47 protein-coding genes, 1 tRNA gene, 3 rRNA genes and 1 pseudogene (2 of these 52 running past the window's edge) are annotated in these 57,671 nt (G+C 59.9%); 29 read left to right on the top strand and 23 right to left on the bottom strand.

Translation table 11 applies throughout. From position 1 onward, the window contains the following. From fliQ to ABD05_RS06185, 10 genes are all read left to right on the top strand, one after another. Positions 1–55: the end of a flagellar biosynthesis protein FliQ gene (gene fliQ / locus ABD05_RS06225; protein ID WP_047899409.1), read on the top strand. 218 nt of this gene lie to the left of the window's left edge; only the last 55 of its 273 coding nucleotides appear in the window; its start codon lies off the left edge, out of view; it ends in the stop codon at positions 53–55. A 23-nt stretch (positions 56–78) separates the two neighbouring features. Next, complete coding sequence (gene fliR, locus ABD05_RS06220; RefSeq protein WP_047899408.1) at positions 79–861, top strand: flagellar biosynthetic protein FliR; 783 nt, start codon at positions 79–81, stop codon at positions 859–861. Between the two features lie 162 nt (positions 862–1,023). Further along, the gene (locus ABD05_RS06215) at positions 1,024–2,028 is read left to right on the top strand and encodes an ABC transporter substrate-binding protein (protein ID WP_047899407.1); all 1,005 of its coding nucleotides are present in this window, start codon (positions 1,024–1,026) and stop codon (positions 2,026–2,028) included. A 114-nt stretch (positions 2,029–2,142) separates the two neighbouring features. Beyond that, positions 2,143–2,940, top strand: coding sequence for an ABC transporter ATP-binding protein (locus ABD05_RS06210; protein WP_047899406.1), 798 nt, complete (start codon positions 2,143–2,145; stop codon positions 2,938–2,940). 38 nt (positions 2,941–2,978) lie between these two features. Continuing rightward, a complete protein-coding gene (locus ABD05_RS06205) occupies positions 2,979–3,836 on the top strand; it encodes an ABC transporter permease (RefSeq protein ID WP_141684890.1) in 858 nt (285 codons plus the stop codon). Positions 3,837–3,924: 88 nt separating this feature from the next. After that, positions 3,925–5,292, top strand: a complete 1,368-nt coding sequence (locus ABD05_RS06200) for a sensor histidine kinase (protein WP_047899405.1) — start codon at positions 3,925–3,927, stop codon at positions 5,290–5,292. 12 nt (positions 5,293–5,304) lie between these two features. Beyond that, the gene (locus tag ABD05_RS35275) at positions 5,305–5,982 is read left to right on the top strand and encodes a response regulator (protein ID WP_053059928.1); all 678 of its coding nucleotides are present in this window, start codon (positions 5,305–5,307) and stop codon (positions 5,980–5,982) included. A 280-nt stretch (positions 5,983–6,262) separates the two neighbouring features. Next, positions 6,263–7,393 carry a porin gene (locus ABD05_RS06195; protein ID WP_047899404.1) on the top strand — a complete coding sequence of 377 codons (1,131 nt, stop codon included), beginning with the start codon at positions 6,263–6,265 and terminating at the stop codon, positions 7,391–7,393. A 334-nt stretch (positions 7,394–7,727) separates the two neighbouring features. Beyond that, on the top strand, positions 7,728–9,746 hold the full coding sequence (locus ABD05_RS06190; RefSeq protein WP_047899403.1) for a site-specific DNA-methyltransferase: 2,019 nt from the start codon (positions 7,728–7,730) through the stop codon (positions 9,744–9,746). Next, entirely contained in the window at positions 9,746–12,772 is a 3,027-nt protein-coding gene (locus ABD05_RS06185) for a type III restriction-modification system endonuclease (RefSeq protein ID WP_047899402.1), read from the top strand. Before ABD05_RS06190 ends, ABD05_RS06185 begins: the two co-directional genes overlap by 1 nt. Positions 12,773–13,026: 254 nt before the next feature. Here ABD05_RS06185 and ABD05_RS06180 read toward each other — a convergent pair whose 3' ends face one another. The 4 genes from ABD05_RS06180 to egtB form a co-directional block, all read right to left on the bottom strand. Continuing rightward, positions 13,027–13,281, bottom strand: a complete 255-nt coding sequence (locus ABD05_RS06180; protein ID WP_047899401.1) for a glycine zipper 2TM domain protein — start codon at positions 13,279–13,281, stop codon at positions 13,027–13,029. Positions 13,282–13,318: 37 nt separating this feature from the next. After that, a complete protein-coding gene (locus tag ABD05_RS06175) occupies positions 13,319–13,621 on the bottom strand; it encodes a hypothetical protein (RefSeq protein WP_047899400.1) in 303 nt (100 codons plus the stop codon). Between the two features lie 295 nt (positions 13,622–13,916). Then, positions 13,917–14,930: an L-histidine N(alpha)-methyltransferase gene (egtD, locus tag ABD05_RS06170; RefSeq protein ID WP_047899399.1), complete on the bottom strand. Its 1,014-nt coding sequence runs from the start codon at positions 14,928–14,930 to the stop codon at positions 13,917–13,919. Then, positions 14,914–16,137 (bottom strand): ergothioneine biosynthesis protein EgtB, encoded by a 1,224-nt coding sequence (egtB, locus tag ABD05_RS06165; protein ID WP_047899398.1) that lies wholly within the window; start codon positions 16,135–16,137, stop codon positions 14,914–14,916. The genes egtD and egtB overlap by 17 nt, the downstream gene beginning before the upstream one ends. A gap of 564 nt (positions 16,138–16,701) precedes the next feature. On the opposite strand from egtB, the gene ABD05_RS06160 reads away from it, so the two are divergent. Together ABD05_RS06160 and ABD05_RS06155 are read left to right on the top strand one after the other, a co-directional pair. Then, complete coding sequence (locus ABD05_RS06160) at positions 16,702–17,178, top strand: carboxymuconolactone decarboxylase family protein (RefSeq protein ID WP_047899397.1); 477 nt, start codon at positions 16,702–16,704, stop codon at positions 17,176–17,178. After that, entirely contained in the window at positions 17,178–18,059 is an 882-nt protein-coding gene (locus ABD05_RS06155; RefSeq protein ID WP_047899396.1) for a sigma-70 family RNA polymerase sigma factor, read from the top strand. Before ABD05_RS06160 ends, ABD05_RS06155 begins: the two co-directional genes overlap by 1 nt. A 102-nt stretch (positions 18,060–18,161) precedes the next feature. Here ABD05_RS06155 and ABD05_RS06150 read toward each other — a convergent pair whose 3' ends face one another. From ABD05_RS06150 to ABD05_RS38850, 3 genes are all read right to left on the bottom strand, one after another. Further along, positions 18,162–18,677, bottom strand: coding sequence for a DUF2628 domain-containing protein (locus ABD05_RS06150; protein WP_047899395.1), 516 nt, complete (start codon positions 18,675–18,677; stop codon positions 18,162–18,164). Between the two features lie 306 nt (positions 18,678–18,983). Beyond that, positions 18,984–19,060, bottom strand: a tRNA-Val gene (locus tag ABD05_RS06145). A gap of 538 nt (positions 19,061–19,598) precedes the next feature. Next, the gene (locus ABD05_RS38850; RefSeq protein ID WP_238594098.1) at positions 19,599–20,279 is read right to left on the bottom strand and encodes a hypothetical protein; all 681 of its coding nucleotides are present in this window, start codon (positions 20,277–20,279) and stop codon (positions 19,599–19,601) included. A 227-nt stretch (positions 20,280–20,506) separates the two neighbouring features. Here ABD05_RS38850 and ABD05_RS06135 point away from each other — a divergent pair, with 227 nt between their 5' ends. Continuing rightward, positions 20,507–21,670: a hypothetical protein gene (locus ABD05_RS06135; RefSeq protein ID WP_047899393.1), complete on the top strand. Its 1,164-nt coding sequence runs from the start codon at positions 20,507–20,509 to the stop codon at positions 21,668–21,670. 493 nt (positions 21,671–22,163) lie between these two features. On the opposite strand, the gene ABD05_RS06130 is transcribed toward ABD05_RS06135, so the two are convergent. Then, entirely contained in the window at positions 22,164–22,922 is a 759-nt protein-coding gene (locus tag ABD05_RS06130; RefSeq protein WP_047899392.1) for an anti-sigma factor family protein, read from the bottom strand. Next, entirely contained in the window at positions 22,919–23,440 is a 522-nt protein-coding gene (locus tag ABD05_RS06125) for a sigma-70 family RNA polymerase sigma factor (RefSeq protein ID WP_034183763.1), read from the bottom strand. Before ABD05_RS06125 ends, ABD05_RS06130 begins: the two co-directional genes overlap by 4 nt. Before the next feature lie 157 nt (positions 23,441–23,597). Here ABD05_RS06125 and ABD05_RS06120 point away from each other — a divergent pair, with 157 nt between their 5' ends. The 5 genes from ABD05_RS06120 to rrf all read left to right on the top strand — a co-directional run bounded on the left by ABD05_RS06120 (position 23,598) and on the right by rrf (position 30,943). Further along, entirely contained in the window at positions 23,598–24,686 is a 1,089-nt protein-coding gene (locus tag ABD05_RS06120) for a catalase family peroxidase (protein ID WP_047899391.1), read from the top strand. Next, a complete protein-coding gene (locus ABD05_RS06115) occupies positions 24,686–25,216 on the top strand; it encodes a cytochrome b (protein ID WP_175804834.1) in 531 nt (176 codons plus the stop codon). The genes ABD05_RS06120 and ABD05_RS06115 overlap by 1 nt, the downstream gene beginning before the upstream one ends. A 576-nt stretch (positions 25,217–25,792) precedes the next feature. Further along, positions 25,793–27,325: ribosomal RNA gene (locus ABD05_RS06110) — 16S ribosomal RNA — on the top strand. Between the two features lie 396 nt (positions 27,326–27,721). Beyond that, positions 27,722–30,603 (top strand): 23S ribosomal RNA (locus ABD05_RS06105). Positions 30,604–30,830: 227 nt separating this feature from the next. After that, positions 30,831–30,943 (top strand): 5S ribosomal RNA (gene rrf, locus ABD05_RS06100). The 16S, 23S and 5S rRNA genes sit together here, the layout of an rRNA operon. A gap of 279 nt (positions 30,944–31,222) precedes the next feature. Here rrf and ABD05_RS06095 read toward each other — a convergent pair. The 3 genes from ABD05_RS06095 to istA form a co-directional block, all read right to left on the bottom strand. Then, complete coding sequence (locus tag ABD05_RS06095; protein WP_238594097.1) at positions 31,223–31,393, bottom strand: hypothetical protein; 171 nt, start codon at positions 31,391–31,393, stop codon at positions 31,223–31,225. 175 nt (positions 31,394–31,568) lie between these two features. Beyond that, positions 31,569–32,342, bottom strand: a complete 774-nt coding sequence (gene istB, locus ABD05_RS06090) for an IS21-like element ISBcen13 family helper ATPase IstB (RefSeq protein ID WP_047898708.1) — start codon at positions 32,340–32,342, stop codon at positions 31,569–31,571. Beyond that, positions 32,339–33,367 (bottom strand): IS21 family transposase, encoded by a 1,029-nt coding sequence (gene istA / locus ABD05_RS06085; protein WP_047898709.1) that lies wholly within the window; start codon positions 33,365–33,367, stop codon positions 32,339–32,341. The genes istB and istA overlap by 4 nt, the downstream gene beginning before the upstream one ends. Before the next feature lie 274 nt (positions 33,368–33,641). Between istA and ABD05_RS06080 the strand changes: the two genes are divergently transcribed. Beyond that, positions 33,642–34,787: a DUF3387 domain-containing protein gene (locus ABD05_RS06080; RefSeq protein WP_202967903.1), complete on the top strand. Its 1,146-nt coding sequence runs from the start codon at positions 33,642–33,644 to the stop codon at positions 34,785–34,787. A 1,192-nt stretch (positions 34,788–35,979) separates the two neighbouring features. On the opposite strand, the gene ABD05_RS35800 is transcribed toward ABD05_RS06080, so the two are convergent. Next, positions 35,980–37,142, bottom strand: a protein-coding gene (locus tag ABD05_RS35800) for an IS3 family transposase (RefSeq protein ID WP_148669060.1) whose coding sequence is annotated in 2 segments (ribosomal slippage) — positions 35,980–36,887 and positions 36,887–37,142 — 1,164 coding nt in all. Because the reading frame shifts where the segments join, the coding sequence is not laid out codon by codon here. A 240-nt stretch (positions 37,143–37,382) separates the two neighbouring features. On the opposite strand from ABD05_RS35800, the gene ABD05_RS06065 reads away from it, so the two are divergent. From ABD05_RS06065 to ABD05_RS06025, 10 genes are all read left to right on the top strand, one after another. Beyond that, the gene (locus ABD05_RS06065) at positions 37,383–38,999 is read left to right on the top strand and encodes a recombinase family protein (protein WP_047899388.1); all 1,617 of its coding nucleotides are present in this window, start codon (positions 37,383–37,385) and stop codon (positions 38,997–38,999) included. Further along, the gene (locus ABD05_RS06060) at positions 38,996–39,898 is read left to right on the top strand and encodes a ParB N-terminal domain-containing protein (RefSeq protein WP_047899387.1); all 903 of its coding nucleotides are present in this window, start codon (positions 38,996–38,998) and stop codon (positions 39,896–39,898) included. Before ABD05_RS06065 ends, ABD05_RS06060 begins: the two co-directional genes overlap by 4 nt. Then, positions 39,895–40,797, top strand: coding sequence for a plasmid partitioning protein RepB C-terminal domain-containing protein (locus ABD05_RS06055; protein ID WP_047901096.1), 903 nt, complete (start codon positions 39,895–39,897; stop codon positions 40,795–40,797). Before ABD05_RS06060 ends, ABD05_RS06055 begins: the two co-directional genes overlap by 4 nt. A 481-nt stretch (positions 40,798–41,278) precedes the next feature. After that, entirely contained in the window at positions 41,279–41,512 is a 234-nt protein-coding gene (locus ABD05_RS06045; RefSeq protein WP_047899386.1) for a hypothetical protein, read from the top strand. Between the two features lie 157 nt (positions 41,513–41,669). Then, on the top strand, positions 41,670–42,038 hold the full coding sequence (locus ABD05_RS06040) for a hypothetical protein (RefSeq protein ID WP_148669059.1): 369 nt from the start codon (positions 41,670–41,672) through the stop codon (positions 42,036–42,038). A 284-nt stretch (positions 42,039–42,322) separates the two neighbouring features. Continuing rightward, positions 42,323–43,681, top strand: a complete 1,359-nt coding sequence (locus tag ABD05_RS35795; RefSeq protein WP_082146057.1) for an OmpA family protein — start codon at positions 42,323–42,325, stop codon at positions 43,679–43,681. Positions 43,682–43,778: 97 nt separating this feature from the next. Further along, positions 43,779–44,246: an HAD domain-containing protein gene (locus ABD05_RS06035; protein WP_047899384.1), complete on the top strand. Its 468-nt coding sequence runs from the start codon at positions 43,779–43,781 to the stop codon at positions 44,244–44,246. 332 nt (positions 44,247–44,578) lie between these two features. Continuing rightward, positions 44,579–46,789, top strand: coding sequence for an AAA family ATPase (locus ABD05_RS35790; protein ID WP_082146056.1), 2,211 nt, complete (start codon positions 44,579–44,581; stop codon positions 46,787–46,789). Next, positions 46,786–47,724, top strand: a complete 939-nt coding sequence (locus tag ABD05_RS37365; protein ID WP_148669058.1) for an HNH endonuclease family protein — start codon at positions 46,786–46,788, stop codon at positions 47,722–47,724. Before ABD05_RS35790 ends, ABD05_RS37365 begins: the two co-directional genes overlap by 4 nt. Positions 47,725–47,826: 102 nt before the next feature. After that, entirely contained in the window at positions 47,827–48,105 is a 279-nt protein-coding gene (locus ABD05_RS06025) for a hypothetical protein (RefSeq protein ID WP_238594096.1), read from the top strand. A gap of 16 nt (positions 48,106–48,121) precedes the next feature. Here ABD05_RS06025 and ABD05_RS06020 read toward each other — a convergent pair whose 3' ends face one another. The 10 genes and pseudogenes from ABD05_RS06020 to drmC all read right to left on the bottom strand — a co-directional run. Next, a complete protein-coding gene (locus ABD05_RS06020; RefSeq protein ID WP_238594095.1) occupies positions 48,122–48,586 on the bottom strand; it encodes a hypothetical protein in 465 nt (154 codons plus the stop codon). Between the two features lie 299 nt (positions 48,587–48,885). Next, positions 48,886–50,262: a hypothetical protein gene (locus ABD05_RS37360; RefSeq protein ID WP_148669057.1), complete on the bottom strand. Its 1,377-nt coding sequence runs from the start codon at positions 50,260–50,262 to the stop codon at positions 48,886–48,888. A 326-nt stretch (positions 50,263–50,588) separates the two neighbouring features. Beyond that, positions 50,589–52,097, bottom strand: coding sequence for a TniQ family protein (locus ABD05_RS35780; protein WP_082146053.1), 1,509 nt, complete (start codon positions 52,095–52,097; stop codon positions 50,589–50,591). Continuing rightward, positions 52,094–53,038 carry a TniB family NTP-binding protein gene (locus ABD05_RS35775; protein ID WP_238594094.1) on the bottom strand — a complete coding sequence of 315 codons (945 nt, stop codon included), beginning with the start codon at positions 53,036–53,038 and terminating at the stop codon, positions 52,094–52,096. The genes ABD05_RS35780 and ABD05_RS35775 overlap by 4 nt, the downstream gene beginning before the upstream one ends. Next, positions 53,028–54,989, bottom strand: coding sequence for a Mu transposase C-terminal domain-containing protein (locus ABD05_RS37355; RefSeq protein WP_148669056.1), 1,962 nt, complete (start codon positions 54,987–54,989; stop codon positions 53,028–53,030). The genes ABD05_RS35775 and ABD05_RS37355 overlap by 11 nt, the downstream gene beginning before the upstream one ends. A 13-nt stretch (positions 54,990–55,002) precedes the next feature. Beyond that, on the bottom strand, positions 55,003–55,632 hold the full coding sequence (locus tag ABD05_RS06000; protein ID WP_238594093.1) for a TnsA endonuclease N-terminal domain-containing protein: 630 nt from the start codon (positions 55,630–55,632) through the stop codon (positions 55,003–55,005). Between the two features lie 279 nt (positions 55,633–55,911). After that, the gene (locus tag ABD05_RS05995) at positions 55,912–56,316 is read right to left on the bottom strand and encodes a helix-turn-helix domain-containing protein (RefSeq protein ID WP_082146051.1); all 405 of its coding nucleotides are present in this window, start codon (positions 56,314–56,316) and stop codon (positions 55,912–55,914) included. Positions 56,317–56,632: 316 nt separating this feature from the next. Next, the gene (locus tag ABD05_RS37350) at positions 56,633–56,860 is read right to left on the bottom strand and encodes a hypothetical protein (RefSeq protein ID WP_148669055.1); all 228 of its coding nucleotides are present in this window, start codon (positions 56,858–56,860) and stop codon (positions 56,633–56,635) included. Further along, a pseudogene (locus tag ABD05_RS35770) lies at positions 56,791–56,955 on the bottom strand (transposase domain-containing protein); the annotation flags it as partial. The pseudogene ABD05_RS35770 and the gene ABD05_RS37350, both read right to left, overlap by 70 nt. A gap of 451 nt (positions 56,956–57,406) precedes the next feature. After that, positions 57,407–57,671 carry the 3' portion of a DISARM system phospholipase D-like protein DrmC gene (drmC, locus tag ABD05_RS05985; protein WP_047899377.1) on the bottom strand. It continues 497 nt past the right edge of the window, so the window shows 265 of its 762 coding nt (coding positions 498–762); its start codon lies off the right edge, out of view; it ends in the stop codon at positions 57,407–57,409.

The following is a 57,671-nucleotide window of genomic DNA, read 5'->3' as shown; positions in this document are numbered from 1 at the left end:
GCTCGACTACCTGCGGCAGACGCTGCTGCACGTCGCGACGCTCGGCGTCGGCTGAGCCGCGCTTTACCCCCGGCGGCGATGTTCTCGGTTACCTACGCGCAACTCAACGGCTGGCTCACCGCTTTCCTGTGGCCGTTCGTGCGGATGCTCGCGCTCGTCGCGACGGCGCCCGTCGTCGGTCACGCGGCAGTGCCCGTGCGCGTGAAGATCGGCCTCGCCGCGTTCATGGCGCTGGTCGTCGCGCCGACGCTCGGTGCGATGCCGGATGTCACCGTGTTCTCCGCGCAGGGCATCTGGATCGTCGTCACGCAGTTCCTGATCGGCGTCGCGATGGGCTTCACGATGCAGCTCGTGTTCGCGGCCGTCGAGGCGGCCGGCGATTTCATCGGGCTGTCGATGGGCCTCGGCTTCGCGACCTTCTTCGATCCGCATACGAGCGGCGCGACGCCCGTGATGGGGCGCTTCCTGAACGCGGTCGCGATGCTGGCATTCCTCGCGGTGGACGGCCACCTGCAGGTGTTCGCCGCGCTCGCCGCGTCGTTCCAGTCGCTGCCGGTGTCGGCCGACCTGCTGCACGCGCCAGGCTGGCGCACGCTCGCCGCATTCGGCGCGACCGTGTTCGAGATGGGGCTGCTGCTCGCGCTGCCGGTGGTCGCAGCGCTCTTGATCGCGAACCTCGCGCTCGGCATCCTGAACCGCGCGGCGCCGCAGATCGGCGTGTTCCAGGTCGGTTTTCCCGTCACGATGCTGGTCGGGCTGCTGCTCGTGCAGCTGATGGTGCCGAACCTCGTGCCGTTCGTGTCGCACCTGTTCGACATGGGGCTGGATGCGACGGGGCGGGTGCTGTTGGGCTGGCGCTGAGGCATCCGGCCCTGTTCCCCGCCCGTTCCGGCCCCCCGTTGCTGGAAAACCCCTAAAGGAATCGCCGGCCCGCGAAAGGTAGCAGAAGGTTTCGTCTCCCTATACTCGTCGTGACGATGCAGCAAGCATCGCGCCACGAATACAACGAACGGAGACGACCCGATGCGACCCATCCTGCGCACCCTCGCCGTTGCAGCCAGCCTGAGCTGCGCGCTTGCCGCTGCCCCCGCTTTTGCCGACGACGGCGGCAAAATCACGATCATGGTCGGCGGGATCGCGAAGCTGATCTACCTGCCTGCACGCCTCACGCAGGAACTCGGCAACTTCAAGGCCGAAGGCCTCGACGTCGAGCTGCTGTCGCAGCCGGCCGGCGTCGACGCCGAGAACGAGCTGCTCGCGGGCGCCGTGCAGGGCGTCGTCGGCTTCTACGACCACACGATCGACCTGCAGAGCAAGGGCAAGGACGTCAAGGCGATCGCCGTGTTCGGCCAGGTGCCGGGTGAAGTCGAGATGGTGTCGACCAAGGCCGCGCCGACCTTCAAGTCGATGGCCGACGCGAAGGGCAAGACGCTCGGCGTGACCGGCCTCGGCTCGTCGACGAGCTTCCTCACGCAATACCTCGCGCTCGCGCACGGCGTGCCGTCGACGCAGTACACGATGCTGCCGGTCGGCGCCGACGCGAGCTTCATCGCCGCGATCAAGCAGGGCCGCATCGACGCCGGGATGACGACCGAACCGACGGTGTCCGCGCTCGAGAAGATGGGCGACGCGAAGGTGCTGGTCGACCTGCGCACGCTCGACGGCACGCGCGCGGCGCTCGGCGGCACCTACCCGGCCGCGAGCCTGTACGTGCAGTCGGCGTGGGCGGATTCGCACAAGGAGCAGGCGACCAAGCTCGCGCACGCGTTCGCGAAGACGATGCAGTTCATCCACACGCACAGCGCCGAGGACATCGCCGCGAAGATGCCGGCCGACTACCAGAAGGACAAGGCGTTGTACGTGAGCGCGCTGAAGGCGTCGCTGCCGATGTTCACCGCCGACGCGAAGATGCCGGCCGACGGCCCGGCGACCGTGCTGAAGGTGCTGTCGGCGTTCAACCCGTCGGTGAAGGGCAAGCACATCGACCTGGCGCGCACCTACACGAACGATTTCGTGAACGCGAAGTAAGCAGCGGCGCCGGCGGCGGCGATCCCGCCGCCGCGCGTTCCCCGTTCCGGCCCGGTTGACCGGCCCGGCGTTGCGTCACGATGCGACGCCCTCTTCACCCGCAGGACGAATGCGATGAATCAGGCAGTCTCCCCGAGCACACCGGCGATCGAGTTTCGCAACGTGTCGTGCCGCTTCATTTCGCCGGAAGGCAAGGCCACCGTCGCGCTGCGCGACTTCAGCATGAGCGTCGCGCGCGGCGAGTTCATCGCGATCGTCGGGCCGACCGGCTGCGGCAAGTCGACGACGCTCAACCTGATCACCGGGCTGCTCAAGCCCGTGTCGGGCGAAGTGCGCGTGATGGGCCGCCCGGTCGACGGGATCGATCCGCGCATCGGCTTCGTGTTCCAGGCCGACGCCGTGTTCCCGTGGCGCAACGTGATCGACAACGTCGCGGCGGGCCCGCTGTTCCGCGGCCGCTCGAAGGACGTCGCGTATGCGCAGGCCGAGGAATGGATCCGCAAGGTCGGCCTCGACAAGTTCGCGAAGCACTACCCGCACCAGCTTTCCGGCGGGATGCGCAAGCGCGTCGCGCTCGCGCAGACCTTCATCAACCAGCCGGAAATCCTGCTGATGGACGAGCCGTTCTCCGCACTCGACATGCAGACGCGCACGCTGATGCAGGACGAGCTGCTGCAGCTCTGGTCGGCGAACAAGGGTTCGGTCGTGTTCGTCACGCACGACCTCGAAGAAGCGATCGCACTCGCCGACCGTGTGTTCGTGCTGACCGCGCGCCCCGCGACGCTCAAGCGCGTGTACGAGATCGACCTGCCGCGCCCGCGCGTCACGTCGGAGATTCGCTACGACACGCGCTTCATCGAAATTTCCAAGGACATCTGGCACGACCTGCGCGAAGAAGTGCAGATCGGCTGACGCATACGCCGCACGGCAAGGACAGCAAGGACAGGAGCATGACCGACATGACGCTTCCCCCCACCGCCATTCCGGCGACGACGCTCGAGGACGACGAGCGCGCCGCGCAACGCCGGCTACGCCGCCGGCGCAACCTGATCGTCACGCTGCGGATCGCCGTGCTCGTGATCGTGCTGGGCGGGTGGGAACTCGCCGCACGGTTCAAGTGGATCGATCCGTTCTTCTTCTCGATGCCGTCGCTGATCTTCGCGCAGATCCAGGACTGGTTCGTGAACGGCACGTCGCAGGGCCCGCTGCTCACGCAGGTATGGGTCACGCTCGAGGAAACCGGGATCGGCTTCATCATCGGCTCGGTTGCCGGCGTGATCTGCGGGATCGTGCTCGGCCGCAACAAGCTGATGGCCGACGTGTTCGGCCTCTACATCCAGATCGCGAACTCGATTCCGCGCGTCGTGCTCGGCTCGATCTTCGTGATCGCGCTCGGCCTCGGGATGGCGTCGAAGATCGCGCTGGCCGTCGTGATGGTGTTCTTCGTCGTGTTCGGCAACGCGTTCCAGGGTGTGCGCGAAGCGGACCGCTACCTGATCGCGAATGCGCAGATCCTCGGCGCGTCGCGCCGGCAGATCACCACGGCGGTCGTGATCCCGTCCGCGCTGAGCTGGATTCTCGCGAGCCTGCACGTGAGCTTCGGCTTCGCGCTGGTCGGTGCGGTCGTCGGCGAATTCCTGGGTTCCAAGCAAGGCATCGGCCTGCTAATCTCCACCGCCCAGGGCGCGTTCAACGCGAGCGGCGTGTTCGCGGCGATGATCGTGCTGGCCGTGGTCGCGCTGGCCGCCGACTACCTGCTGACCTGGCTCGAGAAGCGGCTCTTGAAGTGGCGCCCCGCCGCGTTCTGAACGCAGCGTCCGGACGCCTGACATGACACTCCCGACCGCGCCGGCGACCCCGGCGCGGTTCGGCATTTCGGAGAAGGAGCGCAACAGGATGGCGCACAGCCTGCGCGGGCGGCTGCTGTGGTGGCTGCTGCTGCCGCTCGCGGTGTTCGTGCTGATCGCCGGTGCGATGTCGTACGACACCGCGCGGACCACGGCCGGGCTCGTGCAGGACAGCGCGCTCGTCGCGTCCGCGCGGACGATCGGCGAGGACGTCGAATGGCGCAACGGGCTGCCGGTCGCCGACGTGCCGCCGGCTGCGCTGGAGATCTTCGAATCGCCGTCGCGCGACTCGGTGTTCTACAAGGTGATCGACGGCCACGACCGTCTGCTCGCCGGCACGCCAACGCTCGACGTGCCCGCGCGGCACGGCATCGAGCCGACGCTGTACGACACGGCGCTCGACGGCGTGCCGCTGCGCGCGGCGGCCTACGATCGCCAGCTTTACAACGAGGGGCAGATCGAGACGGTCACGGTCGTCGTCGCGAAGACGGTGCGCTCGCGCAAAGCGATGGTCGACACGATCTGGCGGCCGCAGCTCGTGCGCCTGTCGCTGATGCTGATGCTCGCGGTGGTGCTCGTCTACCTCGGCCTCACCTTCGAGTTGCGCCCGCTGATGAAGCTGAAGGACGATGTCGCCGACCGCGGGCCGATGGAGCTGGAGCCGATCCGCCCCGAGCGGCTGCAGCACGAGCTGCGGCCGATCGTCGACGCGATCAACCAGTGCATCGCGCGGCTCAATACGCATACGGCCACGCAGCGCCGCTTCATCGCGGACGCCGCGCACCAGCTGCGCACGCCGATCGCGGTGCTCGACACGCAGATCCAGTACGCGCAGCGGCGCGGGCACGACGATGCGGAACTCGCATCGGTGCTCGACAGCATGCAGCGCAGCAGCCGCAAGATGGCCGACGTGACCGACAAGCTGCTGCTGCTCGCGCATGCGGAAACGACGCCGTCGACGCTGCTGACCCATCGCGTCGATCTCGCGGCCGTGGTGTCGAGCGTGCTGGAGGAGACGATCGTGCTCGCGCAGCGGCGCGATATCGACCTCGGCGCCGATCTCGGCGAGCGGCTCGACGTCGCGGGCAGCGACAGCCTGCTGACCGCGCTGGTGATGAACCTCGTCGACAACGCGGTGCGCTACACGCAGCCGGGCGGCTGCGTGACGGTCGCCGCGCGGCGCGACGGCGACGCGATCGTGCTCGACGTGGTCGACAACGGCCCCGGCATTCCGGCCGAGGCGCGGCCGCACGTGTTCAAGCGGTTCTACCGCGTGTCGGCCGACACCGAAGGCTCGGGCCTTGGCCTCGCGATCGTCCGCGAGATCGCGCAGGCGCACGGCGGCAGTGCGTCGCTCGCGCCGGGGCCCGGCAATCGCGGTATTGTCGTAACCGTGCGGCTGCCCGCTTACGATTGAAGAGATGTCCCCATGAAACTCCTGCTGGTCGAAGACAACGCCGAACTCGCGCACTGGATCGTGAACCTGCTGCGCGGCGAGGATTTCGCGGTCGACAGCGTCGGCGACGGCGAACGCGCGGACACGGTGCTGAAGACCGAACGCTACGACGCGGTGCTGCTCGACATGCGGCTGCCCGGCATCAGCGGCAAGGAAGTGCTCGCGCGGTTGCGGCGCCGCAACGACAACGTGCCGGTGCTGATGCTGACCGCGCACGGCTCGGTCGACGACAAGGTCGACTGCTTCGGCGCGGGCGCCGACGATTACGTCGTGAAGCCGTTCGAGTCGCGCGAGCTGGTTGCGCGGATTCGCGCGCTGATCCGCCGGCAGGCCGGCGTCGGCACGACGCAGCTCGTGTGCGGCGATCTCGTCTATGCATTCGGCACGCGCGAATTCCGCTGCGGCGAAGCGGTGCTCGCGCTGCGACGCCGCGAGCACGCGATCCTCGAAACGCTGATGCTGCAGCAGAACAAGACGGTGTCGAAGGCGCGGCTGATGGACAGCGTGTTCGCGCTCGACGACGAACCGAGCGCCGACGCGATCGACATCTATATCCACCGGCTGCGCAAGCATCTCGCGGGCAGCACGGCCGAGATCATCACGCTGCGCGGGCTCGGTTACATCCTGCGTGCGAAGAGCGCGCAGGACTGACGGGCGTTCCTCCGCCGCCCCGAGCCTCGATTCGTAGCACGAAACGTCTTTCAAGACTGCCGGCCGCCCGGCGGGCGCGCACCCGCACGCTGCCCGATCCGCGATTGTTGCGCGTTCGGTGTTTTCACCGATCCGATTCTTGCGTCCGGGAAAGCGTCGTGAAGGATTGCACCCTCTACGATGCTACGCGTCGGCCCTCTCGCTGTGGCCGGCAAGAGTCGGCATACATTGCGTACTGCCAACGACCAGATTTCAATGCGGCAGCTCGGAGGAGACGATCTTGAAACGAAAAACCCTTGCCCTTTCCATCGCGGCGGCAGGCCTGTGCGCCGGCACCCAGGCGCATGCGCAGTCGAGCGTGCAGCTCTACGGCCTGATGGACCTGAGCTTTCCGACCTACCGGACCCACGCCGACGCGAACGGCAAACACGTGATCGGCATGGGCAACGAAGGCGAGCCGTGGTTCAGCGGCAGCCGCTGGGGCCTGCGAGGCGCCGAAGACATCGGCGGCGGCACGAAGATCATCTTCCGCCTCGAAAGCGAATTCGTGGTCGCGAACGGCCAGATGGAAGACGAAGGCCAGATCTTCGACCGCGACGCGTGGGTCGGCGTCGAGGACGAACGCTTCGGCAAGCTGACGGCCGGCTTCCAGAACACCATCGCGCGCGACGCGGCGACGATCTACGGCGACCCGTACGGCTCCGCGAAGCTGACGACCGAGGAAGGCGGCTGGACCAACTCGAACAACTTCAAGCAGATGATCTTCTACGCGGCCGGCCCGACCGGCACGCGTTACAACAACGGCATCGCGTGGAAGAAGCTGTTCAGCAACGGCATCTTCGCGAGCGCCGGCTACCAGTTCAGCAACTCGACGCAGTTCGCGACCGGCTCCGCGTACCAGGTCGCGCTCGGCTACAACGGCGGGCCGTTCAACGTGTCGGGCTTCTACAACCACGTGAACCACGGCGGCTTCAGGAACCAGACGTTCTCGGTCGGCGGCAACTACACGTTCGACATCGTGCGCCTGAATGCCGGCTACTTCCGCTACAACGGCGACCAGGGCGCGCTCGGCCAGCGCCACGACGATTCGTGGACGGTGTCGATGAAGATCGCACCGAAGGGCGCGCTCGACTACGAGCTCGGCTACCAGCAGATGCGCATCAAGAACGCCGCGAACAACGCGGACGGCTTCACGCCGAACGCGAACCTCGGCGCGTTCAGCCTGACCAACGGCGTCGCCAACGGCTTCAAGGAGACGATCTACGGGTCGGTGTTCTATCACCTGAGCAAGCGCACCGAGGTGTACCTGGCCGGCGACTACATGAAGCTGCATGGCGGCTACACGGCGGCGTCGACGTTCGGCGCGAAGAACCAGCTCGAACTGACTTCGGGCATTCGTACGCGTTTTTGACCTCGAGCGGGGCCCATCGGGCCCCGCCGTACCCTCCGTCCGGGATTCTCCATGCGGGCACGCCGGCGCTTTGCGCCGACCGTGCCCTTTTTTTGTCCTTTCCGCGGTGCCGCGGAACGCCCGCGAAGCGGCCGCCGGCCGGCCGTGCGACAACCGGCCCGAAACCGCGTGCGGCCCGTCCGGCGGGCGATCGCGGCCGATGCACGCACGCCCGGCCCACATCGGCGCTTGACCTGCGCCGACCGACTCGCTAGCGTTTCGGGTTTGCCCGGGCGGCCATTGCCGCCGGTGCCGTGAGCGCGCCCGACGTCCTGGCGCGCGCGGCCGGGCTCCGATGGAAAAGACGATGCAGAAACTCGATGCGGCGAACCCGCAGGCGATGTCGACGGATTTCACCGCCGACAACGTCGCGCGCCTGAAGGCGCTGTTCCCCGAACTCGTGACCGAAGGCCCCGACGGCGCGTCGGTCGACGTCGACGTACTGAAGGCGCTGGTCGGCGAGCGCACGGTCGGCGACGCCGACGAGCGCTACGGCTTTCACTGGCACGGCAAGCGCAGCGCGCGCCAGGCCGCGCTCACGCCGTCGACGGGCACGCTGCGCCCCTGCCCCGACGACAGCGTCGCATGGGACGACACGCGCCACCTCGTGATCGAGGGCGACAACCTCGACGTGATGAAGCTGCTGCACAAGAGCTACGCGGGCAAGGTGAAGCTCGTCTACATCGACCCGCCGTACAACACGGGCAGCGATTTCGTCTATCCGGACGACTTCAGCGACAGCATCCGCCACTACCTGGCGATGACCGGGCAGACCCAGGGCGGCACGAAGCGCAGCACCAACACCGAGGCGAACGGCCGGTTCCATACCGACTGGCTGAACATGATGTATCCGCGCCTGAAGCTCGCGCACGCGCTGCTGTCCGACGAAGGGCTGATCGCCGTGCACATCGACGAGCACGAAGTGCATGCGCTGGTGCTGATGCTGCGCGAGATCTTCGGCGAGGAGAACGAGCTCGGCGTCGCCGTGTGGGACAAGCGCAATCCGAAGGGCGACGCGCGCGGCGTCGCGTACCAGCACGAATCGCTGGTGCTGTTCGCGCGCAATGCCGAGACGCTGCTCGAACAGGCGCCGCTCAAGCGCCCGAAGCGCAACGCGCAGCGCATGCTCGACGCCGCGCACGACGCGGTGTACCGCAGCGGCAACGCGAAGGATGCGCAGAAGGCATACCGCGCGTGGATGAAGGCGCAGACCAACCTGTCGGGCGGCGAAGTGATGTACGACCGGCTGTCGGAAGACGGCCGCGTGTACCGCCTCGTGTCGATGGCATGGCCGAACAAGAAGAAGGCGCCGGAAGAGTATTTCACGCCGCTGATCCACCCGGTCACCGGCAAGCCGTGCGCGATGCCGGCGCGCGGCTGGCGCAACCCGCCCGCGACGATGCAGGCGCTGATCGAGCGCGGCCAGATCGAATTCGGCGCGGACGAAAGCACGCAGCCGCAGCGGATCTACTACCTCGACGAGAACATGTACGAGAACGTGCCGTCGGTGCTGCCGTTCGCCGGCTCCGACGACGCGCTGCTGAAGACGCTCGGGATCCCGTTCGACCTGCCGAAGCCGGTCGATTTCGCGGCGGCCGTGATCGGCTGGTGCACGCGCGGCGACGACATCGTGCTCGACTGCTTCGCGGGCTCCGGCTCGACCGGCCACGCGGTGATGCAGGTGAACGCGACCGACGGCGGCGCGCGCCGCTACGTGATGGTGCAACTGCCCGAAGCGCTCGACCGCCGCGACAAGACGCAGCAGAGCGCGGCCGATTTCTGCGCGAAGCTGAAGAAGCCCGCGACGCTCGCCGAAATCACGAAGGAGCGCCTGCGCCGCGCCGCGCAGCAGGTCGCGCGCGACTATCCGGAAAGCTATGGCGACCTCGGCTTCCGCGTGTACCGGCTCGACACGACCAACGTGATCGAGTGGGACCCGCGCCGCGACGACTTCGACCATGCGCTGTTCGCGTCCGTCGAGCACGTGAAGACCGGCCGCACCGAGGACGACCTGCTCGCCGAGCTGACGCTGAAGCTCGGCCTCGACCTGTGCACGCCGGTCGAGCATCACCAGATCGGCGGCAAGACCGTGCACCTGATCGGCCGCTCGATCGTCGCGTGCTTCGATGCGCGCATCTCGCGCGACGACGCGGGTCCGCTCGCCGACGGCATCGTCGGGTTGCTCGACGCGACCGGCGCGACGCGCGACGTCACGTGCCTGTTCCGCGACAGCGGCTTCGTCGACGACGTCGCGAAGCTCAATCTCGCCGCGCTGCTCGAACAGCACGGCGTGAAGCGCGTGCGGAGCCTGTGATGCGGCTGCATTTCGAAGCGGATCTCGACTACCAGCGCGAGGCGATCGACGCCGTCTGCGACCTGTTTCGCGGCCAGGAATCGTATCGCGGCGACTTCAGCGTGCTCGCGAACGCCGCGCCCGGCACGACAGCCGCCGCGCAGGGCTCGCTCGGTTTCGCGGTGTCGGAACAGGGCGTTGGCAACCGGCTGTCGCTGACCGACGACGCGCTCGCGCGCAATCTCGCCGACGTGCAGTTGCGCGGCGGGCTGCCGCCGTCCGGCCTGCCCGGCTCGCGCGACTTCACCGTCGAGATGGAGACCGGCACCGGCAAGACCTACGTGTACCTGCGCACGATCTTCGAGCTGAACCGCCGCTACGGCTTCACGAAGTTCGTGATCGTCGTGCCGTCGATCGCGATCAAGGAAGGCGTGCACAAGACGCTCGCGATCACCGAGGACCATTTCCGCGCGCTGTACGCGGGCGTGCCGTACGACTACTTCCTGTACGACTCCGCGAAGCTCGGCCAGGTGCGCCACTTCGCGGCGAGCGCGGCGATCCAGGTCATGGTGATGACGGTGGCCGCGATCAACAAGAAGGAAATCAACAACCTCTACAAGGACAGCGAGAAGACCGGCGGCGAGAAGCCGATCGACCTGATCCGCGCGACGCGGCCGATCGTGATCGTCGACGAGCCGCAGAGCGTCGACGGCGGGCTCGAGGGGCGCGGCCGCGAAGCGCTGGCCGCGATGGCGCCGCTCTGCACGCTGCGCTATTCGGCGACGCACGTCGACCGTCACCACATGGTGTACCGGCTCGACGCGGTCGACGCGTACGAGCGCAAGCTCGTCAAGCAGATCGAGATCGCGTCGGCGATCGTCGAGGATGCGCACAACAAGCCGTACGTGCGGCTCGTCGGCGTGTCGAACCGGCGCGGCGCGATCAGCGCGCGCGTCGAGCTCGACGTCGCGACGACGGCCGGCGTGAAGCGCCAGATCGTGTCGGCCACCGACGGCGACGATCTCGAACGCCTGACCAGGCGCGCGCTGTACGCAGGGTTGCGGATCGGCGAAGTGCATGCGGTGAAGGGCGCCGAATACGTCGAGCTGCGCCATCCGGAAGGCGAGGCGTTCCTGTCGCTCGGCGAAGCGTTCGGCGACATCGACACGCTCGCCGTGCAGCGCGAGATGATCCGCCGCACGATCCGCGAGCATCTCGACAAGGAGCTGCGCCTCGCGGAACGCGGCGTGAAGGTGCTGTCGCTGTTCTTCGTCGATTCGGTCGAGCGCTATCGCCGCTACGACGAGAACGGGATGCCCGTGAAGGGCGACTACGCGCTGATCTTCGAAGAGGAATATGCGCGTGCGGCGCGCGTGCCGGCCTACCGTGCGCTGTTCGACGGCGTCGACGTGGCGCTCGAAGTCGGGCGCGCGCACAACGGCTACTTCTCGATCGACCGCAAGGGCGGCTGGACCGACACGAGCGAGAGCAGCGCCGCGGCCCGCGAGAACGCGGAGCGCGCGTACGGCCTCATCATGCGCGAGAAGGAAGCGCTGCTGTCGTTCGACACGCCGCTGAAGTTCATCTTCTCGCACTCGGCGCTGAAGGAAGGCTGGGACAACCCGAACGTGTTCCAGATCTGCACGCTGCGCGACATCCAGACCGAACGCGAGCGCCGCCAGACGCTCGGCCGCGGGCTGCGCCTCGCCGTCGACCAGGACGGCGAACGCGTGCGCGACGCGGGCGTGAACACGCTCACCGTGATCGCGACCGAGCGCTACGAGTCGTTCGCGGAGAACCTGCAGAAGGAAATCGAAGCCGATACGGGCATCCGTTTCGGCATCGTCGAGGAGCACCAGTTCGCGGCGCTGCCCGTGCAGGAAGGCGACGGGCCCGCGCATGCGCTCGGCATCGAGCTGTCGCGCGTGCTGTGGACCCATCTGCACGAGCAGGGCTACGTCGACGCGCAGGGCAAGGTGCTCGACCGGCTGAAGGATGCGCTGCGCCAGAGCGCGCTCGTGCTGCCGGACGCATTCGAGATGCTGCGTGCGCCGATCGTCGCGACGCTGCGCAAGCTGTCGGGCCGTTTTGCAGTGCGCAACGCGGACGAGCGCCGCGCGATCGCGCTGCGGCGCGATGCGTCGGGCAAGGCCGTCGTGTTCGGCGAGGACTTCCGCGCGCTGTGGGATCGCATCCGTCATCGCACCGTGTACCGCGTCGAGTTCGACAACGCGAAGCTCGTGCGCGACTGCGCGGCCGCATTGCACGACGCGCCGGAGATCGCGCGCGCACGGCTGCAGTGGCGCAAGGCCGAGATCGATATCGGCAAGGCCGGCATCGAGGCGGTCGAGGTGGCCGGCGCCGGCACGGTGCTGATCGACGAAGGCGAGCTGCCGCTGCCCGACCTGCTCACCGAACTGCAGGACCGCACGCAGCTTACGCGCCGCTCGCTCGCGACGATCCTGGCCGACAGCGGCCGGCTCGACGATTTCCGCGTGAATCCGCAGCAGTTCATCGCGGTTGCGGCCGATGCGATCAACCGCTGCAAGCGGCTCGCGCTCGTCGCGGGCATCGCGTACCGCAAGCTCGGCGAACGCCACGTGCATGCGCTCGAATCGTTCGAGAGCGAGGCGCTGACCGGCTATCTGCGCAACCTGCGGCCCGATGCGCAGAAGTCGATCCATGAAGCGGTCGTGTGCGAGACGGACGCGGAGCGCGCGTTCGCCGATGCGCTCGAAGCGCACGACGGCGTGAAGCTGTACGCGAAGCTGCCCGCGTGGTTCCGCGTGCCGACGCCGCTCGGCAGCTATCACCCCGACTGGGCCGTGCTCGCGGAACAGGACGGCGGCGAGCGGCTGTACTTCGTCGTCGATACGCCGAATGCGGACGGCAATGTGCCGAGCGAGCACGAGCGCGCAAAGCTCGCGTGCGGCGAAGCGCATTTCCGTGCGCTGGTGGACGGCGACGGCGCGGCGCGCTTCGTGCGCGTCAGGCACGCGGACGCGTTGTTCGATCCTGCGGCGCCGCTGGCGGGCGCCGGACGCTGAAACGAAGGGCGGCGACGAGCCGCCCTTTTTTATCGACCGGAGACCGTGCGCGAGCGCCGTTGCGGCGCCCGCTTCGCGCGTCGATTTCCCGTCCGTTATCCGCGTGAAAGCGATTCGTATTCTTGCGCGTTTGCGGCACGGTTACCGCTGGTTGCAAATCGGGTCGGCACGATGTTTTCGCGCGACAGCGGCGTGGCGTTGCCGCAATTAAAAAGGGCGCCGAAGCGCCCTTCGATCGCATGCCGGCACCGCGCTTACTGCGCCGGCTGCATGCCCTGCGCGACGGCCTTATGCTGCGCGGCCTGCTCTTCCGCGTGCTTCTTCGCCATGTGGTGGCCGACGATACAGCCGCCGACCGCGCCGACGACGGCGTGGTGCCCGGCGTAGTGGCCGGCAACACCGCCGACCACCGCGCCCTTCATGCAGCCCGCCGCGTGCGCGTTGCCGATCGTTGCGAGCGCAACGACGGCGGCGGTCGCGCACAGCCTGATGTATCGAATGGGCATCATGTGTTCACACTCCTCTTGTCGTGATCAGTCGAACCGCTTAGTCCCAGCGGCCGCCGCGCCAGCCGCCGCGATCGCGCCACTCGTGCTCGCGCCATTCACGGCGACGCCACTCGTGTTCGCGCCATTCGCGCTCACGCCAGCCGTCGCGCCAACCGTCATCGCGATAGCCGACCGGCGCGTACATGACCGGCGGAGGCGGAGCCACGTAGACGGGCGCCGGCGCCGCGTAGACGCCCGGCACGCCGATGCCGACCGACAGGTCGACGTGGGCCGATGCGACGCCCGAGGCTGCCAGCGCCGCTACACCAAGAACTGCACCGAGAATAAGTTTCTTGCTCATCTCGCGACTCCCTGCACGTGTCGTGCGTCATGTGAATACGGTTCGGAGTCTAGGCACGGGGCGCCGACACAGGTGAAACGGGTATGCGAGTCCCGTAACGGACGATTACGGGCACGCGCAAAGCCTTGTCGGACAAGGAAGAGGCGGCACTCCAGGCACCGTTGCAACGGCGCATCGAGCCGGTAAAAAGGGGATTTTCGGCACGAAACCGGGCGATCGGAACGCGCCGGAGTGCTTGGTGTGCCCGGAGTGCGGACCGCCCGCACCGCGCGCGAGCGGTCTGCCGGAGCGCGGGTTACGCGCGGATATCGTCGACGCTGCGCAGCCAGTGCACGCTGAACAGGTTGTCCGCGTCGGTCCACACGGTATCGGGCTCGAATCCTGCGCGGCGCGCGATCGCATGGAAGCCGTCGATCGTGAACTTGTGCGAGTTCTCCGTGTGGATGCGCTCGCCTGCTTCGAAGCGGAACGCATGGCCGCGCACGTGCACGGTCTGCGCGATGTCGCTGACGAGATGCATCTCGATGCGCTGCCGCTCGCGGTCGTAGAACGCGCAATGCGAGAACGCGTCGAGATCGAAGTCCGCGCCGAGCTCGGTGTTCGCGCGCACGAGCAGGTTCAGGTTGAACTGCGCGGTCACGCCCTGCGCGTCGTTGTACGCGTGATGCAGCGTGCGCTCGTCCTTCACGAGATCGGCGCCGACCAGCAGGCCGCCGCCGCGCAGCAGCCGCGCGGCATCGCGCAGGAACGCGTCGGCCTCTTCCGGCGAGAAGTTGCCGATCGTCGAGCCGGGAAAGAAGCCGATGCGCCGCCGCGGCGTCGCGGTCAGCTCGGCCAGTTGCTCGGCCTTCGTGTAGTCGGCCGCGATCGGCGCGACGTCGAGCCACGGATAGGCCGAACGCAGCCGCGCGGCCGCGCCGTGCAGGTAGTCGGCCGAGATGTCGACCGGCACGTAGCGCGCCGGCGCGTTCGCGTAGTTGCCCGCGAACGCATCGAGCAGCACGCGGATCTTCTCGAGCGAGCCCGCGCCGAATTCGACGATATCCGCATGCGGGCCGACGCGCCGCACGATCTCCGCCGCGCGATCGCGCAGGATGCCGAGCTCGGTGCGGGTCGGGTAGTACTCGGGCAGCTCGCAGATGCGGTCGAACAGCGCGGAGCCGGCCGCATCGTAGAAGTATTTCGGCGGAATGCTGCGCGGCGCGCGCGACAGTCCGTCGATCAGGTCGCGCTCGAACGCGCTCGGCCGCGAATCGCGGGCGGGTTGCTGGCCACCGCTCGTGGCCGCCAGGTCAGACGTCTCGCGCAAGTCGCACCCCCGTGAACTGCCAGCGCGCGGCCGGCGGAAAGAAATTGCGGTACGTCGGCCGTTCGTGCCCGGGCGGCGTCGCGATGCTGCTGCCGCGCAGGACCTGCTGGCCGACCATGAACTTGCCGTTGTATTCGGCCGCGACACCCGCGAGCGGCCGAAAGCCCGGATACGGCTCGTAGGACGAGCGCGTCCATTGCCACACGTGCCCGAGCATCTGACTGATGCCGTCCGCCCCGAACGCGGCTTCCCATTCGAACTCGGTCGGCAGCCGCGCGCCGGCCCATTCCGCATACGCGGCCGCTTCGTAGAAGCTCACGTGACACACCGGTGCGTCGGGCGCGAGCGGTTCGACGCCGTGCAGGCCGAACGTGCGGCGCACGCGCGTGGCGGCCACATCGTCGTCATCGGGCATCCAGTACGCGGGCCCTTGCCACCCTTCCCGCTGCACCGTCGCCCAGCCGTCCGACAGCCAGTACTCGGGGCGCGTGTAGCCGCCGTCGGCGACGAATGCCGCGAATTCCGCGTTCGTCACGAGCCGGTTCGCAATCTCGTACGGCCGCACGAGTGCGGTGTGGCGTGGTCGTTCGTTGTCGAACGAGAACGTATCGCCGTCGTGGCCGATCTCGACGAGCCCGCCCGGCTGGTCCAGCCAGTGCTGCGCACCGGCATCGCCCGCGGCCATCGCGTCGCCATCGATCCCGTTGCGCGGCCGGAATGCCGGCTTCAGCGGGTTGCACGAGAACGCATGCAGCATGTCCGTGACGATCAGCTCCTGGTGCTGCTGCTCGTGATGCAGGCCGAGTTCGATCTCGGGCGCGATCGCTTCGAGCAGCGCCGGATCGGCGCCGGCCAGCGCGCGCAGCATCGCTGCGTCGACGTGCTGCCGGTACGCGTGCACCTCGTCGAGCGACGGGCGCGTGAGCAGCCCGCGCTGCGGCCGCGGATGGCGCGGTCCGAGCGCTTCGTAATAGGAATTGAAGAGGAACTGGAAGGCGTCGTTGAACGGCGCGTAGCCGGGCACGCGGCGCATCAGCACGACGGTCTCGAAGAACCAGGTCGTATGCGCGAGGTGCCATTTCGTCGGGCTCGCATCGGGCATCGACTGCACGCCCTGGTCTTCGGCGGACAGCGTCGCGGTCAACGCGACGCTATGGGCGCGCACGTCCTGGAAACGGCGCTGAAGCTGTGATGCAAGGAGGCTCATCGGTTTACCGTTCACGTCGCGATTCGCTGCGTTGCGTTGCCGGAAAAGGGAAAGCCTTGCGCGTGATGCGCGCGGCTGACTAGCGACCTGCTGCTGCGTCGTCGGGCAGCCGGCGCGCGCGCCGGGCCGCTGATGCGGCTTCACTTCATCTGCCCGTGCAGAACAGTATGGTCCAGAAATGTGAATGCTGCGAATCGGGATGCCGATGAAGCGCGATCGAAAGAAAAATGAAAGTGTTGGCCGTGCACGTGTCGCATGCGTGACAAGCCGTCGATGTCTGTCGGGGCGCTGCATTGCGGGGGCATGCAATGCGCATGCCGGCTGCAGCGGCTACTGACGGCCCATGACATCCGCGCGGCGATCGTGATGGCATCGCCGATGCATGGGCTCTCGTCTGACAAACGCCGTCTCGTCGTTCGCGGTCGTCGGCGCCCTGCTGGCCCGCCCTGCCGTTCATCCGCGCCCCGCGTCCCCGCGCGGTTCGAAATTTTTTTGCGTCGATGTCACACACGCGAGGGGCTCGCTCGTCATATCACCGGAACCCACACGAAAGGAGAAGGAACCATGACTGCGAAACTCAATCCGTTTGCCGCCGCGCCCGCGCTGATGAAGAACTGGATGACCGTGTCGGTCGCCGCCGCCGGGAGCCTCGAGCCGACGCTGATCGAGCTGGTCAAGATCCGCGCATCGCAGATCAACGCGTGCGCGAACTGCATTAACATGCACACCGCCGAGGCGCGCGAGCAAGGCGAGACCGAGCAGCGCATCTACCTGCTGTCCGCGTGGCGCGAAGCGCCCTGCTACACCGACCGCGAACGCGCGGCGCTCGGCTGGACCGACGCGCTTACGCGGCTGTCCGAGGGCCACGCCGCGCACGAAGCGGCCTATGCGGCGCTGAACGACCACTTCAGCCAGGAGGAACAGGTGAAACTCACGCTGATGATCAACGTGATCAACGGCTGGAACCGGCTTGCTGTCGGCTTCGGGCTGTGGATCGATCCGGCCGACGCGAAGGCCGCTGCCGCGAAGATGGTGGCCTGATGACGCACCTCGATCCGGCCAAGGGCAGCGCCGAGGAACGGGCCGACGCGGCCGCGAGCTTCGACCCGCTGCGCCGCACGCTGATCCGCGTCGCGTACCGGATGCTCGGTTCCGTCGCGGATGCCGAGGACATGGTGCAGGAGGCGTTCATCCGCTGGATGGACGTCGAGCGTACCGAGGTGCGCGTGCCCGAGGCGTTCCTGCGCCGCATGGTGATGCGCATGTGCCTCGACCAGCTGAAGTCCGCGCGGCACCAGCGCGAGACCTATATCGGCCCGTGGCTGCCCGAGCCGGTCGTCGAGGAAGATGAACAGGAAGACGTCACGCTGCCGCTGATGCTCGCGCTCGAACGGCTCTCGCCGCTCGAACGCGCGGCGTTCCTGCTGCACGACGTGTTCGGCCTCGAGTTCGACGAAGTCGCCACGACGATCCAGCGCGACCCGGCCGCGTGCCGGCAGCTCGCCGCGCGGGCCCGCACGCACGTGCGCGAGGCGCGGCCGCGGTTTCATGTCGAGAAGCAGCGCGGGATCGAATTGGCCGAGGCGTTCTTCGCGGCATCGCGCAGCGGCGACATGCATGCGCTCGGCGCGATGCTCGCGGAGGACGTGAGCCTGCATTCGGACGGCGGAGGCAAGCGCGCGGCGGCAGGCAAGCCGGTGTTCGGCTTCGAGCGCGTGATGAAGGTGCACGAATACCTGGCCGAACTGTTCGCCACGCATGCGTCGAAGCTCGTGCGTGCGGGGTTCATCAACGGGCTGCCGGGTTTCGTTACGCTGGAATCGGATGGTGAGCTGCAGACGACGGCGCTCGAGATCGAGGACGGGAAGATCGTCGCGATCTATGTCGTGCGGAATCCTGACAAGTTGAAGCATCTGCATTGAGGGTGGCGGGCCGTGCACCGTGCGCCGTGCTGTGAATGCACGGTGACGGCGCCCTCCGCCGACTTCCTTCCGCCCTGCTTTGCCGGTCGCCGGTGAGCGCGATCAATACGTCGCGCCCCCGACGTTGCCGATCATGATCATCAGGAAACCGAGCAGCGGCGTCGCGATCGCGAACCCGGTCGCTGCAAGCCAGTTCGTGCCGCCTTGTGCCTCCAGCAGCGCGAGAAACGATTCGTTGGACGTCGCGTTCGGGCGCAGCTTTTCGATCTTGCGTTCGACGTGCGTCTTGTAGATGTTGTTCCCGCACCAGCCGAGCGTCACCGCGATCCCGATAGTGACCGGATCGATCGTGGTCGATTCGAAGTATTTCGGGAAGTACAGCAGCTCGACCAGCGTGATGCCGAGCGTGACGCCCAGCACGGCGGTCGCCTGCCAGTACATGCATCGATACGCCATCCAGACCGGGCCCAGGAAGCAGGCTGCCCAGTTCCAGGACTGCCGGTTCTTGCGCGATGCGGCGATCTCCCACTTTCGTTCGAACCACGGGGCTTTCTTGCCGACATAAGCGGCGATCTCGTCGTTGCTCGCAGACGATGTGGTGGTCGTGACCTCGGACATGGTCGTTTGCTCTCAGTCGCGCGAATCGCGCGTTGTTGTTGTGATGCGGTTTGGGTGCGCTGGAAATCGGACGGCTTGCGGTGCAGCGCGCTTCGATGCGCACACGATTCTACTCGGTGCGTGTTGCGAGTCGGGATGTCGGTGAAGATGCGATGCCGCGGATCGCGCAACGCATCGGGGCACCATGCGCTGTTTCGGCCGGGAAAAGAAAAACGCCACGCGAGGTTGCCGCGTGGCGTTTGTATGTTTGGCGAGCCGCATTGCCTGTAGGCAATTTGCGCTGCCGGACCCCTTCATTTTGTTCGTTGGTAGGCTCGATTGGATTCGAACCAACGACCCCCACCATGTCAAGGTGGTGCTCTAACCAACTGAGCTACGAGCCTAAGAAGCCGCGAATTATAGAGAGGGTTTTTGCAGAGCACAAGCCCCTTCGTGAAAATTTTTTGAATCGAAGGCGTGTGTGCGGGTGGACGGTCTTGTTGGTTGCTGCGAGTACGCGATGCCTCGCGTCACAGCGAAACGCGTCGGTGCTGCGAGGTTATCCACATTCCCCTCTGGATAACCGTCCGGCAAGCCTCTGGATTCACAGTGGAGCGATTGAGGATATGTCGCCGCGGCTGTGAATCGACGAAAAGTTGTTCTGTGCTCCGCGAAGCTGTTCACGTGACGCACCCATGGTTATGCATCCCGCTTCGTGTTGATAATTCAGTGCGTTACGGAGGTTATCCACTGTGAGGCACAGGGCTTGTTAACTATCACTACGTATGTATACGAACCCTGTTAACACCGTTGGATAAGCACAGTCCGGCGACTGTGCTTCGCGCAGGATATGCACTGCGTGCGGTGAATGGATGAACGAAGCGACAGGCTGTGGGACATGCGAAGGATGTGCGACTGCCGTGTCTGTAGAATCGCCGGCATTCAGGATGCAGCGGCCTGACCGACAGGTTCACGGCAATGACCGATTCTTCGTTGACCCGGCTCGACGCGCTCGATATCGATGCCGTCGTACACCGGTTGCAGCAACACCCGGGCGAAATCGTGCTCGAGCAACGCGTGTCGATCCCGGAAGCCGATGTCTTGTGCTGCCGCTACAAAGGCGAACGATTCAACGTGAAGTTCGATCTCGACTACGGGGTGTTTGTCGACCGCGTCGGGAAGCTGTCCCGCAAAGACATCGAAGAGATCGTCAGATGGCTCACCACGATGTGAACCGGATGAACTGACGGGCACAGGCACATGATCGATTCGTTGACTGCGCTGGAGCGCTGGTACGAATCGCGCTGCGACGGTGTGTGAGAACACGCGCACGGCATCGGGATCACCACGCTCGACAATCAGGGATGGAAGGTGAAGCTCGACGGCGCGTCGTCCGGCAAGATAATCGATCAGGCAATCGAGCGCGACGAGTCGAACTGGATAGCCGTGGCGGCTTTGACCGACCCGCAAAACAGTTCCGAACGCGGTGCGACGTATCGGTGGGCATCCATGTGGAACGCTGAGTGCGCGCAAGCCATTGATGCCAAGTGCGTTTGGTTGTGGACAACCGCCGCAAGGAACACTCGAAACGCTGTGCAATTCACGGGTGAGGGAGATCGGCATAACGGAAACAGGGTGCGCCAGGCGCGTGTGGATATTCCGCTCCCACCAGACTCGGAATGCTGTGCAACCCAACGGTGAAAGGGTACGTCTTCCGCGAAAGGCACTGCGGTATGGATACCGGGTTGCGGCGTGTCGATCCGGGAAGGCTGCGCAGGTCTCCTGATACGATGGTGGCCTGAGAGGCCCATTCATCACCAGACAAAACCAACCATAAAGGCGGGAAGAACATGCACGGATCGCTTGCCCGATTGCAGGGCGCGACGAAAATGCCATTCTTGCGCGCGATGAGCAAGTCGTTTTCAACGCAGTTGTCGGCGCTGCTTCTGGCGGCGACTATCGGTACCAGTGCGCAGGCGGTTACGAACGATCCCAGAATCATCGTCGGCCCTTACTATCCTTGGGTGCAGTTCGATGCACATCGTTCGCTGCAGCTCGCGCCGATCCTCATTCCACGCAGCAATTATTCGGAGCGAGCCGAGTGGCGCTTTGTCGATGACGAGCGCCACATCTCGACGTTTTTTCCCGAAGAAAGCGGGTTGGCGTATACCACCTTTCGAACGGATGACCCTGAGACGATCGTATTGATCGGCGGGGTGAGACAGAGTCGCCGATGTCATGACGACTATTACAGCGGCATTCCCTGCCCAAGCGTCGATATGTTCCTTTCGCAAGACGGTGGCCGGCATTTTCTCAAGCGCGTCGTGATATTCCCGCCGCTCAAATACTCGTTGGGTGGCGGGTATTCGGGTCCACCTCTTCCGATTCCTGTCGCAGTCGTCCGGCATGGCGTTCTCTACCTGATCCTTAGCAATGACGACGCTAGGCCACGTGTGCGCGATGACTACAATCCGGGGAACATCGGTGTGCTGGTGAAGCGGGGCGATCGGATCGGACTCCGTTATACCTGGCCAGAGGATTACCTTCCGCTTTGGGACTGGCGGAGGTGGTCCGAGAACCCTCGGCCCTGGAAGCCGCAGCCCTCCTACGTTTACGCGATCGAATTGCCGCAAGCGGAGGCGGCGCCCGCCGATGAGGTGCCGCTGTCGGATCACCCGACGCGTGTCGAGCAGGTATGTAGCTGGCGGCGCATGAAGGCACGGTCGTCCAGGTTGCCGCCGTTGAATGCCGTGCCGGTGGTCGGGAGCCGACTGGAGGCGTTCGGCAAGCTGCCTGATTTCGAGATGCCGATGAAGGCACCTTATTCGACGCTCGCGTTGATCGAGGCGTCTTATAGCGAAAACAACCGCGCCAGGCTGTTGCGTGACATGCAGGCTGATTATCCCGACTGGGTGGCGTCACAACAGCCGGTTGCGCGACTGTTTCCTGAGATGCTGGCACCCCATGGCAATACGGCGAAGCTGAACGATTTCGACATTCAGTGCGCCCCTTGAGTGTCAACAGCAGTCGTCTGGATCGACGGTTCGCCGACGTGTGCACCGAGCATCGATCGGCGTGGAAAAGCATTGTCCAGAAGGGGGCAAAAACGCTACGTGCAGCGGTGGCTGGGCGCTTGCGTGAGCGGATTCGCCTGCGAGCGTCAGTCCGGCTCTTATGTGTGTGTGCCGTCGGCAACGCGGCTTGTGGATATCCGGCTTTCGGACGACTCGAAACACTGTGCTCGCCCACGGTGAGCGATTTGGCCAAAGACAACGCTTGGCGACCGTCATAGTCGATGTGGATATCCCGCCCCGCAACGACTCGAAACCCTGTGATTTTAAAGGTGAGGGCGCCGGCGCCGTTCCGATGTGGACAACAGGCCAGCAAAATCAGCCGAAACGCTGTGCATCCGAGCGGTGAGCGTGAACACATTCAAGCCGGCCAAGGCACACCGCAAAAGGCGCTGACGGCCACCACCGACCGCCAGCAGGGCGCGCATCGTACCACTCAAGTCTGCTGATCGAGCGCCTGCGCGACCGCCTTTTCCCCAAGACTCCCGGCCGGCCCGACCACCGCATAGTTGAGCCCGTTCACCGATCCATATCGCGCGAGCAACGCGCCGTCCACGCGTTGCCCTGCCGGCAGCAGCCGACGTGCCGATTCCGCCGGCCGGAGATAGAAGCTCAGCGTTCGCCCGGCACCGTCTTCATAGAGCACCATCGCAGCCGTGCCCCCACTGTCCGTCGTGAACAACCGTCCGCCGACCGGCCTGAACCCCGCCGCGCTCAAATCCGGTAGCCTCGCCGACGCGCCGACGCGCCGGGTGAGCCACCCCTGCAAATCGCCCGCACCCGTCGGCCGGTAATCCACCTTTGCCGTTTGATCGACCACCATCATCCGGTAAGCCTCGACCGCATCGCTCATCGGCGCGACAGCCGGCGCCGCGTTCCACCCGCGCGCGTGCCACCCGCCGAACGACCCCAGCCCGACGCAGAACACGAACGAAGCCGCCATCGCAAACCGCATCCGCGTGCGTTCGGCCCGCCGTGCGCGAATCGTCGCCGGATCGAGCGCCGGGTTGTCCGCCGGCATCCGCACGCTTTCCAGCGCCGCCCTCAACCGCTGCGCATCCTGCTGCCATTGCTTCACCTGTTCCGCGCGCTCCGGATGCAGCGCGAGATAACGCTCGACCGCGGCGCGCGCATCGTCGTCGAGCTGGCCGTCGACATAGGCCTGGAGGTCGTGTTCGTTCGGAGGCGTGTTCATTTCTTCATCAAGCGGAGAGAAGGAGCGGGAAGCTCGCCGTCGCTGAGCTGGCGCAGCGCCTGGCGCGCGCGGGAGAGCCGCGACATCACGGTGCCGATCGGCACGTCGAGCAGGTCGGCGACTTCCTGATAGGTGAAGCCCTCGACCGCGACGAGCAGCAGCAGGCTGCGCTGCTCGTCGGAGAGGCGGCCGAACGCTTCGAGCGTCGCGCGCGCCGCGAATTCGCGTTCGGCGGACGGCCAGTGCGCTTCGTCGTCGTCCCGGATGCGGCCGAGCAGCCACGCGTAGCGCTTCGCGCTGCGTTTGCCGTCGAGAAACTGCCGATAAAGGATCGTGAAGAGCCAACTGCGCAGCGACGCGTCGTCGCGGCGGCTCGTCCAGCGCGACAGCGCGCGCTCGAGCGTCGACTGGACGAGATCGTCGGCCGCGTGGACGTCGCGCGCCAGCCAGAGCGCGAAGCGTCGCAGCCTGGGGAGGAGTTCGCGCAACGCTTCGTCGTCGAGGGCGGTGGAGGGCATGGCCGGGCCGGTTGCCGAAAGGGTCGAGATGCCGCGTAGGACGTCGGTCCGCGTCGATTATTCCATCAAGCATAGGAAAAAATTTTTCGTGGAATAAAGCGGCACGGGCGGCGTCCTACGCGGGTTCGACAATGATCTGACGATCGGGAGTGCATCCATGAAGCAATCTTCCTCTTCTTCGCCGCAGCGCGAGCCCGGGCGCGGGTGGTGGCGCTGGGCCGCGATCGGCGGCGCGGTGGCCGGCGTGGCCGTCGCGTTCGGGTATGCCGGCGGGTGGCTCGCGCCGGCGCGTCTGACCCCGCAGCGGCTCGTCGACGCGCTGCAGACCAACAGCGGCGTCCATCCGGGCTACCGGCGCAATCACGCGAAGGGCGTGTGCGTGACCGGTTACTTCGAAGGCAACGGGGCCGCGAGCGCGTATTCGGTCGCGCCGTTCTTCAAGGCGGTGCGCACGCCGGTGGTCGGGCGGTTCGCGCTGCCGGGCGGGAATCCGTATGCGCCCGACAGCAGCGTGCCGATCCGCAGCCTCGCGCTGAAGCTCACCGCGCCCGACGGCGAGCAATGGCGGACCGGGATGAACGCGATGCCCGTGTTTCCGGTGGCGACGCCGCAGGTGTTTTATCAGTTGACGGTGGCGACCCGGCCCGATCCGAAGACCGGCAAGCCCGATCCGGCGAAGGCGAAGGCGTTTTTCGGCGCGCATCCGGAGACGGCCGCGTTCCTGCAGTGGGTGAAGGGTGCGAAACCGAGCGCGAGTTACGTCACCGAGAGTTATTACGGGTTGAACGCGTTCTACTTCGTCGACGCGGCGGGCAAGCGCCAGGCGGTGAGGTGGCGCGTCGTGCCGGAGCAGACGGCCGGCGCCGGGGACGTCGCGACGGCCGCGGATCCGAACGTGTTGCAGCAGGACGTGACGCAGCGCATCGCGGCGGGTGCGCAGAAGTGGAAGCTGCTGGTCACCCTGGCGGAGCCCGGCGATCCGGTGGACGACGCGACGAAGGTCTGGCCCGCGCAGCGGACGACGATCGATGCGGGGACGCTCGTGCTCGATCGCGTGGAGGTGCAGGACAGCGGGCCGTGCCGCGATGTGAATTACGACCCGACGGTGTTGCCGCAGGGGATTCAGGTGTCGGGGGATCCGTTGCTGGCGGCGCGGTCGGCGGCGTATGCGGATTCGTATCTGCGGCGGACCAGTGAAGAGGCTGGCGTGGCGGGGGTGGCCAAGTTGAGTTCGGAGGGGCGGTGATGAAGACTTCTACGACGTTTAGTCTGCCGGCGAGGGCGCTGCATTGGGTGATGGCCGCGATGATCGTCGCGATGCTGTTCATCGGGGTGGGGATGGTGTCGTCTGTCTCCGAGCGGCATATGTTTCTGGTGGAGATTCATAAGCCGCTGGGTGTGGCGGTGCTGGTGCTGGTCTGTGTGCGGATCGTGCTGCGGATGTTGTCGAAGCCGCCGGCGTTGCCTGAGGATCTGCCGTGGTGGCAGAAGGTTGCCGCGCATGGGTCGCATCTCGTGCTGTATGCGCTGATGGTCGCGATGCCGCTGATTGGGTGGGCGATGCTTTCGGCGGGCGGGTATCCGGTGACGCTGGGCGATGGCGTGCAGTTGCCGGCTCTGGTTTCGGCCGATCCCGTGACGTTTGCCTGGCTCAGGGTCGCGCACCGGGTGCTGGCTTATCTGTTCTTCGCTACGTTCCTCGCGCACTTCGCGGCCGCCCTGTATCACGGGTTGATTCGTAGGGATGGCGTGGTGAGGGCGATGGTGGGGCGGTGAGCGACGGAGGGTTGGGTTCGATACGGCGGGACTGTTCACGGGCGACCGAGGCGACTCCTGCCGTGTCGCTTATATATGACCACCAGGGAGGCTCAGCGGCCCGCGGAACTGCATGTCAAAAATATTTCACAAAGGGGGTTGCGGAGATCGGGGCAGATGCATAGAATCACGCCTCTTTCGCGCTAACGGAAACGCGGCGCGGGGAGAAGAAGGGAAGCGGTGCTGTTGAGGTCGGTTATAGCGACCCTGGCGCACACGAAATTAAACCGCAGTCGTCGAAACGAAGTAGTTAAAAAAGTTATTGACGAGTTTTAAAAAACGGTTAATAATCTCGCTTCTCTGCTGCTGAAAACGCAGCGCTGCTGAGAAACTTCAGGTTCCTCGCAGAAATGCTCTTTAAAAATTAACAGCCGATAAGTGTGGGCGCTTGATGGAAGCGAGCTGATCTTCGGATCAGATAGCGAAAGTATCAAGAGTCTCACACTAAAGTAAGTCAGGTTTATGAAGCAATTCATATTCCTGTCAGCTTTGAGTGAGCGACCGGTTCTTAACTGAACCGAAAACAGTAACAGGTTTAAACTGAAGAGTTTGATCCTGGCTCAGATTGAACGCTGGCGGCATGCCTTACACATGCAAGTCGAACGGCAGCACGGGTGCTTGCACCTGGTGGCGAGTGGCGAACGGGTGAGTAATACATCGGAACATGTCCTGTAGTGGGGGATAGCCCGGCGAAAGCCGGATTAATACCGCATACGATCTACGGATGAAAGCGGGGGACCTTCGGGCCTCGCGCTATAGGGTTGGCCGATGGCTGATTAGCTAGTTGGTGGGGTAAAGGCCTACCAAGGCGACGATCAGTAGCTGGTCTGAGAGGACGACCAGCCACACTGGGACTGAGACACGGCCCAGACTCCTACGGGAGGCAGCAGTGGGGAATTTTGGACAATGGGCGAAAGCCTGATCCAGCAATGCCGCGTGTGTGAAGAAGGCCTTCGGGTTGTAAAGCACTTTTGTCCGGAAAGAAATCCTTGGTTCTAATATAACCGGGGGATGACGGTACCGGAAGAATAAGCACCGGCTAACTACGTGCCAGCAGCCGCGGTAATACGTAGGGTGCGAGCGTTAATCGGAATTACTGGGCGTAAAGCGTGCGCAGGCGGTTTGCTAAGACCGATGTGAAATCCCCGGGCTCAACCTGGGAACTGCATTGGTGACTGGCAGGCTAGAGTATGGCAGAGGGGGGTAGAATTCCACGTGTAGCAGTGAAATGCGTAGAGATGTGGAGGAATACCGATGGCGAAGGCAGCCCCCTGGGCCAATACTGACGCTCATGCACGAAAGCGTGGGGAGCAAACAGGATTAGATACCCTGGTAGTCCACGCCCTAAACGATGTCAACTAGTTGTTGGGGATTCATTTCCTTAGTAACGTAGCTAACGCGTGAAGTTGACCGCCTGGGGAGTACGGTCGCAAGATTAAAACTCAAAGGAATTGACGGGGACCCGCACAAGCGGTGGATGATGTGGATTAATTCGATGCAACGCGAAAAACCTTACCTACCCTTGACATGGTCGGAATCCTGCTGAGAGGTGGGAGTGCTCGAAAGAGAACCGATACACAGGTGCTGCATGGCTGTCGTCAGCTCGTGTCGTGAGATGTTGGGTTAAGTCCCGCAACGAGCGCAACCCTTGTCCTTAGTTGCTACGCAAGAGCACTCTAAGGAGACTGCCGGTGACAAACCGGAGGAAGGTGGGGATGACGTCAAGTCCTCATGGCCCTTATGGGTAGGGCTTCACACGTCATACAATGGTCGGAACAGAGGGTTGCCAACCCGCGAGGGGGAGCTAATCCCAGAAAACCGATCGTAGTCCGGATTGCACTCTGCAACTCGAGTGCATGAAGCTGGAATCGCTAGTAATCGCGGATCAGCATGCCGCGGTGAATACGTTCCCGGGTCTTGTACACACCGCCCGTCACACCATGGGAGTGGGTTTTACCAGAAGTGGCTAGTCTAACCGCAAGGAGGACGGTCACCACGGTAGGATTCATGACTGGGGTGAAGTCGTAACAAGGTAGCCGTATCGGAAGGTGCGGCTGGATCACCTCCTTTCCAGAGCTTCTCGCAAAGTTGAGCGCTCACGCTTATCGGCTGTTGGTTTAGACAGAAACTCTATCTGTTTGCGGTTGAAACGGTTAAAATGCCGGCCGCTTTCAATAATCTTCAATGACAAACATTCGAATGAAGTTTGGTTCGAGTTTTTCTCATTGGCGATTGAGCCAGTCAGAGTGATACGTAGTATGTATCGGCTGTCGTTCTTTAACAATCTGGAAGAAGTAAGTAATTTGGATAGCGGAAGCGTCTTGAGATGGACGTGGAAGTTATCCGGGTTGTGATTGTATCGATGTATCTCAAGATGATTCGAACTCTATGTTTGACTCAATTGGAATACGGCACAACGCGAGAACTCAACCTGTAGCGACTGTCGACGAGACAGACTCGTTATAGGGTCAAGCGAACAAGTGCATGTGGTGGATGCCTTGGCGATCACAGGCGATGAAGGACGCGGTAGCCTGCGAAAAGCTACGGGGAGCTGGCAAACGAGCTTTGATCCGTAGATGTCCGAATGGGGAAACCCGGCCCTTTTGGGTCATCCTAGACTGAATACATAGGTCTAGTGAAGCGAACGCGGTGAACTGAAACATCTAAGTAACCGCAGGAAAAGAAATCAACCGAGATTCCCAAAGTAGTGGCGAGCGAAATGGGATGAGCCTTGTACTCTTTATTTGTATTGTTAGCCGAACGCTCTGGAAAGTGCGGCCATAGCAGGTGATAGCCCTGTAGGCGAAAACAGTATGAAAGAACTAAGTGTACGACAAGTAGGGCGGGACACGTGAAATCCTGTCTGAAGATGGGGGGACCATCCTCCAAGGCTAAATACTCGTGATCGACCGATAGTGAACCAGTACCGTGAGGGAAAGGCGAAAAGAACCCCGGGAGGGGAGTGAAATAGATCCTGAAACCGCATGCATACAAACAGTCGGAGCCTCGTAAGGGGTGACGGCGTACCTTTTGTATAATGGGTCAGCGACTTACGTTCAGTAGCAAGCTTAACCGTATAGGGCAGGCGTAGCGAAAGCGAGTCCGAATAGGGCGTTCAGTTGCTGGGCGTAGACCCGAAACCAAGTGATCTATCCATGGCCAGGATGAAGGTGCGGTAACACGTACTGGAGGTCCGAACCCACTAACGTTGAAAAGTTAGGGGATGAGCTGTGGATAGGGGTGAAAGGCTAAACAAACTTGGAAATAGCTGGTTCTCTCCGAAAACTATTTAGGTAGTGCCTCGTGTCTCACCTTCGGGGGTAGAGCACTGTCATGGTTGGGGGGTCTATTGCAGATTACCCCGCCATAGCAAACTCCGAATACCGAAGAGTGCAATCACGGGAGACAGACATCGGGTGCTAACGTCCGGTGTCAAGAGGGAAACAACCCAGACCGCCAGCTAAGGTCCCCAAATATAGCTAAGTGGGAAACGAAGTGGGAAGGCTAAAACAGTCAGGAGGTTGGCTTAGAAGCAGCCACCCTTTAAAGAAAGCGTAATAGCTCACTGATCGAGTCGTCCTGCGCGGAAGATGTAACGGGGCTAAGCTATATACCGAAGCTGCGGATGCGTGCTTTGCACGCATGGTAGGAGAGCGTTCCGTAAGCCTGCGAAGGTGCGTTGAAAAGCGTGCTGGAGGTATCGGAAGTGCGAATGCTGACATGAGTAGCGATAAAGGGGGTGAAAGGCCCCCTCGCCGTAAGCCCAAGGTTTCCTACGCAACGTTCATCGGCGTAGGGTGAGTCGGCCCCTAAGGCGAGGCAGAAATGCGTAGCTGATGGGAAGCAGGTCAATATTCCTGCACCATTGTTAGATGCGATGGGGGGACGGATCGCGGAAGGTTGTCCGGGTGTTGGAAGTCCCGGTCGCTGCATTGGAGAAGGCGCTTAGGCAAATCCGGGCGCGGAATTCAAGGGTGTGGCGCGAGCTCCTTAGGGAGCGAAGCAATTGGAAGTGGTTCCAAGAAAAGCCTCTAAGCTTCAGTCTAACGATGACCGTACCGCAAACCGACACAGGTGGGCGAGATGAGTATTCTAAGGCGCTTGAGAGAACTCGGGAGAAGGAACTCGGCAAATTGGTACCGTAACTTCGGGATAAGGTACGCCCTTGTAGCTTGATGCGCCTGCGCGCAGAGGGTGAAGGGGTTGCAATAAACTGGTGGCTGCGACTGTTTAATAAAAACACAGCACTCTGCAAACACGAAAGTGGACGTATAGGGTGTGACGCCTGCCCGGTGCCGGAAGATTAAATGATGGGGTGCAAGCTCTTGATTGAAGTCCCGGTAAACGGCGGCCGTAACTATAACGGTCCTAAGGTAGCGAAATTCCTTGTCGGGTAAGTTCCGACCTGCACGAATGGCGTAACGATGGCCACACTGTCTCCTCCCGAGACTCAGCGAAGTTGAAGTGTTTGTGATGATGCAATCTACCCGCGGCTAGACGGAAAGACCCCATGAACCTTTACTGTAGCTTTGCATTGGACTTTGAACCGATCTGTGTAGGATAGGTGGGAGGCTATGAAACCGGAACGCTAGTTTCGGTGGAGCCGTCCTTGAAATACCACCCTGGTTTGTTTGAGGTTCTAACCTTGGCCCGTGATCCGGGTCGGGGACAGTGCATGGTAGGCAGTTTGACTGGGGCGGTCTCCTCCCAAAGCGTAACGGAGGAGTACGAAGGTACGCTAGGTACGGTCGGAAATCGTGCTGATAGTGCAATGGCATAAGCGTGCTTAACTGCGAGACCGACAAGTCGAGCAGGTGCGAAAGCAGGTCATAGTGATCCGGTGGTTCTGTATGGAAGGGCCATCGCTCAACGGATAAAAGGTACTCTGGGGATAACAGGCTGATACCGCCCAAGAGTTCATATCGACGGCGGTGTTTGGCACCTCGATGTCGGCTCATCTCATCCTGGGGCTGTAGCCGGTCCCAAGGGTATGGCTGTTCGCCATTTAAAGAGGTACGTGAGCTGGGTTTAAAACGTCGTGAGACAGTTTGGTCCCTATCTGCCGTGGGCGTTGGATATTTGAAGGGGGCTGCTCCTAGTACGAGAGGACCGGAGTGGACGAACCTCTGGTGTACCGGTTGTCACGCCAGTGGCATCGCCGGGTAGCTATGTTCGGAAGAGATAACCGCTGAAAGCATCTAAGCGGGAAACTCGCCTTAAGATGAGATATCCCTGGGGACTAGATCCCCTTGAAGGGTCGTTCGAGACCAGGACGTTGATAGGTCAGGTGTGTAAGCGCAGTAATGCGTTCAGCTAACTGATACTAATTGCCCGTAAGGCTTGATCCTATAACAAGTCTGCCTTGTGTCGATGATCGTTAGTGCTTCAGCACTTACGAGCATCCCACGCAGAGCGTCGAGCAGCGAAGCTGATCGATGCGGCGCGCCGGTTGAAGTACCGGTGACCTGCGTAGCAAGACGAGACAAGTTGGATTCTCGTGTGTGATACACACAACTCAAAATTACTGCTTCTTCCCGATTGGTCGCGCTGCGAAGCAACGCGACAACCCTCTTTGCCTGATGACCATAGCGAGTCGGTCCCACCCCTTCCCATCCCGAACAGGACCGTGAAACGACTCTACGCCGATGATAGTGCGGATTCCCGTGTGAAAGTAGGTAATCGTCAGGCTCCCTAAGCCAGAAACCCCCGCCCGAAAGGCGGGGGTTTTTGCATTTCAGCGGCGGAAATGCGTGCGGTGCACGCGGCATGGGACGCATCTCGTGCTGTATGCGCCGATGGCCGCAATGCCGGAACGCAACTTTCTGTTGTTTGTCGTGACGGTTGTTAAAGTTACCTGCAGCAAGGACGCTGAAGCATTTGAGCCAAGGCGTCTGGCGACTCGCCGAAAGAGGCGCTTCACGCTGGGCTACCACCAGGCAGCAAGGGCCGCTAAGCGGCCCTTGCTGCTTATTCCGGTTCGTCTTCCTGGGCAGCCTGACCGTAGGGCTGCTCTCGCCAGTTCAGCGCGCTGTGGTCGGGCGTGATGATGACCTTTCGGAGGTCGAAATTGAACTCGAGATAGACGTGATCGCCCGGTTTGAATCCGAACATCTCGAAATGCGCGTCGATGGCACGCATCCATCGCATGTACGGCTGGCCCTCCTGCGGAAGGTCAGGCTTGTTGTCGAGGGTCAGCTCAACCTCGGGATACCGTTTGAGCTTCTTGGGACGTGACTTACTATAGGCGTGTCAAACGCATTTGAAATCTGAGCCACTTCGCGCCTGATCGCGCAAAGTAAAACTGAGCCAGTCGTTACTTCTTCGATGTCGGGACGTGCCCGGCTTTGCGTTGCTGTTTCAGTCTGTAGCTGTCTCCTTTGATCTGGATGATGTGGGCATGGTGGAGGATGCGGTCGAGCATCGCTGCAGTGAGGGTGGTGTTGCCGCCGAAGGTTTCGTCCCACTGCGCAAACGGCAGGTTGCTGGTCAGGATCATCGAGCCACGCTCGTAGCGCTTGGCGACGATCTGGAAGAAGTGACTGGCCTGATCGCCCGAGAGCGGTAGATAGCCGATCTCATCGACGATGAGCAGCCTCGGGCCGAGAATGTTGTGCCGAAGAACGGCGTCGTATCGCTCCTGTCGGCGTGCAGCCTCGAGCTGTAACATCAGATCCGCCGCCGTGATGAACTTCGTCTTGATGCCGGCCTGCGTCGCTGCATATCCGATGGCGATCGCGAGGTGCGTCTTGCCCACGCCCGACGGACCAAGCAACACGGCGTTCTCGCCTCGCTCGATGAAGCGTAGCGTGGCAAGCTCGTCGATTGCCTCGCGCGGGGCCCCGACGGCGAAGCTGTAGTCGTAGTCATCCAGTGTCTTGATGGCGGGAAACCCGGCCATGCGCACCAGTGTTTGCCGCGAACGAACTTGCCTCGTCTCTCGTTCGTGCGCGAGCGCGTTCTCGAGGAAGTCGAGGAAACTCCATTGCTTGGCCGCCGCGTCGCTGGCCAGAGCGACGTATCGGTGCATGAGTCCCTCGAGCTTCAGGCTTTGGCAGTGCCCGTCGATGCGTTCCTGCTGCAAGTTCATGCGCGCACCTCGGTCAGTAATTGCTGGTAGACGGACAACGGGTGCTGGATCGACATCGCGGGATCAACGCGCGGCCGAGCGACGGCGCGAGCCGGCAATCGGGGCAATGTGTAGCCAGGCATATCGAGCAAGCAAGCCCGTTCTCGTTGCTCCAACAGAATCGCGGGTGCCTGCCCGGTAACCGGATGCACGCGCTGGTTGGCCACGTCGCGCAGCCATTTACTCACCTCGACGTTCGCAGTCGCGGCATCGAGCATCAAGCCGGATTGTTTAAGCTGGCTTGCCAGCGGCACATAGAAATTGCCGCGCAGATAGCGGTGGAATCGCTCGACCTTGCCCTTGGTCTGCGCGCGGTACGGTTGGCACAATCTGGGCAGGAAGCCGTACCGCTTGGCCAGATCGAGCAGGCCGGCGTGCCAGCGATGTTGGCCGTCGCCATAAGCATCGCGCTCGACAACGATGGTCTTGGCGTTGTCGTAAAGGATCTCGCGAGGAATGCCACCCAAGGCTTCGAACAGCGCATGATGACAGGCAACCAGCGTCTCGGCGCGTTCATCGGTGGTGAAGCGTGCCCAGCGCCAACGACTGAAGCCGAGCGTGGCGGTGAAGGCGTAAAGCGGGTCGGTGCCTCGTCGGAAGACAACGAAATCGCACTGCATCTGCCGACCGGGCTCGGTCTCGAACCTTACGACTGGATCGGGCTTCGGCATGGGCTTATGCGTGTTCATGAAAGCCTGCAGGCTTCGCAGTTGGCCCTCGTAGCCGCGCGCCCGCAACTCGCGCAGCAGCGCCGGCGCTGCGATGGTCTCCGGTGCTGCGGCCCTCATGCGCTCGATGATGTACGCCTCGAACGCTCCGAGCTTGGTTGGCCGCGGTTCACGCGGCTTGTAGCGCGGCACTTCCTCAGCCGACAGGTACCGCGCCACCGTGTTGCGAGAAATGCCCAGGCGCCGCGCGATCTCGCGCTCCGATACGCCTTGGGCTTTGAGCACATGGATTTGCATCCACTGTTCCTTCTGGAGCATCGCCAGCCTTTGCGCGCAAAAGGCTGACTGTACTGAAAGGTGGCTTAGATTTACTTCGCGCGAAGTGGCTCATTATTACTTTGCGCCCAACAAGGCGTTAGCCATCTTCCGACTCCTATGCTGAGTTGGTTGTGGTCAGCGGGTCGTATGGGTGGCAGCCCATGCGGCCCGCGCTTCTACTGCTTCGCTCTCTTCAGTCTTTCATTGGATTCGCGTTTCCGAGAGAAACGATCTTTCCCACCGCTGGTGCGACGGGCCCGCCGACAGACATTCGATGCTTGAGAAGCAGAGCCTCAAGTACCGATTTGGCGACGAGTTTGGCGATAAGCCAGGTGGTCTGATTGTCGACATGCTTGGTCTTGCAGACCAACTGGCTGATGCGCTGGCCATTTACACCCAAGCTGGCGGTACCGGCGAGGCGGTCCAGCAGGTTCAGGATGAAGCTGTGCCTGCTATGCTGGCCGCGTTCGAGAAATTGCGCGACTTTTTCCACGGTTGCGATTACCACGCTGCACTCAATGTTGATCCGCACACAGCGTTGCAAGTGTACTTGGCGGCAGTGGATCATGTTTTTGCCCAATCGAATGGGTGGCAGCGCCTGCGTCTCTTGGTAAAGGAACTATCGAAGGCCTTCGCTTTGGCTGTGCCACGCGTCGAAACGGAAGCAGTGGCCCAGCATCTTGCTTTTTTTCAGCACGTCGCTGCCATTATCCGGAAACGGTTGTCGGATGAATCGGGCGGTCACGAAAGAGCGCGCCAACGCGACGTCGATATGGCGGTCCGGCAGGTCATCGGCGCCGCTGTGGACGCGGACCAAGTTATCGACCTGTTCGCGGCCGCAGGCCTCGACGCAGCACGCCTTGATATTCTGAGCGACGAATTCCTGCAACGGGTTGCAGCGCTGGAGCAAAAAAATCTGGCGTTGGAGACGTTGCGCAAGCTGCTGACCGATCAGATTCGTCTTACCGAGCGAACCAACATCGTCCAGAGCAAGAAGTTTCGCGAAGCGCTCGAAGATGCCATGTTGCGCTACACAAACAAGGCGATCACGACAGCGGAAATGATTTCGCGTCTCTTGGACTTGGCGAAGTTTATGCGCGAAGCTCAGAGCCACGGTCAGGAACTTGGCATGACCGCTGAGGAAGCTGCCTTCTACGACGCTTTGGCGGAAAACGGGTCGGCCAAAGAGGTAATGAAGAGCGACATGCTCAGGCTTATGGCACGGGAACTAACCGAAATGGTGAGGAAAATGCCCAAGCTTGATTGGACAGAGCGTGAATCTGTGCGGGCTGGCTTGAGGAGAAGCGTGCGCCGGTTGCTTGCCAAGTACGGATATCCGCCGGACCTATCGGAAGATGCGACACAACTCGTAATACGCCAGGCAGAGTCGTCCGCGGCCGAGGCTGACGACGAGGGCTAAATGTCGGAGTGGATCGGACTCCATGCTCCAATTCCGCTCCACTGAATCGGCGATTTTTGCAGTAGAAATCCAAATCTTGGCACGTACTCGTATCTACCGAAAATCACTGCGGGTACGAATAAATCCTCAAGGAATAAGGTCTTCGAGTGGGGCGTGGCGATGAAGCGAAACCTCATTCGCAATGCGAAGGTCTGGAGTTTGGCTTTCTTCTACAAGAAAGGGTTACAAGCTAACACTTGTAACCCTTTGCATTTATTGACGGGTGGAACGAACTCAAGCTTGCGCACAACGGCATAAAAATGTCGGCTGACGCGCCATAAAAGCTCATATTCGACTTGTTCTGGCGCCATCAGAAAGCTTGCTTACAGCCTTTTGTGTCCTCTTTCGAGAATTTTCATTTATTCAGTCGTCAATTTTCAACATTTGAGGCACATTTTTCACTTAATGTGTCACTCGACATGACGTAGGGCGACTTAGTTGATGAGACGCCGCACACTAAAAATCAAAAACTTACGAAGAACCCCGCCACAAGCACTTTGTCGCGACGACGGAGTTGTTGCGACTGGTCTACTTCCGCGCCGAAGTAGTAGCGTTTGGGTGCGACCCCAATAACACGTGAGCTCTCTGAGCGGCTCGTGCGATCCTCGGAAGGTCCAGGCCTAGAAAAAGCTCAAGAGCGGCTCCTAGAGCGGGAAAATCTGCGAGGGTGGGACGCCGCGTCCCGTGAGCTGGCTTCAACTGACCCTGGACCCGAACACGGACGGCCCACTGCGATTCCTCTGTGGAGCACGGCCATGAAATCGGATCGGATCTGTGCCGCCTGCGGCACACCCTTCACTCCGTTCTTACATATCCCGCATCAACGCTTCTGCTCAGCCAAGGCGTGTCAGCGTGCTCGCCGGCGCGCATGGCAGCACGAGCGCCTTCGAGTCGATCCCGACTATCGGGAGAATCAGATCCGCGCTCAGGCCAACTGGCGGGCCCGACATCCTAACTACTGGCGGCACTACCGCGAGACGCACCCGGCCTATCGCGATCGCAATTGCTCGATGCAGCGGCGACGAAATGCGCGGCGCACTGCTAGTGCTGTTGCAAACATGGATGTGTGGCCGGCCCGTCGCCCGCTGGCATCTGGGTTCTACATCCTGCGCAACGCGGTTGAGTCCGGCGTTGCAAAGATGAATTGTAGTGGTCAACTAATCCCGGACACTGCGTTAAGTTTTTCTTCCGCAACCGCCGGCGCCAGTCCGTCATTGAACTGATGCGGCCGTATCCAGTTGTACCGGTGCATCAGGTAGTGGCTGATGTCCCGGTGTGCCTCCTGCGCCGACATGTAGCCCACTGACGGTAGCCATTCGGTCTTGAAGCTGCGGAACAGCCTCTCCATCGGGGAGTTATCCCAACAATTTCCTCGACGGCTCATGCTCTGCTGTATCCGATAGCGCCAGAGGCGCTGACGGAATTTCCGGCTTGCATATTGGCCGCCTTGATCCGAGTGAAACAGCAAGCCTTGCGGTCGACCACGTTGCTCATAGGCCATCTCCAACGCCTGCACGACCAGATCGGCATCAGGGCGTGTCGAGAACGCCCAGCCAACAACCCGACGCGTGAACAGGTCGAGTACTACGGCCAGATAATGCCAACGGCCCTGCGCCCAGACATACGTGATGTCACCACACCACACCTGATTCGGCGTACCAACCTCGAATTCGCGATTGAGATGGTTCGAGATATCGATCCGCTCGACCGTGGCCTGCTTGTAGGCATGGCGGCCCGGCTGCTTGCAGATCAACCCGAGTTCTTCCATCAAGCGGCTGACCTTGAAGCGGCCAATCGCCGTACCTTCCTCGCGCATCATGCCCATGATGCTGCGACTGCCAGCAGAGCTTCGACTCTCGATGAACAGCTCGTGTACCCGGCTACGCAGTGCCATTCGCTCGGCATCAACGCGTCGGGCTCGCCATCGGTGTGCATACAGGCAGGACCGCGACACGTCGAATACCGCGCAGATCAGCTCGACCGATTCGCTTGCGCCAATCTGATCAATTACTTCGTACGTTCGATGCCTTCCGACATCAAGAGCGCGGTAGCCTTTTTTAAAATGGCCTTCTCACGCTCGAGGCGTTCGATACGCGCCTCGAGTTCCTGAATACGCTGTTGATCCGGCGTGATTGCCTTGCCCTGCGGCGTGACGCCCTGGCGTTCCATCTGAAGTTGCTGCACCCAGCGGCGCAGCACCGTCTCGCCGACGCCGACCGAGCGGCTTGCTTCCATATGGCTATAGCCCTGGTCGAGCACCAGACAGGCGGCTTGCTGTTTGAACTCCGGGGAAAACGTACGTCGTTGCTTGCTCATCAGACACCTCTTCATGGCGAACATTCTCGCCTAAATCAGTGTCCGGATTCATTAGACCACTACAAATGCGTGGACAGTGCACATCGCCGTGCTGTCTGAGCCTAGGCCTGTTCCGGCGTGATTGCAAAGAGATGACGTGTTCGACAAGGGTCTATGGCCTGCTACCTTGCCTGTGTACTCGCTCGTATTCGACGTCGTTGCGAGACGCGACGCGTCCGCCGATACAAGTCCTCGTAGCTGATGTCGGGGACGGCGCAGCGAGGAGCGGTTGCCGGTGGGAGCTGGATCGTGGACCTCGATTGCACATGCGAATCCGTTGATGAGCAGGCCTGCAGGATGCGGGCTGCTGAATACGTTCGGATGTCGACGGAGCACCAGCAATACTCGACGGAGAATCAGCGTGACCGCATTCGCGACTACGCTGATCGTCGCGATCTCGAGATCGTGCGGACCTACGCCGACGAGGGAAAAAGTGGTTTACGAATCGATGGGCGCCAAGCGCTGCAGCAACTGATCCGGGACGTGGAAACCGGCATGGCCGATTTCCAAGTGATCCTCGTCTACGACGTGAGCCGTTGGGGACGATTCCAGGATGCGGACGAAAGTGCCTATTACGAGTACATCTGCCGGCGAGCTGGCATCCAGGTCGCCTATTGCGCCGAACAGTTCGAGAACGACGGCTCGCCAGTTTCGACGATCGTCAAAGGTGTGAAGCGTGCGATGGCCGGTGAGTACAGCCGCGAGTTGTCAGCGAAGGTCTTCGCTGGTCAATGCCGGTTGATCGAACTGGGTTTCCGGCAAGGCGGCCCGGCAGGCTATGCATTGCGCCGGATCCTGGTGGACGAGCATGGCCTCATGAAGGGTGAGTTGCAACGCGGCCAACACAAGTGCCTGCAGACGGACCGCGTCATTCTGATGCCCGGCCCGGACAGCGAGGTTCGAATCGTCAACCTCATCTACAGCTGGTTCATCGACGAGTCACTCAACGAGCACGAGATCGCCGCTCGCCTGAACGGCATGAACGTTCATACGGACCTTGGACGATCCTGGACTCGGGCAACCATTCGGGAGGTGCTCACTAACGAAAAGTACATCGGCAACAACGTCTACAACCGTGTGTCGTTCAAGCTGAAGAAATCGCGAGTCACGAATCCGTCGGAGATGTGGATACGCAAGGAGGGTGCGTTCGAATCCATCGTGCCGAGCGAAACGTTCTATACCGCGCAGGGCATTATGCGGGCGCGCGCCCGGCGCTACTCGAGTGAGGAGCTTATCGAGCGTCTGCGAAACCTGTACCGAAGCCGAGGCTTTCTATCGGGCGTCGTGATCGACGAAACGGAAGGCATGCCGTCCACCTCGGTTTATGTGTATCGCTTCGGCAGCTTGATTCGTGCGTACCAGACTGTTGGCTTCACGCCAGGCCGTGACTATCGTTATATCGAGACGAACCGCTTCATTCGGCAACTGCACCCAGAGATCGTTGCCGAGACTGAAAAGAAGATCGCGGATCTCGGTGGGTCCGTGTCGCGTGATCCGGCAACAGATCTGCTGACAGTGAATCGGGAGTTCACGGCTTGTATCGTGCTGTCACGGTGCCAAGTGCGCGGCAGCGGCCGTAACCACTGGAAGGTGCGGCTCGACACGAGCCTGCTGCCGGATATCACCGTGGCAGTCAGGTTGGACCAGAGCAACTCGACAGCGCTCGACTACTACCTGCTGCCACACATCGATTTTTGGCAGCCCCGTATCAACCTCGCGGACTGGAATCCGATCGAGTTCGAGAGTTATCGCTTTGACACGCTGGACTACCTATACGGTATGGCACAGCGTGCTCGGCTGAGGAGGAGAGCGGCATGACTCAGCGTGAGCAGCCTGGTGAGGTTCGGATGATCCCCATCAGCCAGATCGAAGTGATCAACCCTCGCGAGCGTAATGGCCGCGTCTTCGAGGAAATCGTCAGCAACATCAAAACGATCGGCCTGAAGAAACCGATTCTGGTCACGCCGCGGGCAACGGCAAGCGGCGTGGAGAAGTATCTCCTCGTGTGTGGGGAGGGACGACTTAAGGCGTTCCGATCGCTCGGCGAAACGACGATACCGGCGCTGGTGGTGAGCGTGAGTGACGAAGACGCGTTCATCATGAGCCTGACGGAGAACATCGCGAGACGGCAGTGCCGACCACTCGAGTTGCTCGTCGGCATACGCGAACTGCAGGAGCGCGGCTACGCACCGAAGGTGATCGCCGAGAAGACGGGGCTCACGCAGCACTACGTGCAGGGGATCCTGACGCTGCTGCATCAGGGTGAAGAGCGCCTCGTGATCGCAGTGGAGAAAGGCCGAATTCCGCTGAACGCGGCACTCTCGATCGTCGGTGCTGGCGACGACGATGAGGCGATCCAGGCGGCACTACAGGAGGCATATGAATCGGGGAGATTGCGCGGGCGCCAGCTGATGGACGCTCGGCGCGTCATCGAGCGGAGGAAAGCGCTCGGCCGCACGGCGAATCGAAACATGACGCGCAAGGTGATGGACGTGACCACATCGAGCCTCGTCCGAACGTATCAGCATGAAGTTGAGCGGCAGAAAACGATGGTGCGGAAGGCGGAGTTTACGCAGCAGCGGTTGCTCTTCATTGTCGGTGCCCTCAGGCAGCTATTTGCCGACGAGAACTTCGTCAATCTGCTGCGCGCTGAGGAACTGGCGACTTTGCCGAAGTATCTGGCGGAACGTGTATGGCCGAGCGGGAGTCCAGCATGACCGGCGTAGCACTCGGGTTCATTCCGGAACCTCTCTCCGTTCCGATCACGAGCATCCTGCCATCACGGCGCACGCCGGCCGGCATGATGAACTCGCGAAAGTTCAAGCAGATCATAAGCTCCATCGAAGAGGTGGGCCTGATCGAGCCGCTTTCAGTGACGCCGGTCGACCAGGCATCGGGCAACCATGTTCTGCTTGATGGGCATCTCCGCTTGATCGCATTGCAGGAACTCCAGTTCAACACCGTGTCCTGCCTAGTTGCTACGGACGATGAGAGCTACACCTACAACAACCGCGTCAACCGGCTATCGACCATCCAGGAGCATTTCATGATTCGTCGGGCCGTTGAACGAGGTGTGTCTCCAGAGCGACTCGCAAAGGCTTTGTCGGTAGATGTGTCGCAGATCATCAAGAGGATGGCATTGCTGGACGGGATCTGTGCTGAAGCGACTGAGCTCCTGAAGGATCGGCAGTTTTCGCCGGAGCTCGCGCGAGCTCTGCGCAAGATGAAACCGACGCGGCAGGTCGAGTGCGTGGAACTGATGGTGGCAGCGAACAACCTGTCCGTGTCGTATGCGGAAGCGTTGCTCGTTGCGACACCGGCTTCTCGGCTGGTCGAAGGAAAGAAACCGAGGAAACTTGCCGGTGTGAGTCCGGAGCAAATGGCGAAGATGGAGCGGGAGATGAGCAATCTGCAGGGACAGTACAAGGTGGTCGAGCAGACTTATGGTCAGGACGTGCTCAACCTCGTGCTTGCAAAGGGCTACCTTGCGAGGCTGCTTGAGAACGAGTCGGTGCGCCAGTACTTGCAAGCGCAACAGGCGGACTTGCTTTGCGAACTGCAGGCCGTCGTCGATACGATTGCCTTAGAGCAGCCGACCCTCGAACCGACTGCCTGAGCTCATGCAGCTTGACGGCGCATTGTTTCGAAAATCGGCCTGCTGGTCGTGAGAATTGCGCGATCCAGAATTCGTGTGTCGAGGCGTTGCGAATTCGTCTAAAGAATCTTACCTTTGTGTCGTTATGCGTTTAAAGGGGCTCACTGCGCGTTGCAGTCGAGTGGTTCTATAGCCTAGATCGTGAAAATAATGAGCAATTTGACTTGTACTCACTGCCGCACTGGGGTCCCACGCGGCGCGACGGTTTGCACGGGGTGTCAGGCTGAAGTTGAGTATGGGCCGGCAAGAGGGCTTTTCGGCGCGGCACTACTTGCCGCCGCGTTCGCAGGCTATCAAGCGCATCGGCATCTGCCCGAGTCCATGTCGGTAGGCGGCTGGGTTACCGGTGCAGTCGTGTTTGTTGGACTTAGCCTGCTCATACAGAAGATGTTCGGCGACCGCGTCGTGTTTAAGCGCGTGTACAAGACACGTCGATAAGACAATGAGCCAATATCAGAACAGTCTCTATAAACTGATGTTCCGCCAAGAAATCAAATTCGGTTCGGACGATCCGAATGAACTGGTGGCCTACATTGACGAAAAGTATCCCGAGGGCCTCCCGCCTTTCGGCGGTGTCGGGATCGAGGTGGGTCTGCGCAAAAAGCGGCTCACCGGGATGCAGATGAAGAAATGGCTGGTGAATCCGACCGCTCGAGCGTTTCTCGAACGCCTGTGACGCTGACGACGTCCTCGGACACAATCGGTACGGCCGTCATCCGCCCCGACACAAGTCCGAATGTCGGTAGCCGACAAACGAACAGATTCAACACACGTGGGTAATGCGCTATGGCCGCGCTAGGCGGACGCGGCGCAAACAGATAGGAAATTTCACTTTGGAAAAGATTCATCAAGAAGACTTTGAAGCGCTGCCGTATGAGCAGCGTCGCGATGGTGTTCGAGCACTCATTGAACGCGGGTTGAGCCACATCGAAAATCTTGGGCGGGAACCCGACGTCGGTCGGTGCGACGAGATGCGATGGGCAATCGCAGATTTTGAAACCCGTGATTTCTTCTCCGCGATCTACCATATCGATCGCGTCATGTCTTCGGCCACCGCCGTTGAGAGTTCGAATTTACTGACTGGCGATCCGGACCGTTCGCTCTCCCTGCAAGACGCTTGGGCGCTTGCTCAAAGCAATCTCGCTGGGCTTGAGGCTCGCGAGGCAGAGGGCAACAGCGGCGCCAAGGGTGACGCGGCCTAATCGGAATGCGGTGAGTGCTCCCATGGAGACGGCCGCACCTGAAGCCCATCTACGAAGTTGCGGGTTGCGTTTTTCGACCTAAACCACCAATCAAATAATTTCGCAAAAAAGCAGATGATTGGCTCCGGCCATCTCATCTGTAGCGCAAATACTTAAAGAATCTTGCCGCATCGTTGTTGTGTCGGTGCGTGATCGTCGTTTTATAAAAATCATGCACTGAATTTAAATAAAAGCGATGGCGCGCCGATCTATGGATCTCACCACGCCAAGCAGGGGGAAATGGAATGGCGGACAACGAAAAAAATGATGTGGATTTGAGTGGTGGTGCCGATGACAAGGATTTGAAGAAGAATGCCTTGAATCTGGATAGTGTAGATAAGCTATTGAGGCTGTCTGCAAAGCTCATTCCGATATTCGGGGTGATGATTTTGTTTGGTTATTGCGCGAGTATCAATTTCTATCCGAGTGGGTTAACGGTTGGGGATACGATATTTTTTATTTTTGCGATAATAGCCTTTGGTACAGTATATGGATTTATTATTGGCGCCGCAATATATTGTTCGGCAAATATGTATGGCTTGATCTCGCGCCTTTTGTCAAAGGCGTCGAGAAGTGCTTTTTTCAAGGCCTTGTGTGATCGATCTTGGGGTAAGGTGACGGAAAAGATTGTCACTATCCTTTGTCTTGTTATACCATTTTTGGTTGGCTCGCTGATACTTTGGTTAATTTGCGAGCTGATTAATAAATCAGATGCCACTTGGGGAATTTTGTCGGTACTTGGGTTGCTCTCTATAGGGCTTTGCATCTGGGTTATCGTGGGGGTGCGTCGAGATCTATTCAAAAAGAATCCGATCTTGGCGACTTTGATTGTTCTGGTATTAATATTTATGCCCCTTGTCATGGTGCGAGGCTTAGGGAAGGCGGCAATAAACACTGCGATGCAGATGGCTGGTGTACGCATCGAACGGGCTTTGATTGATATACCTTTGTCTGAGTATGCTCGGGTGAAGGCAACGGCTCGTCGCGCAGCAATGAAAGTTCCACCCTGTCGAAAATTTGCCAGCGATCGATGTATGTTGCGGGCTGACGTATTGTTTCAAGGTGTCGGACAACAGGCTCAAATTCGGCTTCCTGTCGGCGGCGCAAAAAAGGATGAGAATGATGTGCTGCTTGAGGCCGAGATTTTTGTGTCCTTGAAGCAGAAAGATGTCCAATTTAGTGCAATCAACCCATTTACTTACGGGGCCGATATAAATTCGGACACTACTTTCGATTTCGATTCGGCGAAACTTAGCGACGTTGGGCGTTCAAGGCTGAATGAAATCGCGAAGGACGTTGAAAGCTACCGTATCCTTAGCTTAGAAGTAACGGGGCATACGGATCGTCTTGGCTCGGACAAGCACAATCTTGAGCTTTCGCAGCTACGTGCGCAATCAGTGGCTGACTATTTGGTAAGTAGGTTCAATAATGTGTCCCCGAACGTTGTACATGCGCGCGGTGTCGGTGCTTCGGACCCGCGTCTCGATCAGGGGAACTGCCCTGGGAAAAGTGCAAGTCCGGCTTTGCAGCGTTGCTTAACTGAGGACCGCTATGTTGAGGTCGATATCGTCGCAGTCAAGAGGCCAACCAAGAGCCGAGGGTAGCGACCTGGCATAGAATGGCGCTGCGAGGGGCATGCTTGCCTGCGCTATCAGGGGCAGCCTGTTCCTCTTCTCTTGTTCTCTATCCGCAAGTTTTGCTATGAGCAAAAGGGCAACGATATTCCTCGATATCGATGGAGTGCTACACCCTAATTCCGTAGGTGAGCTCGAGTATGGGCTCAATGGACCGATGGTGACGGGGCTGGGTGTGTGCGCGTTGCAGACGAAACTGGCCGAACGGGTCAGCGGGAAAGCGATCGACATCGCAATCCATAGCACTTGGATCTATATGTTCGACCTCAAGCGCTTGCAGGATGAGTATCTGCGTGAGTTGAGCGCGGCCGCGAAAATTTATCTTACGAATCGACGCATTGAGAGTCGCTCGCTACGGATAGCGGACTATATGCGAAGGCGCCGACTGATGTTGGCCGATATCCTGATTTTGGACGACGCCCCCAAGGAATTTGCGTCCGCTCCGGAACTGCAATCCCGCCTCGTCGTATGCGATCCGGCACGCGGGATAGACGATCCCGCTGTACTTCAACGGATTGATGAGTTCGTCTCCTAGACGATCACGATCGATGTCAGTCAGAGCTCGATTTCATAGGATGCGCAGCCTGAGTTCCGTTTTACATCGCGTAGCCATCTCGGTCCGCTCGGACTATTGCTGCCCCCAAAAAGAGGCCCGCTTAAGTCAGGATGTTCCCGTCCATCTCCAAAGACGAAGCCTTTGACACTCCATGGGGTTACGCAATGGCGCTACACGTTGTCAGAAGATAGCTTTCTTTGTCGGCCCGACACGGCCACAATCTACGCATTCGAACTTGAGGTTTCCGCGTGTTTCGACGCCGGCGTTCGCCGATTGCCTGAGAGGCACCGTCAATACCAATAAGAGGCAACATGAGAAAGATACAAGGAAGGGACGACTTAGCTCCGCCCGTGTTGGCTGGGCTCGAGGCAAAGGATGCCCAGGCGAAGATCGCAGAACACTATCGGCAGCCAGAGATGCAGAGATTACAGCGAAGGATACCTCTCGACAGGAAATTGCTTTATTCAGTCGAGGTGGTACGAGCGTTGGCCACACTTTCTCACGGAAAATGTAGCTACTGCGAAACGCCTATCGAAGGTACTACCGGAACCATCGATCATTTTCGGCCTTTGACAGGTGCACTTGGTATCGGCACGCACGGAGCTAAGGATAGCCCCGATTATTACGGATGGTTCGCGTACGAGTGGCGCAACTTCTTCATTGCTTGTCGAGCTTGTAATTCAGCAAAGTCAAATAAATTTCCAGTAACGGGAAGGCGCGCACCCTTGCTGTGTGCATGGCAGGAGGCGAATGATGCCGAGGAAGGGACGATCCTCGATCCTTGTCGGGATACTCCGGAAAAACATTTGCGCATTTCCGTCGCCGGGAAGATGACGGGACATACGGTTCGTGGAGAGCGGACTATCTCGTGCCTTGATTTAAATCGAGAGAAACTGCTAGAAAACCGGGCCCGGAAAATTCGGAGATGCCTTGACCTTCTCAGAAGGGCAATTGACGGCGCAGGAGATGCTGAGTATGCCTTGGGAGCGGAGATTGCCGATGAAAAGGTGTTTTCCGGAGTGGCCCGTATTTTTCTGGTACAGCTTATTGACGAAGCCGCTAGGCGATTAGGAATGCCTAAGTCCCGGTCGAGCAATTTAGTAAACACCGCTATACGGCTTCTTAGATTGCTTCCGACGCAGCTAGATATCGCTGAATTTGCAGTCGAAGCTGAGGCTGACGTGACTTCTCGGGCGGTAGCACCGTACGACGATCACGATGTTCTCTATGAAGTTGGGGAAGGCGTTGCACGCCTTGGCTCCGTTTCCTCGATATCGCACATCGAGATAAGAAATTTTAAGGGCATTGGCCATCTTGCCTTCGATTTGACAGACCGAACAAACCGCCCAGATCGAGCGCGATGCATGATGCTCCTGGGGGAGAACTCAACCGGAAAGAGCTCCGTGCTGCAGGCGATAGCTCTTTGCCTAATGGGTGACGACATGCGGAGAAGGTTAAAGCTGGATGCCGAAGATTATCTCAGTCGAGATGTCACCGGATGGAAGTTTTATGGTGATAGGGATTGCTCCATACAGGTTACATTCGATAATCAAAGATCCGTGAAGCTGGTAATCGATGCTGCTCGAAAACGATTCGAAGGATCAGGCGAACCTGCGACGATACTATTGGCATTTGGAGCTAGACGATTCTTCGATACACGCCGGAAAAGAGGCCAGTCGACAGATCGCGTCAAGACTCTCTTTGACCCATTGTGCACGCTACCAGATTTAATAAATTGGTTGAATGGAATCGAAGAGCGTGAGTTCTATGCTGTGGCCCGTGCAATGCGAGGGATCTTCGTTTTGGATGAAAATGACGATCTTTTAAGAAGCGACGATGGCGAAATTCTTGTGCGTGCTCATGGTAGGGTAACGCCTATTAACAATCTGAGCGAGGGTTATCGTTCACTGTTTGCGATGACGATTAGCGCAATGAGGCACATTCTCGAAAATTGGGATAACTTTGAGAGCGCGAGAGGAGTTGTGCTGATAGACGAAGTCGAAACACACCTTCATCCTAGGTGGAAAGTGCGAGTGATGGCCGCCCTGCGCGACGCGTTTCCATTAGTGCAGTTCATCGCCACAACACATGATCCGCTCTGCCTTCGAGGCATGGATGAAGGTGAAGTAGAGGTTCTCTATCGGAACGAGGAATTGGAAGTGGAGCGCATGGCGGACTTGCCTGACGTCAAATCGCTCAGGACAGACCAATTGCTTACGTCGGACTACTTTGGACTTTTGAGTGCCGCTGACCCCGACTATGAGCAGGCGTTGGACGAGTATGCTTTGCTTAAGGGCGAGCAGCTCGGCGCAGACGAGAATTCAACGAAGCTCCTTGAGCTAGAAGCACAGCTCGAGAAAACTCTGAAAATTGGAGATACTCCATTTCAGCAAATCGTACATGAAGCATCGAGCAGATACGTAGAGCACTATAAGGGTAAGCCGATGGCTCGACGCGAACAATTTCGCGAGGCAAGTGTGAAAGACGTCCTTGACGCTCTTTTAAAGGCGCGGGGGGAATGATGCGATTTGTATACCGCCCTGCAGACGCAGACGATATACCAAAGCCGCTCGCCGAGCTCGGCAGCGACGGGGCTCGCGAACGTGAAAGCGCGGCCAAGTATTACGAAGTTCGTAAGAAAAAATGCTATCCGTTCAAGACGTATAAATCGCCCGAGGTCGTTGAGGCACTCGAGAAGCTTTTTCACGGAAAGTGCGCTTATTGCGAGTCGAAATACACGGCGGTAGGTCCGGTCGATGTGGAGCATTTCCGTCCCAAAGGAGGGGTTGAGGAAGTTCCGGAGCACCAAGGATATTGGTGGCTTGCCAGTGATTGGAAGAATCTTCTTCCGTCTTGCCTTGATTGCAATCGAAGGCGCCGACACCGGATTGCTACGCTGGGAATGACGCTGGCTCAATTGACTGGAGCGCGCAGGGAGTCGAGAGGAAAGAAAAACTCCTTTCCCATCGCGGGCGTCAGAGCTTTTGCACCGGCTGATGACTGGCCTGGTGAGGGCCCGATGCTGATCGATCCGACCAGTGCTGACCCTGCATCTCACATGGCATGGCCGGTTGACGGTAGTCTGAGCGTTGTGGTCCCGGTATCGAATCATGGCATTGAGGATCCGAAAGGGGCGGCGACAATATATACGTTTGCTCTTAATCGCCAACGGCTCGTAGAGGAACGAACAAGGGTCTTGAACGCCATCCGGATGCAGGTGTTGAGCTTGCGCGAACTTTTGGGAATTGCCTGCACGATTAACGAAGACTTGCCGCGCAGAAGTCTCATCGACAAGGCCGTGCGTGATATCGCACAACTGAGGCAACTCGGAAATGCATCGTCAGAGTACTCGGCACTTGCGCAAGCTGTCTTCGAAGTAGAACTAGATGCACTTGTCAAGGAGTTCCGAAAGATATTGGGCGAGATCGAGCATCGTGCAGAACCTGAAGAGGCGTAGAGGGTAGTGGTCGGACAGGGCGTTTGTTTGCTGCAAACCAAGCTAGCCGAACGGGTCAGCGGGAAAGCTATCGACATCGCAACGTATAGCACCAGGATCTATATGTTCAACCTCAAGCGCTTGCAGGATAAGTGTCTGCGTGAGTTGAGCGCGGTGGCCAAAATTTATTTCACGAATCGGCGCATCGAGAGTCGCTCGCTACGAATAGCGGACTATATGCGGAGGCACCGACTGATGTTGGCCGATGTCTTGATTCTGGACGACGCTCCGAAGGAATATGCGTCCGCCTCGGAACTGCAATCCCGCCTCGTCGTATGCGATCCAGCCCGCAGGATAGATGATCCTGCCATACTCCCACGGATTGATGAGTTCGTCTGCTAGGCGATCACAATCGATATCAGTCGGAGCTCGATTTCGTAGAATGCATGGACGACGCTCCGTCTTGCGTCGCGTAACGTAGGGCGCGAGCATCGTGTAGTGCGTGATGTCGACCGCCGAACTGCTTGTAGTAGGACTCCAGCCGACCCTGGTCTGCCTGATCACGCACAAGCAGCCCCTGCCAGCCATTCGGTACGCCATCGAGGATGTCTACAAGAAGGTCCCAGTCCCCAGGGAAGTCTATGCAGAAGATGCCACCCTTGAACGGTTGGAGCCATGCGAGGAGTGCCAGCCGGAGGCCCTCTCGAGAGAACACTCGATCCGGGTATTGACCTAGCTGCGGCAATACCGCTTCATGGACGAACGCGCTGCACGTGTTTCGATCGAAGTCGGCGCACTCGGCATAGAACTCTTGACCATCGTCGGCGACCAACGCAATGCTGATCAGATCGCAATTGATGAAATCGGTGAATTCGGTATCCACAAAAATTCGCATCGTCGTCTCACTCTTCTAGCGCCTAATTGATACATGAAGCGATCGGTGGTTCTGCCAGGCTCGGTGCATATAACGTCTCATAGAAGGTTGGCGCCTTTGCCAACGTGGCTTTCAGCGATCAGGTCGTAGATCCACCCGGATTGCGTTACCCCATGACTTGTCTCCGGATCATATTTCACGACGGAGGTGCGTGCCCGCCCGCTAACGCAATCGGGCGAGATGTCCAAATTCCCATTTTTGGCTCCTGACAGTAGGGCAGGTTCACACGACGCACGAAGACCAAGTTTTCATGCTTTGCTGCCTACATTGAGGGGAACTCCGATGTCAGCCCGTCTGCGGATCCAGTACTGTCGTCCGCCATCGAGGGATGGTCCCGAGACGATCTCAATGCCATGCTCCCTAGCCCAGGTAGGGGCTTGGCGGGCGGAGATCCCCATCGCTCTTGCCACCGTGGACAGCGGAAGAAATTGTTGGGAAAACTTCGTCAGTTCATCAGCGTCGACGATTCGCGCTACCCGGCGCCGCAGTTTGCCCATTCGAGTCCTGACGAGCCCTATGTTGATCAGGTGGTACATCACTTCCTGTTTGACACCGAGTCGACGGGCGGCTTCAACAATGGATATCTGGGAGCACGATTCGACCGGCATCTGCACGGCGGAGATCACGTGGCCACGGTCGGCAATAATCTGCCGCAACGCCGGCACCTTGTCTGACTCGACGACAAGTCGTACCACGCCGTTCATGAGATGGTTGAAGAATGCAACTGACGCTTCAACAGGAACATACAGACGCAAGGCCTCGGCTATGCTGACCGGATCGCCGACCGCCGGTACGTCTCGGACACCAGCCTCCACGATGTTGCTGAGCAGACGATCGATGGATCTCGTGTCGATCCTGGCCCCGTTTGAAGCAATTAACCCTGCTTGCGCCAGTGCTTGGACGCGTCTGGTAGACATTCCTGCGTAGCGGGCGGCTGTTTTCAGCGGGACCAGCGAACGCTGGGTATCCCGGAGGCGTTGCAGATCTTCGTCACTGATCGCAAACTTCTTTCGTCCAGCGCGAGTTCGCCTGACGGGTATGGTTTCGCCGGTTTGCTCAAGCATGTTGGCGATGGCTGGGTTGCGTGTGTTCCGCAGACAACGCGGGTCCTTATTCGCCCGACAGGCAGTGCCTTTTCGTTCCCAAAGCATCGTAAGTCCACGGTGCGATGAACTCGTAACGTATTTGTCCAGCACGTTCAGCATCCAACCGCGTTGAGCCTCATCTAACTGTTTGCGAAGTATAACTAACAAATTCGGGAAGACTTCCGACAGTAGGGGGACGTTTTTCACGCTGGCCTGAGGAGCACGAAGGCGATCAAGCAATTCAAAACAAGCAGACTGATCAGCGATCAACGGTGCGCCAACCGTCACCAGGAGTTGATCGACGTTTTCTGTTTGACGTGAGGCCTTCTTCAATGGCTTACCCTGAAGCCCAAACTGGGAGAGTGCCCCGAGGAAACGGGCGAGGTTCCAGCGCTCCGCAACAGACAGCAAGGCTGAATTCGAATCCGGCTGTTCGCCGAGCAGATTCAGGACTTCGACCGAGAACTGGTCAACGTTTGCGCAATGCAAAGATGCGCCGCACGAGCAAGTTGCGAAGCGAACCTGCTTCCAGTGCAGCATTCGGCGGCACACACTGCACGCAGAAGTAAGCCAGCATTGGTGAGCGAAGCATGCAGCCGGCCCGGTGTACCAATCCTCTCGCCAGTACGCATGCGGATCAGCGAGGCAATATGGGCACCAACGGGCGATACCGTGTGTCTTCGGCAAACTGTTTTCAATGCACACGAGCCAGTCAGGGTTGGACAGTCCGTTAACAAATGCAACCCGCAGGCGATAGCCAAGAAAACTTTCATCCACGTGGGCGAACGGGCGCACAAGGAAATGCCCTGCGAACAAGGCACTCCCTCGGGGGCGCCAACTCATGCTTTGACTTGGTTCGTAACCCATTATGTAAACAGTGACAACTGGTAACGTGTCTCAGTTTGATGCCGGCGTCGTGGTTGTTCAAGCTTCCGGAGTTGGTGCACTCGATTCAGTGCATGTTGCTCAACAAAATAAGCGGATAGACCAGGGTTTGTGAGATGACGGAAGATTGGGAGTTTGCCATCGAAGATTTTCATTAGGATGCCTATCAAATCAGCAAACAGGATCTGTGTATCAATGATTGATGCACAAAAAAGGGGATACAGTTGAGCGTCCACAGTGTCAAACGGCCGAGAGACGTCCTCGAGCCGTCGACATATATTGACGAGGCTACTCCGTTGAAAGAAGGTAAAGGAGCCGATCTGAACCTTACCTAACAAACCAACGGACACCAGCGCGGAGCAGCCTATTTTGTCGATATGAAACTCGCTCATCACGTGTTCGCGTGTGACGAGGGACGCATACCATCTGCGGCATGCTTCTACTTCTTGCAGAGGAAGAAAGGTGTAGTGCGCCTGGCCGCGCTGTACAAATATAGTGTCTGGGTACGTATCATTATTGATGAGGTACTGTAGAAAGCCAGCGGTGCACCCAATGAGCAATGCTGCTTTCTCGAAGCTCACGTACCCTTCGGGTACTGCATGTGGAGGATGAACAAGACCGCGCGTCGGTGTGTCTGGCCATTGCCGACCGTCATTAAGTAGGCGCATTCTCAGGTCGGCAATGGGAAGACTGGATAAGCATGTTGGCCGATCTGCCTCATCACCCAGTATGCGACGCAGGCATGCAAGCACGACATGGCGATGTTCGATCACCGCGATCTTATCGAGGAGTGTTCGAATTCCGTCGATGTTCGGCGTCGCCTGATATTGGAATTGTTCGGCAACCTTAGCCAAAGTGGTCGAGCGCGGAACACTAATCGGTAAGTATCCTGAATCGGCGGTTGTTCTTGCAATGGCATCGAACAGTGCCACCAGAAACAGGATGCAAGGGAGCTTCTCAAGAGCAGCAGGAATGTCATCCTCTATGATCGAGCGTTCGAATCCTGCCCACAATTGCTCGACATGCCGTCGTTCGCTTGGCATCGGGCACACCGAACCCGCCCAAAGCTGTTCGTCCGTCACATCCGTTACAAGATATCGCCCATCCTCCCTGTAGCCCCTCGTCATCACAGGTTCGGCGAGATCGTCTTTTAGTCGAATGTGGTGAATCGTACAAACCTCAAACAATTTAAGCCGCCAGCGCGATCGAATATGCCTCGACTCCGTCAGGCAGGCCGGGCAATATCGGATTTTCTTGCGGCGAGTGATCACGCTCCATCGTGGTAGAGCGCAGTCGTCCCAGATTGGGTACCCGTCAGGTTTGCTCGACACAGTGGCAGGAAGTGTAGGACGAAAGCGCTCAAGATCGGTCAGTAGCGGCTCACGAATTCCATTTGCTCTAATAACGCGGTAAAGATAAGTTTCAATCCACTCGTCAGTGAGCATCTTTGGACGGCATAGGGGTAAGATAGAAATATTGTTGCCGTTCATTTCGGCCCCTTGTCGGACGCAAACGGCTCACCGATTCGCACGAGTGGCGTTCTGATGAATGTTTTGTGGAATGGATTGCGGTCGTCTGGCGCACACGGATAGATGACCTGCCTGAATGATTCCGCCAGAATCAGATCAGTTAATCTGGGGCTGGGTTGCTCATATGCTAACTCGACAGCACGAACGAGTAGTCGTCTGATGCCCCGCAGTCGTCCATCCGTTGCAAAAGCAAACAAGCTAGTCACATCAGGGCTGGAGATGTCGATCGTTGGTAGATTTTTAAGAAATCCCTTGAAAGTCCTAAGTGCCGAACGAAATTCGAGCGCCGCGGGCTCGGGGTCTATGGACAGGCGCTCGATTTCAATGACCTCTCGAAACCGATCACGCAGTTGATCGTTTGTGTCGAGCAAGCGCGTAGTTCTGGGTATTCCGGCTAGCACGAACGACACGCGCGTCGCATCAACCAATCTCTTGATCCAATCGGCAGCGATGTGCAGCGTTTTCTCTCCTCCTCTGTCGATCAGATGATTGGCTTCATCGATGATCACGAGCCGTACATGACATTGCTTTATGAGAAATACCAGTCTGTCGGACAGATCAACCTCTCGTCCCATATTCCACTTCTGATCACCTAACGCCTTCAGGAGTGTGTGTGCAAGGGTTTTGGGCGTTGGGGAGGGACCGAGCGCCACGTACAGCACAGGCACCTCCGTGAATTCTTCATGTTCAATGGGGGGGTGCTTGTTCGCATACATCTCAAGCAGAGTTGACTTTCCAACACCGGATTCGCCGACTAGCATGATGTGGTCGGCTTCCTCGTTGACACAGTGGTAGCTGTGCACTCGATCCAGTGATGTCAATATTCGCTGCACGTGGGGAAAACGAATGAAATTCGTTCTGATCCTCTGAACAGTCGCGGCGCACATGATATTATTTTTCATGATGAACCTCGGTATTGATGGTTTCAACCTCAAATTCGATGAATTCATCGGAGTCCGGAGCAAATGTGTATTTCTGGACATCAATTTGTGAAGCAGGCGTAGGATGCTGATCGCGATTGATTGACTTTGACGTAGTATGAGCTTGGCGTGCACCGCGCTTGCGTTCTTTGAGAGTCTTCGAACGCATTGCATCGTTACTCATCTCCCGGATCGTTTCTTCACCATTTGCCCTGGTTCGTCTGTGAGCGTCGGAAGTCTTGTACTGGCTCTTCAGCGTCTTGGCTTGTTCGACCGTAAGGTTGTCGTAGCGGTCGTCGGTATTGGTGGCACGGAAGTACTGGTTTTCGATCGGATCCCATACGTAAATCACGCCAGCGTTTTCGTACGGTGCCTTGACGTGCACCTTTGATTTGGCCGGCATCATGCCCCGCAAAGCGAGTAACTCCGGAGAGGTGTAACGGAATGTGTTGAGATCGATGCCGTAGTGCTGTAGCGCGCATTCGGCATGTTCGCCAAGCTCAATGCTGAGATCGTCAGCATTGCATTTCAACAACGGGGGATGCGTGGCGGCACCTTCTTTCCAAACATCGATTGGCGCGCGACCGTCGAGGCCTTTGTGAGGTCGATGGTGGTAGACCTGCGTGATCCAGATATGGACCATCTCAGTGAGTTTCGTGAACGTGATACATGCTTCGTCTTCCGCCTTGAAGCCGATGCGTTGATGAATCTTGGCGAGGGTTGTGCCAGGAAGTTTGTGGATGAAGGAGTAGTTGAACGTTTTGAGAAAGCGCTCAACAAATGGCTTGTCGTTCGGATCACGGGATGCCGCGTACTCGCAGACCACCCCCAAGTTATTCATCGCGTCAACGACTGCCTCCGCATGCATTTCTCGCCCGTTGTCCATGAGTAGGCGTTCAGGCCAACCGTGGCATGGCCATTCGAGGTTCAACTCTGGGAAGCGTTCTCTCAAGTAAGTCTTGGGCATCATGGCGTGCCGCAGCGCTTCGAATACGGCATGAACGCCATGTCCAGCGGAACTAATGCAGAAGCCAAGAACGCATCTCGAAAACCGGTCGATGACGACTGTGAGCATCGGTCGATCGATGGCATTACCGTTCGCATCTGCGTATAGGAGATCTATCGGGGAATGATCTATTTCGACGATCTCGAGGATTCGCGATACTCGTCGTGCGCGGTGCTGATCAGCGAATCGGCGTCGAGCCTCGCGTATGCCAACGCGAGCCGCGTCTCGGTCGTAGGCAGCGATGTCGTGGATACGTCTTTGAACGGTCCTGAATCCTGGTACCTTGAGCCACTCGGTCTCGATACGTAAGGTGTTTTGCCGCTGGATCTCGAGGAACACCGCGTTGTGAACTTCTTCTGCCGTCCCCCTTTTGCTATTGAGGAAGACTGTCTCTATTTTTTCTTGGATGATGCCCTCCACGATCGGATCTAGCCTTGATTTCGCTTTTCCCCCTCGATGTTCCGCCCGATCGAAGAGGGCTCGGATATCGAACTTCGCGATGCGGAAACGGCGACGCCACCGATATATGGTGGTCTCATGAGGTGGCTTGGGATCGGCGAGATCTACCGAGACTTTTCGAATGGCTTTACGTAGTTCAGATCGACGACCCGCGAATGCGTCCATTCGATCCAGCATCGCTAGATAGTTGATTCGTCGACGAGTTTCGAAATCGCCCACCTCGCCTGCGGGTGTGTTGGCCTCCAACGCGCTCCCGAAAGTAGTGCATTTCGGTGGGCGTTGATACTGTTTGCTATTCGCTGTACGAAGATACCCACGCAAATACTCTTCCAGGAGCTCATCCTCACGATGGCTGGAGAACTCTCCCGTAACCTTGTTTTCCAACTGCGCGATGTCACCCTGTACGCGGACGATGCGGAACGAACTTCCGCCTCGGAAGACGATTTGATCCTTGATGAAGTTAGCCATGGTGAATCTCCATTTAGCGAATCGAGACAGGCAGAAGGTCGTCCGGGTCGCGCTTCATGATCCGGTTGAGCAGAGCATCGCATTCACGCTTGGCGACTTCCCATTGCTGCTGCACCTCAGTCGACGGATGAGTTCCGTGCTCGGGATCCCAGAGGGTCGCGTCGATGTTCGGCCGATACCTGCCGGGCATAGGGCGTGCTTTGAGGATTAGTTCGAGCTGGCGCTGAAGGTCGTTTGCAATGAGATCGCTTCGCAAAACAAGGTGGAAGCGGATGCCACGTTGCCGGAGGTATTTGGCTGCAGCTGAAACACGAGCGGCAGCTTGCGAGTGCTTGGCGAGCGACTTGTCATCCTTGACCTCAAGAAGCACCGTTCCAGTGTCCGCTTCGATCTTCAGATCCGGCGTGTAGCATCGCCGGTGTGCGCCGTCGAAATATTCAAATACTTGCGGCTGAGTTGCGATCGACTTGACTGAAGGGGCGACTTCCAGGAATCGCAGCGCCATCTCCTCAACGAGGCTTTCGTACTGCGCAGCCTTGGGTGATTTTCGGCTGGGGAATATGCCACGAGCACCGCGACCAGAAACGGTCACAATGCGGCGCGGCCGGCGTGATGGTGACGAAATCGATGATGATTCGGGCACGAGTTTGCTCCCTCGCGTCTGCAATAGACGCTCGCGATTGAGAAAGCGCGCCCCTTCAACAACTGTTCGTAGTCGAATCCGTCCCGAAGGGTGGCCAGTGGAACCCGGTATTCAACCAGAGGTTGTCGAATCCTGGGGAGGCGCGCAAATCGATGGGCAGCAGAAGGGCTTGACGCCGAGATCAGATCAGTAGAGACTCGTACTTGAGCGGTGACGAACTCTTTGTGGTTCTGATCCCAAAAGCGCTACTAGCCTTCTGGTTATGTGGCGCTTTTGCTTTTACATAGCTCCTCCACTATCGATGCTCACGGTTGATGCCGTGGCGTTCCGAATCTGAACGATCGCTGCATGTACTTTTGCGATCGTCTCCATGTCTGCTTCCGTCAGAGCTTGGTCCCCGACCAGGGCGGCTATGACTCGATACTTGTACAGCGGTAGCGGGTCGGATAAGCGCAGTAGACGCTTGGAGCTCTCTGCAACCTCCTCCAGCTCGAGCCGGCCATCTATATCCAGCGCTAGAGCTCGGCCCAACTGATCGATGAAGACGACGTCTCCGGGCGTACGAACTCCGCGTTCGATCGCACTGACGTACGCGTCGTCCACGCCGAGTCGGCGCGCGAGCTCGGTCTGTGTGAGCTTGAGCAATTTGCGGCGAGCTCGGACAAATTTTCCAAAGTCTGTCACGTGAGATTCAACGACAATGTTTCTTCGAATTTTTGCAGAATAAGATCGAGGAAAGCAGAGGTCAATGAGGGATGTTTGAGAAAATTCGACAAACAAAATAAAAACATTTGTTTGGATCGAAATAAATTTAAATTCAAATATTTTTTTGATCGCTCAGAAGTGTGAAGGCCTCTGAATTCAGAGCAGTCTTTTTCGATAGAGAGAATTCGACCGCTAGCATGCGAGACCCGTGGCCTATCACGGCTGGTTCTCGAGAGAAAAAATCCATTGCCGTATTCGCACGGCGCTCGGCTCCAGACGTGAGTTCGCAGCCAATTCACACCGGAGGCCGTCTGTTCAGCAGCACGATACCGTTCTCGCGAACGATCGTAAGTGCTGCTTGACTGCCGTGTTTCCACAGGCGGGGTGCGCGATAACAAAGGGGCTTGCGATCTTCGATCGGGATGGGAAGGAAGTCTGGCGCTGCAACGCCTCTTACGCTGAAACGCACTTCAGGTTTGAACCTGTTGAGTGACTGTTGCACCCGGCCTTGGTTATTCTCCATGCGAGCAGTTCGTCAACGCGGTTGATTGGGTGGTCTGCGATGCGCGTGCGCACGGCACGCAGATACGCCTCAGGATCGACGCCGTTGAGCTTGGCTACCGATCAGACTGTAGATTCCTGTCACGTCGTCGAGACTGTGCACGAGACGCGCTTACTGTAGATCGTGGAGGCGGGCGATTTCACCAAGCTCGCAATCTGGACGTGGGCGTCGCCCAGCGTGAGACGTTCGAGTGCCTGATCGGATCCGATCAATCCGCCGATCACCGGATCTTCGAGGAGGTTTCCGAGGACCAGCGCGGACTCAACACGCGCGGCGAAATGAGTGAACGTCTGCCAGCTATCGGCTCCGCCGCGTTGGCCGTAGCGGTGAGTCGGCCAAGATCGAAACGCGAGGTAGCGGACCGAGGGGGCACCGTAGTGACGCCGTCGAGCAACGTGCCGCCGATCGTCTGTCCGGGGAGCCTCAGGCCAAGCAGGTCTAGGCCGCCAGTGATGGTCGCACCACTGCTGATCCACTCGGGAGCTTGAAGGGCATTGGCGATCATTGTCAAACTGGGGAGACAATTTTCGTGTCGACGAGTGAGCGCAGGTGCTCATCAAGCAGCTTCGCAATGCGCCCACCAGAGATCAGCACGCCAGCCTCCATGTTCTTTTCCATGGCGTGCCCAGTAAGGTTCGCGCTGGTGATGAAGCACATCCTGCCGTCGGCTACTGCGACTTTGGCGTGGACGCGGCCGTCGGAAAACGGGTCGGCCTTGTCACGCCAGGCATAGAGTTTGGCGGCCGGAACCAGTGTTCTCATCTTGCCGATC

The organism is Burkholderia pyrrocinia (assembly GCF_001028665.1).
GTDB classification, from domain to species: domain Bacteria; phylum Pseudomonadota; class Gammaproteobacteria; order Burkholderiales; family Burkholderiaceae; genus Burkholderia; species Burkholderia pyrrocinia.
This window is presented reverse-complemented; position numbering and strand designations above follow the sequence as displayed.

Bases quoted from the DNA above. Each gene is read 5' to 3' on its own strand.
- ABD05_RS06200 (WP_047899405.1), top strand. From the start codon at position 3,925: ATGGCGCACAGCCTGCGCGGGCGGCTGCTGTGGTGGCTGCTGCTGCCG.
- ABD05_RS06155 (WP_047899396.1), top strand. From the start codon at position 17,178: ATGACGCACCTCGATCCGGCCAAGGGCAGCGCCGAGGAACGGGCCGAC.
- ABD05_RS35780 (WP_082146053.1), bottom strand. From the start codon at position 52,097: ATGAACGGCAACAATATTTCTATCTTACCCCTATGCCGTCCAAAGATG.
- istB (WP_047898708.1), bottom strand. From the start codon at position 32,342: ATGAACTTGCAGCAGGAACGCATCGACGGGCACTGCCAAAGCCTGAAG.
- ABD05_RS06055 (WP_047901096.1), top strand. From the start codon at position 39,895: ATGACCGGCGTAGCACTCGGGTTCATTCCGGAACCTCTCTCCGTTCCG.
- ABD05_RS06115 (WP_175804834.1), top strand. From the start codon at position 24,686: ATGAAGACTTCTACGACGTTTAGTCTGCCGGCGAGGGCGCTGCATTGG.
- ABD05_RS06210 (WP_047899406.1), top strand. From the start codon at position 2,143: ATGAATCAGGCAGTCTCCCCGAGCACACCGGCGATCGAGTTTCGCAAC.
- ABD05_RS37350 (WP_148669055.1), bottom strand. From the start codon at position 56,860: ATGGAGAATAACCAAGGCCGGGTGCAACAGTCACTCAACAGGTTCAAA.
- istA (WP_047898709.1), bottom strand. From the start codon at position 33,367: ATGCTCCAGAAGGAACAGTGGATGCAAATCCATGTGCTCAAAGCCCAA.
- ABD05_RS06135 (WP_047899393.1), top strand. From the start codon at position 20,507: ATGCACGGATCGCTTGCCCGATTGCAGGGCGCGACGAAAATGCCATTC.
- ABD05_RS06205 (WP_141684890.1), top strand. From the start codon at position 2,979: ATGACCGACATGACGCTTCCCCCCACCGCCATTCCGGCGACGACGCTC.
- ABD05_RS37360 (WP_148669057.1), bottom strand. From the start codon at position 50,262: ATGCTGCACTGGAAGCAGGTTCGCTTCGCAACTTGCTCGTGCGGCGCA.
- ABD05_RS06080 (WP_202967903.1), top strand. From the start codon at position 33,642: ATGCTTGAGAAGCAGAGCCTCAAGTACCGATTTGGCGACGAGTTTGGC.
- ABD05_RS06215 (WP_047899407.1), top strand. From the start codon at position 1,024: ATGCGACCCATCCTGCGCACCCTCGCCGTTGCAGCCAGCCTGAGCTGC.
- ABD05_RS06025 (WP_238594096.1), top strand. From the start codon at position 47,827: ATGTTCAACCTCAAGCGCTTGCAGGATAAGTGTCTGCGTGAGTTGAGC.
- ABD05_RS37355 (WP_148669056.1), bottom strand. From the start codon at position 54,989: ATGGCTAACTTCATCAAGGATCAAATCGTCTTCCGAGGCGGAAGTTCG.
- ABD05_RS38850 (WP_238594098.1), bottom strand. From the start codon at position 20,279: ATGCCGATCTCCCTCACCCGTGAATTGCACAGCGTTTCGAGTGTTCCT.
- ABD05_RS06180 (WP_047899401.1), bottom strand. From the start codon at position 13,281: ATGATGCCCATTCGATACATCAGGCTGTGCGCGACCGCCGCCGTCGTT.
- fliR (WP_047899408.1), top strand. From the start codon at position 79: ATGTTCTCGGTTACCTACGCGCAACTCAACGGCTGGCTCACCGCTTTC.
- ABD05_RS35275 (WP_053059928.1), top strand. From the start codon at position 5,305: ATGAAACTCCTGCTGGTCGAAGACAACGCCGAACTCGCGCACTGGATC.
- ABD05_RS37365 (WP_148669058.1), top strand. From the start codon at position 46,786: ATGATGCGATTTGTATACCGCCCTGCAGACGCAGACGATATACCAAAG.
- ABD05_RS06130 (WP_047899392.1), bottom strand. From the start codon at position 22,922: ATGAACACGCCTCCGAACGAACACGACCTCCAGGCCTATGTCGACGGC.
- ABD05_RS06065 (WP_047899388.1), top strand. From the start codon at position 37,383: ATGTCGGGGACGGCGCAGCGAGGAGCGGTTGCCGGTGGGAGCTGGATC.
- ABD05_RS06150 (WP_047899395.1), bottom strand. From the start codon at position 18,677: ATGTCCGAGGTCACGACCACCACATCGTCTGCGAGCAACGACGAGATC.
- ABD05_RS06175 (WP_047899400.1), bottom strand. From the start codon at position 13,621: ATGAGCAAGAAACTTATTCTCGGTGCAGTTCTTGGTGTAGCGGCGCTG.
- ABD05_RS06185 (WP_047899402.1), top strand. From the start codon at position 9,746: ATGCGGCTGCATTTCGAAGCGGATCTCGACTACCAGCGCGAGGCGATC.
- ABD05_RS06120 (WP_047899391.1), top strand. From the start codon at position 23,598: ATGAAGCAATCTTCCTCTTCTTCGCCGCAGCGCGAGCCCGGGCGCGGG.
- egtB (WP_047899398.1), bottom strand. From the start codon at position 16,137: ATGAGCCTCCTTGCATCACAGCTTCAGCGCCGTTTCCAGGACGTGCGC.
- ABD05_RS06190 (WP_047899403.1), top strand. From the start codon at position 7,728: ATGGAAAAGACGATGCAGAAACTCGATGCGGCGAACCCGCAGGCGATG.
- ABD05_RS06045 (WP_047899386.1), top strand. From the start codon at position 41,279: ATGAGCCAATATCAGAACAGTCTCTATAAACTGATGTTCCGCCAAGAA.
- ABD05_RS35790 (WP_082146056.1), top strand. From the start codon at position 44,579: ATGAGAAAGATACAAGGAAGGGACGACTTAGCTCCGCCCGTGTTGGCT.
- ABD05_RS35775 (WP_238594094.1), bottom strand. From the start codon at position 53,038: ATGAAAAATAATATCATGTGCGCCGCGACTGTTCAGAGGATCAGAACG.
- ABD05_RS35795 (WP_082146057.1), top strand. From the start codon at position 42,323: ATGGCGGACAACGAAAAAAATGATGTGGATTTGAGTGGTGGTGCCGAT.
- ABD05_RS06060 (WP_047899387.1), top strand. From the start codon at position 38,996: ATGACTCAGCGTGAGCAGCCTGGTGAGGTTCGGATGATCCCCATCAGC.
- ABD05_RS06095 (WP_238594097.1), bottom strand. From the start codon at position 31,393: ATGCGTGCCATCGACGCGCATTTCGAGATGTTCGGATTCAAACCGGGC.
- ABD05_RS06035 (WP_047899384.1), top strand. From the start codon at position 43,779: ATGAGCAAAAGGGCAACGATATTCCTCGATATCGATGGAGTGCTACAC.
- ABD05_RS06125 (WP_034183763.1), bottom strand. From the start codon at position 23,440: ATGCCCTCCACCGCCCTCGACGACGAAGCGTTGCGCGAACTCCTCCCC.
- ABD05_RS06160 (WP_047899397.1), top strand. From the start codon at position 16,702: ATGACTGCGAAACTCAATCCGTTTGCCGCCGCGCCCGCGCTGATGAAG.